The organism is Sphingobacteriaceae bacterium (assembly GCA_002319075.1).
Lineage (GTDB): Bacteria > Bacteroidota > Bacteroidia > B-17B0 > Aurantibacillaceae > Aurantibacillus.
Map to the genome: position 1 here is coordinate 1,091,990 of NVQB01000001.1, position 57,671 is coordinate 1,149,660.

47 protein-coding genes and 1 riboswitch (2 of these 48 running past the window's edge) are annotated in these 57,671 nt (G+C 37.4%); of the genes, 21 read left to right on the forward strand and 26 right to left on the reverse strand.

Annotated features, from left to right (window positions below; all coding sequences use genetic code 11):
* A protein-coding gene (locus tag CNR22_04920) for a hypothetical protein (GenBank protein ID PBQ31132.1) crosses the window boundary here: on the forward strand, positions 1-1,779 show its end. It extends 3,372 nt beyond the left edge of the window; only the last 1,779 of its 5,151 coding nucleotides appear in the window; its start codon lies off the left edge, out of view; the stop codon is at positions 1,777-1,779.
* Between the two features lie 168 nt (positions 1,780-1,947).
* Positions 1,948-3,063 (forward strand): acyl-CoA desaturase, encoded by a 1,116-nt coding sequence (locus tag CNR22_04925; protein ID PBQ31133.1) that lies wholly within the window; start codon positions 1,948-1,950, stop codon positions 3,061-3,063.
* 3 nt (positions 3,064-3,066) lie between these two features.
* Here the strand turns inward: CNR22_04925 and CNR22_04930 are convergent, their stop codons facing one another.
* The 3 genes from CNR22_04930 to CNR22_04940 form a co-directional block, all read right to left on the reverse strand.
* Positions 3,067-5,430 (reverse strand): hypothetical protein, encoded by a 2,364-nt coding sequence (locus CNR22_04930; GenBank protein PBQ31134.1) that lies wholly within the window; start codon positions 5,428-5,430, stop codon positions 3,067-3,069.
* Positions 5,431-5,761: 331 nt separating this feature from the next.
* Complete coding sequence (locus CNR22_04935; protein ID PBQ31135.1) at positions 5,762-6,754, reverse strand: hypothetical protein; 993 nt, start codon at positions 6,752-6,754, stop codon at positions 5,762-5,764.
* Positions 6,751-7,341: an RNA polymerase subunit sigma-24 gene (locus CNR22_04940; GenBank protein PBQ31136.1), complete on the reverse strand. Its 591-nt coding sequence runs from the start codon at positions 7,339-7,341 to the stop codon at positions 6,751-6,753. The genes CNR22_04935 and CNR22_04940 overlap by 4 nt, the downstream gene beginning before the upstream one ends.
* Before the next feature lie 127 nt (positions 7,342-7,468).
* Here CNR22_04940 and CNR22_04945 point away from each other — a divergent pair, with 127 nt between their 5' ends.
* The gene (locus tag CNR22_04945) at positions 7,469-8,329 is read left to right on the forward strand and encodes a hypothetical protein (protein ID PBQ31137.1); all 861 of its coding nucleotides are present in this window, start codon (positions 7,469-7,471) and stop codon (positions 8,327-8,329) included.
* Positions 8,330-8,401: 72 nt separating this feature from the next.
* Here CNR22_04945 and maf read toward each other — a convergent pair whose 3' ends face one another.
* The 10 genes from maf to CNR22_04995 all read right to left on the reverse strand — a co-directional run bounded on the left by maf (position 8,402) and on the right by CNR22_04995 (position 16,745).
* Positions 8,402-8,998, reverse strand: a complete 597-nt coding sequence (gene maf / locus CNR22_04950) for a septum formation protein Maf (GenBank protein PBQ31138.1) — start codon at positions 8,996-8,998, stop codon at positions 8,402-8,404.
* A 7-nt stretch (positions 8,999-9,005) separates the two neighbouring features.
* Positions 9,006-9,983, reverse strand: coding sequence for a ubiquinone biosynthesis protein UbiA (locus tag CNR22_04955; GenBank protein PBQ31139.1), 978 nt, complete (start codon positions 9,981-9,983; stop codon positions 9,006-9,008).
* 31 nt (positions 9,984-10,014) lie between these two features.
* Positions 10,015-10,635: a hypothetical protein gene (locus CNR22_04960; protein PBQ31140.1), complete on the reverse strand. Its 621-nt coding sequence runs from the start codon at positions 10,633-10,635 to the stop codon at positions 10,015-10,017.
* Positions 10,636-10,716: 81 nt separating this feature from the next.
* On the reverse strand, positions 10,717-11,229 hold the full coding sequence (locus CNR22_04965) for a 3-deoxy-D-manno-octulosonate 8-phosphate phosphatase (protein ID PBQ31141.1): 513 nt from the start codon (positions 11,227-11,229) through the stop codon (positions 10,717-10,719).
* 1 nt (position 11,230) lies between these two features.
* Positions 11,231-12,037, reverse strand: a complete 807-nt coding sequence (locus tag CNR22_04970) for a hypothetical protein (protein ID PBQ31142.1) — start codon at positions 12,035-12,037, stop codon at positions 11,231-11,233.
* Entirely contained in the window at positions 12,038-14,632 is a 2,595-nt protein-coding gene (locus CNR22_04975; protein PBQ31143.1) for a hypothetical protein, read from the reverse strand.
* A gap of 7 nt (positions 14,633-14,639) precedes the next feature.
* Complete coding sequence (locus CNR22_04980; GenBank protein ID PBQ31144.1) at positions 14,640-15,026, reverse strand: cytochrome C biogenesis protein; 387 nt, start codon at positions 15,024-15,026, stop codon at positions 14,640-14,642.
* Positions 15,027-15,058: 32 nt separating this feature from the next.
* Positions 15,059-15,298, reverse strand: a complete 240-nt coding sequence (locus CNR22_04985; GenBank protein PBQ34823.1) for a CcmD family protein — start codon at positions 15,296-15,298, stop codon at positions 15,059-15,061.
* Complete coding sequence (locus CNR22_04990; protein PBQ31145.1) at positions 15,294-15,953, reverse strand: ABC transporter permease; 660 nt, start codon at positions 15,951-15,953, stop codon at positions 15,294-15,296. The genes CNR22_04985 and CNR22_04990 overlap by 5 nt, the downstream gene beginning before the upstream one ends.
* A 141-nt stretch (positions 15,954-16,094) precedes the next feature.
* The gene (locus CNR22_04995) at positions 16,095-16,745 is read right to left on the reverse strand and encodes an ABC transporter permease (GenBank protein ID PBQ31146.1); all 651 of its coding nucleotides are present in this window, start codon (positions 16,743-16,745) and stop codon (positions 16,095-16,097) included.
* Positions 16,746-16,912: 167 nt separating this feature from the next.
* Between CNR22_04995 and CNR22_05000 the strand changes: the two genes are divergently transcribed.
* Positions 16,913-17,917: a hypothetical protein gene (locus CNR22_05000; GenBank protein PBQ31147.1), complete on the forward strand. Its 1,005-nt coding sequence runs from the start codon at positions 16,913-16,915 to the stop codon at positions 17,915-17,917.
* On the opposite strand, the gene CNR22_05005 is transcribed toward CNR22_05000, so the two are convergent.
* The 4 genes from CNR22_05005 to CNR22_05020 form a co-directional block, all read right to left on the reverse strand.
* Positions 17,918-18,907 carry a hypothetical protein gene (locus CNR22_05005; GenBank protein ID PBQ31148.1) on the reverse strand — a complete coding sequence of 330 codons (990 nt, stop codon included), beginning with the start codon at positions 18,905-18,907 and terminating at the stop codon, positions 17,918-17,920. It lies immediately after the preceding gene.
* Between the two features lie 450 nt (positions 18,908-19,357).
* Complete coding sequence (locus tag CNR22_05010; protein PBQ31149.1) at positions 19,358-20,251, reverse strand: hypothetical protein; 894 nt, start codon at positions 20,249-20,251, stop codon at positions 19,358-19,360.
* Positions 20,252-20,312: 61 nt separating this feature from the next.
* Positions 20,313-21,587 carry a phosphoribosylamine--glycine ligase gene (locus tag CNR22_05015; GenBank protein PBQ31150.1) on the reverse strand — a complete coding sequence of 425 codons (1,275 nt, stop codon included), beginning with the start codon at positions 21,585-21,587 and terminating at the stop codon, positions 20,313-20,315.
* A 37-nt stretch (positions 21,588-21,624) separates the two neighbouring features.
* Complete coding sequence (locus tag CNR22_05020; protein ID PBQ31151.1) at positions 21,625-22,035, reverse strand: hypothetical protein; 411 nt, start codon at positions 22,033-22,035, stop codon at positions 21,625-21,627.
* Positions 22,036-22,296: 261 nt separating this feature from the next.
* On the opposite strand from CNR22_05020, the gene CNR22_05025 reads away from it, so the two are divergent.
* The 4 genes from CNR22_05025 to CNR22_05040 all read left to right on the forward strand — a co-directional run bounded on the left by CNR22_05025 (position 22,297) and on the right by CNR22_05040 (position 28,412).
* Positions 22,297-24,345: a hypothetical protein gene (locus tag CNR22_05025; protein PBQ31152.1), complete on the forward strand. Its 2,049-nt coding sequence runs from the start codon at positions 22,297-22,299 to the stop codon at positions 24,343-24,345.
* 78 nt (positions 24,346-24,423) lie between these two features.
* Positions 24,424-25,791 (forward strand): von willebrand factor type a, encoded by a 1,368-nt coding sequence (locus CNR22_05030; protein ID PBQ31153.1) that lies wholly within the window; start codon positions 24,424-24,426, stop codon positions 25,789-25,791.
* 93 nt (positions 25,792-25,884) lie between these two features.
* Complete coding sequence (locus tag CNR22_05035; protein ID PBQ31154.1) at positions 25,885-26,553, forward strand: iron-dependent repressor; 669 nt, start codon at positions 25,885-25,887, stop codon at positions 26,551-26,553.
* On the forward strand, positions 26,550-28,412 hold the full coding sequence (locus CNR22_05040; protein PBQ31155.1) for an iron/manganese transporter: 1,863 nt from the start codon (positions 26,550-26,552) through the stop codon (positions 28,410-28,412). Before CNR22_05035 ends, CNR22_05040 begins: the two co-directional genes overlap by 4 nt.
* A 4-nt stretch (positions 28,413-28,416) precedes the next feature.
* On the opposite strand, the gene CNR22_05045 is transcribed toward CNR22_05040, so the two are convergent.
* From CNR22_05045 to CNR22_05060, 4 genes are all read right to left on the reverse strand, one after another.
* Positions 28,417-29,541 (reverse strand): mannosyltransferase, encoded by a 1,125-nt coding sequence (locus CNR22_05045; protein ID PBQ31156.1) that lies wholly within the window; start codon positions 29,539-29,541, stop codon positions 28,417-28,419.
* Positions 29,542-29,561: 20 nt separating this feature from the next.
* Positions 29,562-30,590: a hypothetical protein gene (locus CNR22_05050; protein PBQ31157.1), complete on the reverse strand. Its 1,029-nt coding sequence runs from the start codon at positions 30,588-30,590 to the stop codon at positions 29,562-29,564.
* A gap of 108 nt (positions 30,591-30,698) precedes the next feature.
* A complete protein-coding gene (locus tag CNR22_05055; protein ID PBQ31158.1) occupies positions 30,699-31,694 on the reverse strand; it encodes a hypothetical protein in 996 nt (331 codons plus the stop codon).
* Between the two features lie 55 nt (positions 31,695-31,749).
* Positions 31,750-33,732: a hypothetical protein gene (locus tag CNR22_05060; protein PBQ31159.1), complete on the reverse strand. Its 1,983-nt coding sequence runs from the start codon at positions 33,730-33,732 to the stop codon at positions 31,750-31,752.
* 46 nt (positions 33,733-33,778) lie between these two features.
* A riboswitch (cobalamin riboswitch) is annotated at positions 33,779-34,007 on the reverse strand.
* Between the two features lie 51 nt (positions 34,008-34,058).
* Here CNR22_05060 and CNR22_05065 point away from each other — a divergent pair.
* Entirely contained in the window at positions 34,059-34,736 is a 678-nt protein-coding gene (locus CNR22_05065; GenBank protein PBQ34824.1) for an rRNA methyltransferase, read from the forward strand.
* Here the strand turns inward: CNR22_05065 and CNR22_05070 are convergent.
* On the reverse strand, positions 34,729-35,847 hold the full coding sequence (locus CNR22_05070; GenBank protein PBQ31160.1) for a coproporphyrinogen III oxidase: 1,119 nt from the start codon (positions 35,845-35,847) through the stop codon (positions 34,729-34,731). The two genes, CNR22_05065 and CNR22_05070, sit on opposite strands and share 8 nt — an antisense overlap.
* Positions 35,848-36,023: 176 nt before the next feature.
* Between CNR22_05070 and CNR22_05075 the strand changes: the two genes are divergently transcribed.
* The 8 genes from CNR22_05075 to CNR22_05110 all read left to right on the forward strand — a co-directional run bounded on the left by CNR22_05075 (position 36,024) and on the right by CNR22_05110 (position 49,244).
* Positions 36,024-38,078, forward strand: a complete 2,055-nt coding sequence (locus CNR22_05075) for a hypothetical protein (protein ID PBQ31161.1) — start codon at positions 36,024-36,026, stop codon at positions 38,076-38,078.
* A gap of 68 nt (positions 38,079-38,146) precedes the next feature.
* Complete coding sequence (locus CNR22_05080) at positions 38,147-41,275, forward strand: hypothetical protein (GenBank protein ID PBQ31162.1); 3,129 nt, start codon at positions 38,147-38,149, stop codon at positions 41,273-41,275.
* A 41-nt stretch (positions 41,276-41,316) separates the two neighbouring features.
* The gene (gene dacB / locus CNR22_05085; protein ID PBQ31163.1) at positions 41,317-42,732 is read left to right on the forward strand and encodes a D-alanyl-D-alanine carboxypeptidase/D-alanyl-D-alanine-endopeptidase; all 1,416 of its coding nucleotides are present in this window, start codon (positions 41,317-41,319) and stop codon (positions 42,730-42,732) included.
* A gap of 63 nt (positions 42,733-42,795) precedes the next feature.
* Positions 42,796-44,136 (forward strand): dihydroorotase, encoded by a 1,341-nt coding sequence (locus CNR22_05090; protein ID PBQ31164.1) that lies wholly within the window; start codon positions 42,796-42,798, stop codon positions 44,134-44,136.
* A gap of 191 nt (positions 44,137-44,327) precedes the next feature.
* Entirely contained in the window at positions 44,328-46,031 is a 1,704-nt protein-coding gene (locus CNR22_05095) for a peptidase C45 (protein PBQ31165.1), read from the forward strand.
* Positions 46,031-47,305 (forward strand): phenylacetate--CoA ligase, encoded by a 1,275-nt coding sequence (locus CNR22_05100; GenBank protein ID PBQ31166.1) that lies wholly within the window; start codon positions 46,031-46,033, stop codon positions 47,303-47,305. Before CNR22_05095 ends, CNR22_05100 begins: the two co-directional genes overlap by 1 nt.
* Positions 47,302-48,477, forward strand: coding sequence for a glycerol acyltransferase (locus CNR22_05105; protein ID PBQ31167.1), 1,176 nt, complete (start codon positions 47,302-47,304; stop codon positions 48,475-48,477). The genes CNR22_05100 and CNR22_05105 overlap by 4 nt, the downstream gene beginning before the upstream one ends.
* 158 nt (positions 48,478-48,635) lie before the next feature.
* Positions 48,636-49,244, forward strand: a complete 609-nt coding sequence (locus CNR22_05110) for a hypothetical protein (GenBank protein ID PBQ31168.1) — start codon at positions 48,636-48,638, stop codon at positions 49,242-49,244.
* A gap of 61 nt (positions 49,245-49,305) precedes the next feature.
* Here the strand turns inward: CNR22_05110 and CNR22_05115 are convergent, their stop codons facing one another.
* Positions 49,306-50,988, reverse strand: a complete 1,683-nt coding sequence (locus CNR22_05115; protein PBQ31169.1) for a hypothetical protein — start codon at positions 50,986-50,988, stop codon at positions 49,306-49,308.
* A 126-nt stretch (positions 50,989-51,114) separates the two neighbouring features.
* On the opposite strand from CNR22_05115, the gene CNR22_05120 reads away from it, so the two are divergent.
* Complete coding sequence (locus CNR22_05120) at positions 51,115-52,053, forward strand: hypothetical protein (protein ID PBQ31170.1); 939 nt, start codon at positions 51,115-51,117, stop codon at positions 52,051-52,053.
* A 14-nt stretch (positions 52,054-52,067) separates the two neighbouring features.
* Here CNR22_05120 and CNR22_05125 read toward each other — a convergent pair whose 3' ends face one another.
* From CNR22_05125 to CNR22_05135, 3 genes are read right to left on the reverse strand one after another with little or no spacing between them, the layout of a single operon-like run.
* A complete protein-coding gene (locus CNR22_05125) occupies positions 52,068-52,727 on the reverse strand; it encodes a hypothetical protein (protein ID PBQ31171.1) in 660 nt (219 codons plus the stop codon).
* Between the two features lie 20 nt (positions 52,728-52,747).
* Positions 52,748-53,986, reverse strand: coding sequence for a pyridine nucleotide-disulfide oxidoreductase (locus tag CNR22_05130; GenBank protein PBQ31172.1), 1,239 nt, complete (start codon positions 53,984-53,986; stop codon positions 52,748-52,750).
* Positions 53,986-55,056, reverse strand: a complete 1,071-nt coding sequence (locus CNR22_05135; protein PBQ34825.1) for an SAM-dependent methyltransferase — start codon at positions 55,054-55,056, stop codon at positions 53,986-53,988. The genes CNR22_05130 and CNR22_05135 overlap by 1 nt, the downstream gene beginning before the upstream one ends.
* 170 nt (positions 55,057-55,226) lie before the next feature.
* Here CNR22_05135 and CNR22_05140 point away from each other — a divergent pair, with 170 nt between their 5' ends.
* The 3 genes in view from CNR22_05140 to CNR22_05150 are tightly spaced (at most 52 nt apart) and all read left to right on the forward strand, a layout consistent with a single transcriptional unit that may run on beyond the window.
* Complete coding sequence (locus CNR22_05140; GenBank protein ID PBQ31173.1) at positions 55,227-56,753, forward strand: histidine ammonia-lyase; 1,527 nt, start codon at positions 55,227-55,229, stop codon at positions 56,751-56,753.
* Between the two features lie 52 nt (positions 56,754-56,805).
* Positions 56,806-57,537 (forward strand): 3-oxoacyl-ACP reductase FabG, encoded by a 732-nt coding sequence (locus tag CNR22_05145; GenBank protein ID PBQ31174.1) that lies wholly within the window; start codon positions 56,806-56,808, stop codon positions 57,535-57,537.
* Positions 57,538-57,542: 5 nt separating this feature from the next.
* A protein-coding gene (locus CNR22_05150) for a beta-ketoacyl synthase (GenBank protein ID PBQ31175.1) crosses the window boundary here: on the forward strand, positions 57,543-57,671 show its 5' end (the start). The gene runs 1,089 nt beyond the window's last position; only the first 129 of its 1,218 coding nucleotides appear in the window; its start codon is at positions 57,543-57,545; its stop codon lies off the right edge, out of view.

Consider the following 57,671-nt stretch of genomic DNA (forward strand, 5'->3'; position numbering starts at 1 on the left):
GACCAAAGAACTATCACTGTTTCTGTTCTTAATCCTATTACACCAACCATTACCCAAGTTGGACCATTCTGTAATAATGCAGGAACTGTGCAATTAGTTGTTAATCCAGCCAATACCGGGCAGTGGACTTCCTCTCCGTATGTCTCTTCAAACGGAGTATTTACTCCTTCACTTAGTTCTGTAGGTAATAATGGAATACAATACGTTGTTGGAACCAGTACCTGTAATGTTGAAAATACAAAAGTTATCAGTATTGAGGCTTTTGTACCAGCTACTATCGTAAGTACTATTCCTGATTTATGTAATACAAGTCCTGTTTTAAACCTTACACCATTTACTTTAAGTAATCTTGGTAGCTGGAGCGGTGCTGGTATTTCAGGAACAAGCTTTAACCCTGGAATAGTGGGTGCAGGTCAGTTCGTCTTACAACACAATACTAATTCCTCGCCGTCCGGTATCTGTCCTGATGTGGCAAGTATTTCAGTGAATGTTTACTCTTTAGCAACTCCGGTGGTTAGCCAGGTTGGGCCTTTCTGTAACTCTAGCCTGCCTACGCAATTAGAAGTAACCCCAATAGGTGGATTGTTTGGAGGTCCTAATGTGGGTGTTGTATCTTTCGGCGGTAAATTTAATCCTGCTGCTGCTATTATTGGTAACAATATCATCAACTATAGCATTACCTCAGGGCCTTGCGTTGCTTATGCTCAAACGGTAATTAAAGTAGAGAAATTTGTATCAGCTGATCTTTCAAAACCTGCTGGTCCGTATTGTACTACTACAGATCCTATTAACCTGGATAATTTCGTACAAAATCCAGGTGGACAATGGGAAGCTTTTCAAAGCAGTCCTGGATTGTTAGGTAATATGTTCTATCCTAAGGTAGCAAACCCTAATAACAATAACAGGTATGTGTACGCTACTCACTCTATGCCAACTGCAACTCTTTGTCCGGATACGGCCATGATGAGAATTGAGGTAAGAGAGGCAAGAGAGCCAAAAATAACTGTTACCAAAAATGCAGAATGTGCACCTGTGGAAGTTGTATTTAATGATCCTGGTGTAAATGCAGGGGTAGGTATCTGGACTTTCGAAGATGGTTCTGAACCGGTGCAGGGCTATAATACCACACACGTCTTTACAGTTCCTGGTACTTATGAAGTTCATTATAACTATACAGATGAAATCGGTTGTGTTTCCACTCCTGTAAAAACTCAATCTGTTACCGTTAATGAGGTGCCTAAAGCAGACTTCTCTGTGCCTGAGGAAATTTACATTACCGATCCGCAAATTCAGCTCACCAACTTAACTTCTGTTTTAGGAAATAATACTTACCAATGGAAAATGACAGGGGCTTTAACCACTACAACGGAAGTAAATCCAGCCATCATTGTTCCTAAAATCGGTAAATACCAGATCACTTTAACAGCCACTTCAATTCACGGCTGTACCGATGAGATTACTAAAACAATTGAAGTGAAAAATGTATTCAATGTGTTTATTCCTAACTCGTTCTCTCCTAACTTTGATGGATTAAACGATTACTTCATCCCAGTTTTCTCGAAAGAAGGATTAGATATGAAATCTTTCGAAATGGAAATATTCGACCGTTGGGGACACTCTTTATACCATACCAAAGATGCTACAGCTAAAGGTTGGGATGGATCGGTACAAAACAAAGGAGAGCCTTTAAAAGAAGAAGTTTATATCTACAGAATTAAATACAAAGATTCTGATGGTAATGCTTATAACAAAATGGGACATCTCTCTTTAGTGAAATAATTTTTAAATACCCTCTTAAAAAAAGCTGCTCAAAGAGCAGCTTTTTTTTTGCCTTTTTTAGACGCTCTGCTACTATGAAAAGTGTGCTCAATCGTTTTTAACATTTGTGTATTTCTTTTACTTTTGCGATTTTTGTTTAGCTGAATTTATAAACTTAGACTGAGAGACATGATTTCTGCACCAATTCGTTTTATAGACAAAGACCGCGACAAAGCAAAGTTTTTTGCTACACTTCGTCAAAGAGTTGACGCTTATTTTAAAGAGAATAAAATTTCAAAACATGCAAATGGACAAATGGTTTTAAAAACCATCATCCTGTTATCAGGCTATATCTTACCGTTTATAGCTATTCTCGTTTTTCATCCTTCCTTTAATATTAGCCTGGTGCTGTGGATCCTCATGGGACTCTGTCTCGCCGGAATCGGCATGAGTGTAATGCATGACGCTAATCATGGAGCTTATTCTTCGAGTCATAAAACCAACCGTTGGCTTGGACACACTTTAAATTTACTGGGAGGTTCTGTCTTTAACTGGAAGATGCAACACAATTTACTTCACCATACTTATACTAATATTGTATCTCACGATCTGGATATTCAGGACAAGGCCATACTCCGATTCTCACCACATACAGAGGTAAAATGGTACCATAAACTACAAGCTCTTTATGCTGTAGTATTTTATGGGATTACTACTTTGTATTGGGCTTTATTAAAAGACTTTTTGCAATACGCAAAATATAAAAAAGAAGGTTTGAATAAGAATACGAAAAAACAAAACAGCATCCTGCTTTTTAAAATGATTTTTGATAAGGTTATCTATTTCATTATTTTTTTAGGCGTACCTATCTTTCTTTTTCATTTACCGGCGGGAGAAATTATTGGCGGATTCTTAGTGATGCATTTTATTGCAGGAGTGATTTTGACGGTTATTTTTCAATTGGCACATACGGTGGAAGGCACAACCCATCCTCTACCCGACGCTACCGGCACTATTGAAAATAACTGGGCAATTCACCAAATGAATACAACCGTTAACTTTTCGAGAAATCACAAATTTATTTCCTGGTATGTTGGCGGATTAAATTTTCAGGTAGAACATCATTTATTTCCAACAATTTGTCATGTGCATTATCCAAACATTACAGAAATTGTAAAGTCTACGGCCGAAGAATTTGGCGTTCCTTATCTTGAAAACCGGACTTTTGCCGATGCCTTAGCTTCGCATATGAATACACTGCGCCGTTTTGGAAAATTGCCAGACATTAACGAAGTAATAGCCTAAAAACTATTTCTTTTTACGTCGGTTATTTGCCCTGATTAAACTTCTTCGCGTATCTCTGTCTTTCTTAAACTTCTTGCGGGGATTTTGATTATTAAGATCGTTCATTTTATTCATTGCATGCTCTAATTCTTTAGGCAGCTCTCCCTTATAATCGATTCGGTAAGCAGAAAAGCCTGCGTATGGAATTTTATCTTCCATCGGATTTATCTTAATTCGTTTTGCTATATCTTTTTCTTTAAAGTAAGCGAGAAACGCCGACTCCCGTTCTTTAAGCAACTCATTAAATTTCGCGTCAACCTCTTTCTGTCCAATCAGGGCGAGGCACTTTGCCTGCACTGTAAATAGCATGGGATCTTTGGTTTTATGCTTTAAATATGCTACAAAAAGAGAATCTTTAATCGACATCTTTTCTATCTCTTCGTTCTCGTCTTCACTTAACTGATTTGCTTTGCGGTTATATTTATGAAGGTAATACCGTTTTTTCGCTTCAAATAAGAGAATATATTCTTTCTCTTTTTCTGCATAAACCAATTGTTTGATATGCAATACTACTTTTGGATCTTCTACTAAAAATTCAGACAGCTCTTCCAAAAAGTTTTCCTGGTCTGGTGATAGGGTATTTTGGCGCATTTCCCAACGCAATACACGTGACTTCTCAATTTCTTTTTCTACGCTCCGCACCTTAGTGATGTAGGCTGCGCTTACTGGTTTTACGAAGATGTTTGTTGCCACATCCAGTATCACGTCTTTAAATTTAAATTTCGGATCTTTCAAATTGCCTTTTATCGGCACTTCATAGTCAATGACATTTCCCCGTTCTCTAACGAAATACGTAATAAGGTGCATAGGCAACCATTTGTTATCTTCTCCGCGAATACGCCTATAAATTCTTGGATCAATAATGGTGAGTCGGTTTTGGGCGTTAATAATGCCATTACGTACACGCCAATCACCTTTTAATTCAAGAGTTCCCCTATCTAAAGGAAAAGAGGTATAACGAATAAGATAAGGATTAAAAAGTGTAATGGGGATCTGCTTAAAATCGTAGTGAACATCAAAATCAGAACTATCTTTAGGATTAATGCTAATCTTCACTGAGGCCTCTCCATAAGGTTTAATTCCGGTTCTTAAAGAAAATTCAACGGGCTTATTATCACGTTTAATAGAGTCAGCTAAAATATAAACAGGGTTGGCGCTCACTGAAAATTTTTCGCCCAGAGTAAAATCGTTGTATTTAAAATCGCCCTGATAAATAGCAAGTCTATTGATTTTATAATCACTCTTTAAAAAGTTTTTGGACAGTTGTTCAATGTATTTTCCGATTTCTACGATGATATTAAACTCTGAATGTTCAACTGCCTTATTACCTCCTTTACCAAACATCATTTCAATGTTGTTCAGGTAATCATACAATTCAAATTTTGCGTAAGGTTTAATGAGGGAAAGTGAATCGAAAAGATATTTTTTTGCCGAGGGATTTAACTGCTCGATCTGAATGGTAAATTTTTCGAATGCCACATAATCTTCTTCTCTCGACTTGCCAACATGTAAATCGTTTACAGCGAACAGGCCGCTGGTATTTATCTCATTTACTTTCTTAAAATTACCGGAGGCTTTAAAATCTGCATCTACATTTGCTCTGAATTTACCATAATTGGAAAGGTCTTTAAGGTATTGTTCAATAATTCCTATGTCATATTTATTTACTTTAGCTGCAATCGAATAATCTGCATTCTCTTTATTCACTACCAAATCGCCTTTCATATCTCCTTTATCATTGCCTGAGAAAAAATCGAATTTAACACTCATGGAATCGCTATCGTCGATGAGGCCAGGACTTCTGGCATTGAATTTTTTTATGGAATAATTTACCGGAATACTTTTTTCGAGGTATATAAACGTAGCGTTAACAATCTGCATATCCGGAAGATTAACGATCAGAGGCTTTTTTTTCTTTTTTGTTTTAGGATGTTTAGGCTTATAAAATTGGATAATGTCGTCAAAATTTAGAATCTTCTTATTTTGAATGACATGCGCTTTAGGATCTGTTAAGGTAAGATCACTTATTTCAAGTTCATGAAACAGTAATTTAATTAAAGAGAAATTTCCGCTTAAACTTTCGGCGCCTATAAAAACGCTATCGCTATTCGCTTCAAAAATTTTGAGTCCTCCAAACCGCACGTAACCGGTAAATGGATTCACATAGGCAGTCTCCACGGTAATTTCTCTGCCCATGATAAGACTAACATCGTACTTTTGAACGAAGTATTTTGCTATTGGTGAAAGACAAGCGATAACGATCAATACAAAGACCACAATCGAACCTAAAGCTATTAAACTTCTTTTTTTTAATTTTGAAATTGCCATATTTACCTACACGCCTCTCCCGTTTTTCGCGGAATAATTAAAGAAGTTCTAAGGACTTAGTCGAATAACTACAAATACTATACCCAGACAAGACGGAATTTGATCCCTAGAAGCAGCCTCCTCACTGTGATGGCTATTTGGACAGAAGACTTCATCAGACTTAACATTCTTTGGCACTATTGTTGTGAAGTTAAGATAGCACACGAAGAAAACGAAACTACTCAAAAACCCAAAACGAGAAATATTTTACCCAAATACCGCTCCCCAGGATACTCTGACCTGCATCGGGGACAGAAAAGCAGTTCGCCCAAGGACTGCTTTTTATTTTTCCTTAAAGACCACTCAAAGCGGCTTTTGCTTTTATGGCGTAAAACTCCCCTTCGTCCACTATTTTCTCAAATAATTTTTTCGCCTCTTCTTTATTACCGTTTTCGGAAAGAGATAAAGCTTTATAGTACATGGCTTCCTGGAGAAAGGTATTATTCGCATTAAAAATGCATTCATCGAATAGTGGAATTGCTTTAGTAAAATTCTTTTTATGATAATAACACATGGCTGTATAGAAATCACAATTTAGATCTTTCGCATTATAGGAAGCCACGTTTTTTAAAGTGTAAATTGCCTCATCATACTTACCTTTTTTAAACTTAAGCATCGCACTTGCAATTTCTTCATGCAAATAATAATCAGCACTTTCTTTTAAATTCGACTCTTTTGCATTGTCTTCATCAGATGCATAATACGCGGCAGACAAGCCTGAAAATCTGACAAACCGATTCTTTTCAAAATAAAGCGTGGTATAACTTGTGATTTTCATATCATGCAAATAAAAGACAGGAGCGTTAATGATGTATTTTAATTTCCCTTCTTTTAAGTGTCCTTTAGCAAGCTCAGAAAGATCAACTGGCTTCGAAATAATTTTATCAGCCGATTCGCTTTGCTCAGTACTTTCTTTTTCAGCATTCTCCAAACGTTTGTGAGCAGTGGGTTTTATAAAGTTTTCCTTAACGATGTTGATTGTATCTAAAGTAATCGTTTTTACAGGTTCTCCTTCATCAGGAGTTTGGGGGTTTTCCAGTGAAGAGGTATTAATTTTTTCTGACACATTTTTTTTATCTCCTGAGAACCCAAAAAACAAAGCAAAACCAATCACTACTCCAACTATTAAACTTCCCGACATCAAATAAAGATTACTGAAAGAAAAAGTTCTTCTATGAATTCTTTTTTTGAGATCATTTAAATCTGAAGCATCTGTAGCCACCTGCTCGAAACCAAGTTCTGCCAGGTAATCCAGATCATCTTTATAAACAGGTTCTCTTTTCATTTCCGTTTTACTTTAATTTTTTCTTCTATTAATAATTTTAAGTTGCGTTTACCATTCTGTATAAAACTTTTCACTTCATTTACAGTAAATGGAGTGCTATCAGAAATTTCCTGGTAAGACAATCCTTTTAAATAAAAAGCTTCCACGCATACTCTCTGATTTTCTTTCAATTCCGGCAGAGCATTATTCATGTGTTCAAGCAGGAGTTCTTCGTTCACCCGCTTTAACTTTTCTTCTTCATCGAAGCTGGGCTCACGCACCTCAAAATCGAGATACGTTTCAGGCACAAAATGTTTGCCCTGATTTTTACGAAGTTCACTTATACAAAAATTGCGTACAACAAAACTCAACCAACCTTTAAAATTCTTTACTTCTGTTTTGCGCAGATCGGTTATTAGCTTTTCAAAAATCTGCATCACTGCATCCTTAGCCTGATCTTTATCTCTGAAATAAAACAAACAAACACCAAAAACGGTTTTCACATGTCGTTCAAAAAGATCGCCCACTACTTTTTTATTTCCGGAATGAAAATAATCCAGAACTAATTCTTCATCACTTGCGCTATTTTTTCTTGTAAATAACCACATATATCTGTCTCTCTAAGATAAGACGTTTCTTTTTCAGATTTCCATAAAATTAATTTTTATGGAAAAAGAAACTGGCTACGCCTTTAAAGCAAGAACCGGTTCATTATAAATTTTAAACCAATATACTATGAAAACTAAAAATTATAAATCAGTGCTATGTGCACTTTTCGCAGGCATCTCGCTTGCAGCAAACTGCCAGTCTATAGGAGAAATACGCGGGGTTATTAAAGATAAGGACGATCTTCAACCTATCCCTTATGCCAACATAAAAATATTGCAGGATGGGCAGCTTATCGGTGGCGCACAGACGGATATAGACGGACGTTATAACTACAAACCCCTGGTTCCCGGAACCTACGAATTGATGGTAACTGAACCAGGTCATAAAACACAGCCCGTAAATAAAGTAAAAATAATTCCCAACGAAGCCACCTATGTAGATATAAAAATGTCGGCTAACGCTTTTGGGACTGTTATAGTAACTGCCGATCCTATAGACTATACTAAAACGGGAGTGGATAAAGTTATATTTAATGTTGTGAGCCTTGACGCGGAAGAATTAAACCGTAATGCAAGTTATACACGCGGAGACATAAAAGGTGCGCTTGAAGCTATGACCAGCGATGTAGTTTCTACCGGCGATGGAGAGGTGCATTTCAGAGGCTCCAGAGGTGATGCAAGCGGCTATTTCGTAGATGGTGTAAGAACTTTGAGAGCAGCTTCAGTACCCGGATTATCCATAGAGAATTTAAGTGTCTTTCCTGGCGGTGTTCCGGCGATGTATGGAGATCTGCAAAGCGGCGTTGTGATCATTACTACCATGGGCTACTTTAGCGGTATTCGCGAAAAAAATGTACGACTTGCATCCAGGAGAGAAGCGAAAGAAGAAGAATCTGCCAGCAAAAAAGCGAAGGAAGACGAAGAAAAAAGAGCGAAGGAGATTGAAGAGGAAAAGGCTAAGGAGAAGAAATCAAAAAGTAAGGGTTAATAGCAGACCAGGGGGAAAAAAAGGAGGACAACACCAGGTTGCCCTCCTTTTACATTTAGAACAGAGTTGGAACTAGAACTTAACCAACTCCTCATACAAATCCTTCACCGGCAAACCCATCACATTGTAAAAACTACCGTCGATGCGATCAATACCGATATAGCCTATCCAATCCTGAACGCCGTAACCGCCCGCTTTGTCATACGGACTGAAATTCGTCAAATAGTATTCTATCTCTGTGGCTTTTAATTTTTTGAAATACACTTTACTTACGTCAAAAAAAGTGGTTTGTTTATTTGCGCTTTTTAAGCAGACTGCCGTAAAAACTTCATGCATCTTTCCACTTAAAGTTTCCAGCATTTTTTTTCCTTCAGCAAAATTTGCGGGTTTATTAAATACTTTTCCTTCGCACCAAACAATGGTATCGGCTGTTATGAGAAGCTCATCGTCTTTCAAATCTTCTTCGTAAGCGTCTGCTTTTAATTCTGCGAGAAATAAAGGAATTTCCTGAGCTTCCAGATCTTTTGGCCAAATGGTTTCGTCAACCTTTACAGGGTTATTACGAAATTCAAACCCCAAACTCTTCAATAATTCCTGTCTGCGTGGGGATGCAGAACCAAGAATTAATTTATAAGGAAATTCATTTAAAATCGTTTCTACTTTTTCCATAGAGTGTTTAATTGTAATAAAAAATAAAGCTGTAGCAAAGTCCCGTTAACATAATAAATTTAAGCAATAAACTGGCTTTTTTAAACTGCTTACTTTCCTGGGCTTTGATCGTATAGAGAGCGAGAATAGAAAGAGGGATAACAAGCCCCATAAGAATATAAAAATTATTGAGCGTAAAAAGAACCCGCTCTGATCGGATAGTATTATAAAGTACAAATAAAAGCAAGAGGATGGTAATAATTAATAAGAAAAAGGCGTTTAACTTGCTCACCCGCATACCCCAAACAATAGGCATTGTGCGTCCCCCGGTTTCTTTATCGCCTTTATAATCTTCCATATCTTTAATTATTTCCCGTGCCATGCTTGTTATGAAAGCGAAAAGCGCATAAATAAAAGTAATTTTAAAAATAGAAAAATTAACGTACTTATAAGTCAATAGAAAAGTAGGATCATGCTTTTGCATTACACCTAATTCGTAAACAAGAGGCATAAATGTAACCGAGGCTGTCAGTAAAGAAACAACGACGTTTCCAATCAATAAGGTCTTTTTTAAATGTGTGCTATAAAACCACAGTAATATGGCTGCAGCAAAATGAAAAATAGCGAGCCGGAGATAGCCAGTTTTTAGTGCTGTATACATGCCAAGGGTGATGCCTACTAAAGTAAAGGTTATATGTAGGATGATAGCCCAACGCCTTTTGATCACACGGTCAACTACTACCGTGTCGGGATGATTGATCAAATCTGTTTTCACGTCGAAATAATCATTGATAATATAGCCAGCCGCTGCAATTAAAACGGTGCTAAGCACTAAGCAATAAAACAAACTATTTTCAAGCTCTGGCTGAATGTTATTGATAAGGAAAATCTTTTGTACAATAAGCGTACGCAAAACAATTTGCGTGAGGGCAATCATCACCAGGTTTTCGATGCGCACGAGCTTAAAAAAAGCCAGAAGTTTATTATGTCTGAGGAGATTGTTCAATTTTTATTATTTACTATCGCTATTTGTAAAACTAATCTAATTCTATAGTAATCGCATCTTTTGTTACCGACGTTTGATGGACTATTGAGAAATTAGTAGCATCTTCAAACCAACTAATTACTTCCTTTCTATTTAGGTCATTGTTGCTATCTAACAATATAGACTTGTAAGAGCTGTATTGCCACTCACTTATCCCTTTAGCAAGACCATGATTGACAGGATTTGAATGAATGTAAACCGTTACATTTCTTAAGTATTCCATTGAATCAATTTTCTTTCTCTTAAAAGGTCTTGTAAATAATGTGCCCCTTCTCATTTGTTGTTTATTTATCGCTTGAGAATAACCGTTAAAGAAATTCGAAAACTGTTTACTAATATACAAGTTTACAGTAATTTTAACTTCATCTGTCTCATATACTTTTCTCATAACCTTTTTAATCACCTCCTCATTCTTAATGCGAACTAAGAAATGGAAGTGATTTGGTATTAAACAATAACTAAATGTTTCTAGTATTGGTGAAAGATATTCCCTGTACTTTTTTAAGAAATAAAAGTAATTTTCCGGCGAATAAAACAAAGCTTCTTCTCCAACAGCGCGGTTGTAAATATGATAGTAACAGTCTGGTTCCAAATGTACTTCGTTCTTTTGCATATCTACTTTTACCTGTTTAGCTTGGTAATTGTCTTTAACCCTGTCAGGGTTTTAAACCCTGACAGGGTTAAAGACCAAGCTTTACCACTTAGCAATTTCCCACTTGCCCTGCACACGCATTACCTGTTCGATGATATCGCGCACACAGCCTTCTCCACCATTTTTTGGAGAAATGTACTGGCTAACCTGTTTAATCTCAGGCACAGCGTCGTTAGGACAAACCGCTAAGCCTACCCTACTCATTATTTCATGATCAGGAAGATCGTCACCCATAAACACAACTTCCTCGTCGGTTAATTTATGAAGAGACAAATACTCCTGGTAACAAGCAAGTTTATCGTGCTGTTTTATAAATACGTCGGTAACTCCATTTCTAGCCAGTGCATTCTTAATCGCCAGATTATTTCCTCCCGTGATTATAACTACCCTGTAGCCTTTTTTAACAGCAAGATTTAAGGCATAGCCATCTTTGGAATTCATATTCCTTACCATCTCTCCACTTTCCATTACCAGCACTTTTCCATCCGTCATCACTCCATCCACATCAAACATGATAGTGGTTATTTTTGTTAAGCGTTGTTTAAAATTCAGCATCTTATTTCTCTTGTTGTTTTGCTATCAGTTTACTGATTTGCTTGTATATTTTTTTGAGATCGTTTTGTTTTGAAATAAGATCCAGGTGTTTGTTCATCACACTTTCATCCTTGCGTTTTGCCGGGCCAGTTTGCGCTGCCCTGGGCTCTAGCGTGCGAATTTTCTGAGTGGTTTGTTCAATCAATGGAAGTAAAACTTCAAAGTTGAGATCTTTACTTGTTGAATCACGATTTATAAGATCAAATGCGCTTACGTATAAAGCATTGGTGAAATTATTCACTAAAACTGCTGCAAGGTGCAACTTCAATCTGTTTTTATAATCCAACGAAATTACGGTCTTACTAAAAAGATCAGCAAAATGTAAAAGTGTGTGTTCCGAATCACGATTTTCTGATTCTACTATGATAGGTACATTTTTCCAATCAATACGCGCATCCCTTGAAAAGGTTTGCAATGGATAAAAAACACCCGTACTGTGAATTCTACCCCCAAGCTCCTGTAATTTTGCGCTTCCGGAAGTATGAACCAAAACGGCATTCGGATTTTTCACCGTTAATTTTGAAGCTACTTTTGAAATGTATTTATCCGTAACACAGATAAAATACATAGAGGCATCCGAGTCAATATACTGTAAACTCTCGCCGATTTTGCATTTAAGTTTCGTTTTAAACTCTGTAAGAAGAGGATTTTCCTGATGATTGTAAACGGAAATACTAAATTTTTTAAGGGATTGAAGATGTTTTGCAATGTGCCAGGCCACGTTACCGCAACCAATTATTACGACCTTTTGCTTAGCTTCTTTTTCCATTTATTCCGTTTGTTGCTTTAATTTACGCATTCTCTCCAGCATGGCAATACCAGTACCTAAAGCCATTATTAAACAGCCAAGCCACAATACGTTGATGTATGGAAAGACATAAGCTTCCATTACAAAAAAATCGCGGTTATTTCCTACTTTCTCACTTAGTGTAATTTCAATTGTGCCATCTTCAGGATTTACTTTCCAGAATACCAGTTTTAATCCGAGCTCTTCTACAACGTCTTCCTGCGGTATAACCACATTACGTTTAATAATAAATTTAGGGTAAGCATAAAACGCTCTCGATTGCACGTCTACGCAGCGCAATACGGCAGTAACCTCCAACAGAGAATCGTTCTTTTCGTATTCACTCTGACTTAAATTACTTCTCAAAGAATCAATCACAATGATGGCATTACTTGAAAAAATAGTATCACCCACGTGCCCTATATAATTTTTAGCTTCCGTAAAAGAATTTTTCTTTGCTGAACTTGTGTCAAAATCCATGATCGCATAAGTCACGTGCGTGTATATATCGCGATCCAGATAATGTTTGGTATCCGGCTCAGGAGAATTTCCCATTCGGGGATTTTGCTGAACATGTGGTTCTAAAGAAAAATCGTAAACCGGTTTGTTGTCCTTATTTAACTTCAGATAATCCACTTTAAAATAAACGTCAATACCTTCGCGACGCTTGCCGGTAAAGGTAACCAGGTAAGGTCCCATTGGCAAAGTATCGCCCTGAGTTAACAGGATACTTTTCTTATCATCATATCCCTCGCCTAAGGCTGAAACTTTTCTCTCTGCCGTATTTTTCGAAAGCACAACTTTTTTAGATGTAGATATCAAAGCCCCTAACAAAACCATTGCAAAACCAATGTGCGCAATAGCGGCGCCACTTTTAGACACCTTGCCTTTTAAAACTGTTATAAAATAATCGCCATTGGCAATAGCGGCGAATAAACCAGCTATTAGCAACAGAGCGTAACTTACAAGGTTCCATTTTTCAGTACCGTTTGCTTCTGAGAAGTTATTTAAAAAGTAAAACGGAATAGCACAAACTGTCCCAAAAATCAAAGCCAAAAGAAAACTATAAGAAATACGTTTTAAAAATTTCTTTGAATCTGTCTTTTTGTATTTTAAAAATTGAGCTGCGGCAATAAGTACCATCAATATAATGGTAAAAGGCACCATCCAGATATTGTAAGTTGGAACTTTTGGTGGAGCAAACTGTGTATCAAAAAGTTTATTGATAACGGGAATGGAGGTAAAATAAGTGATGATCAAAGAGGAAAGGATTAATATCAATGACCCTAGAAACATCCAAAATTCACGGGAAAAAAGTTCTTCTTCGTCTTTCTCTTTTGGAAAGTAGAGATAATAGGAAATTGCTGTGATAATTCCTGAAGCAGAGATCCAGCATAAAAGCAGAATTTTTTTATAGCCATAAAGTGCGCCAAATACAAGTAGTAGCAACGAAATAACCATATACGAAACCCGGAATAGATTATCGCGGATTAATAAAGCAACGCTAATGAATATAAAAGTCAATACATATAGCACCAATTGTCCCGTCATACCAAGGTCTGTAAAGGCATGCACAGAAGCGTTTCCAAGCACACCACTTCTTGTTAGAAAGGTAGAATAAAGAACCAGTAAAAAACTTCCTATAGTTAAAAAATGTGTGGTAAATAATGAGCCACCTTTATTTTTATTAATGATCATAGTGTGGCCAGCGGCCACCAAAACAAGCCAGGGCACAAGTGAGGCATTCTCCACAGGATCCCAGGCCCAGAACCCGCCGAAGCTCAATGCTTCATAGGCCCATGCCCCACCCATTAAAATACCCACTCCCAAAACAAGAATTCCAAAATAAGTCCACGGCAAGGCAATAGTTTGCCACCTGGTGTATTGTTTATTCCACAAAGCTGCGATAGAAAATGCAAAAGGAACTAAGGTAGATGCAAAGCCCAAAAATAAAGTTGGTGGATGAATAGTCATCCAGTAATTCATAAGCAAAGGATTGAGACCTCTTGCAAACTTAACGGTATTGGCCATGAAATTAGCTCCGTTAAGCCAGGGCAAATTCATATAATCGGCATGTTCGCGTAACAACAAGAAAGGGTTGCTTCCGATTTTATAATCGAAAACATAAACGCCAAGAATCATACTTGCCAGAAAAACCTGTACCAGCGAGAAAATTGTCATAACAGGAACTTCCCATTCACCACCTTTTAACTGCTTTTTAAGTATAATGCCAAGAACAACATTCCAGAAAGTCCACAATAAAAAGCTACCCTCCTGACCTTCCCAGAAACAAGACAGAATATATTTCATATTCATATCCATATTACTATGCTGAAAAACATACTGGTATTCAAAAAAATGATTGAATAGCATGTAGAACAATGTGCCAATAATTCCTATCACCGCAAAACCATGAAGGTTAAAAGCAAAACGTGCGAGTTTTACAAATTCGTTGTTTTTATACGAAAGATAAAAGCTCAGAAAGGAAAGAAGAGCTGCAACAAAAGATAAGATTATGAAGGCGTTTCCCAGATTACCTGCCCACAAACGTTCACCAACAGTATTAATAAAAGTCATAAGGAAATTAATTTACCTGAGGTTTAGCGTCGTTGTATTTACTTGGGCATTTCATTAAAATGTCGTTAGCATGAAAATTATCCCCTTGCATTTTTCCTATCAAAACGATTTGTTCGCTTTTTTCAAAATCCTGAGGTTTACTTTTGTGCAACACAACCTGTTTAATTACACCTTTATTATCAATCATGCTAAAAAGAAACTGGTCGGGATTTTCTTTTGGATTGTAAACCTGCGGCTGGGCTTTATCCAGCTTTCCTACTACGTGAAACTCTCTATCAGGATTCGAAATCGCTTCAGTGAAATCAGCGTAGGTACTTGTGTTTTTTAAGGAAACAAAAATTACGCCGATAGCAACAGCAATAACGATGATTCCAAGTATGTGTAATTTTTTCATTTTCTGTTAGTCAATAGTTTATAGTTGAAAGCCTATAGTTTATCGTGTTTTACTTCGTTCACTTTCGCTTCAATTTTTTTCAGTTTGCGTTCAATATAAACTAAAAGGCAAACGAGAGATAAAAATATTATCCCAATTACCGCGATTACAATATAGATTTTTCCATCCAGCCTGAATGCATCTGCCATTTCAGGCGATTCAGAATCAACAGCTCCTTCGGCTTTTGAAAAAAAGCTCAGCAATACAAACACAAATCCTAAAATCTTCTTAATCATCCAGTTTACTTTTTATAAAACTAATTCTGTTTTTAATTTGAAAAATCCAATAACTAAAAAAAACCCAACCGATTACCGCCGGATAAAAAACCATTCGCATACTGTCGTTAAGGTCATATTTAGCAAAGGCAGGATTACCTCCATTGCCGGGATGCAAAGAATCTGTAAGTCTTGGAAGGACCATAATAAAAACATTCATCATCACATAAGCAAAAATATTGTAGACCGCTGAAATGCGAGCGCGTTTTAATTCGTCTTCGATAGAAAAGCGTAAAATAAAATAAGCGAGGTAAATCAAAATACTAATAGCAACGCCATTTAGTTTTGGATCCTGAAAAGTCCACCACGTACCCCAGGTAAATTTAGCCCATACACAACCTGTTAACAAACCCGGAATACTAAAGAAAAAACCAGTAAGAGCTGCATTGTATGCTTTGGTATCATTTACCAGATCAGTTTTTGACAAAGCCATAAGACTCTGAATAAGCGAAACCGTCATCATAAAAAGCATTGCAAACCAAATGGGAACATGATAATACACGTTGCGAATGGTTTCGTTTAAAATATCCAGACGCGGAACCGGATTCAGTAAACCCCAGATAAGGGTATAAAAAATAAGAATTACCGAAAGTATTTTGTACCAGTGCTTCATCGCGAAGTTTATAGTTGATAGTCGATAGTTTATAGTTTGTATCTGCTAATTTATGTATACAGTTAATTCCAAAAACGAAAACCAACTATTAAAATTAAGCTATTGACTATTGACTAAAAACTATTGACTAAAACCTGTTTTTTAATCCCGCCAAAGATAGGGAAATAATAGAAAAGAAAGGGCTATGGTTAAAACATTTAATGCAGCCAAAATCACAATAAAATCAAAACCTACCCCGGCCCATTCTATTCCGTCTACAGCTTGTTTGCTTACTCTGATAATTACCAGAATAAGCGGCATTATAACCGGGAAACTGAGAATGCTCATAATGGCAAAATTACCGCTGGCTTTGCTGGCAATTGCACTCATAAGGCTTAATACCCCTGCCAGACCTGTTGAGGCAAGAACCAACACTATAAAGAATAATCCTAAATTTTCAACTTCATTCCTGATAAAAAAGGCATAAAAGAAAAAAGTAATAAAACTCAGGCAAAGCATAAAAACCATATTATAAAGCACCTTAGAAACAATAAAATGCTGCGGACTGTAATGCAGGAAATTAAAAAGGGCTTGTCCCCCGGTTTCTTTTATAAAACTTTTGCCGCTAATTGTAACAGAGGTAAAAAGCGTAATGATCCAGAAAAGCGCGTTCCAGGTAGGCTTGTCGACTTTTCCCTTAAAACAAAGCGCGCTGACAAAAATGGTGCCGATTACGTAGACCAACACACCCCCCAAAGTCGACTTTTGGCGAAATTCAAGCAAAAATTCTTTTTTTATGAGTGAGGACAGCATTTATTTAGATGTTCACAATATTACGCAAAGAATGCCGAATTTTCATCTGATCAACAAGGCTTTTCCTTTATTGACTAAACGTCAAACTAAATCCGGGGCTGGATAATTCCTTTTACCATCCAAAAAGATTAATTATTTTCGTGAAACTGATCCGACAAAAAGTTTAAATGCGTCTTTCGAAAAAAATAGCCCGCAATTTTGTACTTCCTGCAGCACTTGCGTTTGGAATAGATAAATACTTTTTAGGTAAATCTAAAACATCGTGCTGTATTCTTAATTTTCATGGCGTAAGAAAAAACAATAATGCTGTTTTTAACAACAGACATATGCCGGTTTCTGAATTTGAAAAAGTAATTGTTTACATTAAAAAAAACTTTGACATCGTTCCCCTCAGCGAGATATTTGAAATTCATCGCGCCAAAAGAAAAGTTTCCAGGAAAACTCTTGCACTTACCTTTGATGATGGTTATGAGAACAATTTTAACATCGCACTTCCTGTTCTTAAAAAACATAACGTTCCTGCAACTTTCTATATCATTTCTAAGTCGCTTGTAGAGGATAACTATTTGGCATGGCCTGATATGATTGACATCATAAAAAAAAACCACAAAGAAGACATTGTAGTTAAAAATTACGTTTTTAAATTTCCGTCTTTTTATAATGAAGCACTGAAACTGGATTTGCCCGCGTATCTTAAAACACTAGGTGAACACACAGAAACGCTTGCCTCAGAACTTCTTGATCGCTTTGGTTACAAAACAAAAGAGTTAAACGCATCTCCCGAATTATTACGACTTATAAAAGGCAAAGAACTGGCCAACTATGCTAATGAATCTTTGATAGAATTTGGGGCACATTCACACTCACATTTTAACATGGAATTTTTAAACAAAGAGGCAGCCGTAGAAGAATTCAAGCTTTCCAAAGAACTCATCGAAGCAACAATCGGAAAAGATGTTATTACTTTTGCCTTTCCCGATGGAAGCTATTCGAAGGAAACTGTTGAACTAGCAAAAGATCAGGGCTACCTGAACATTGCTGCTGTGGGCTACCGACACAACGAAAACAACTCTGATCCAAATTTGCTGGCGAGATTTACGATTAGTAATTCTACTACTTACGAATCGAATGTGTTGAGACTTTCGAAACAATTCGATTTATACGGTTTTTGATTAATACGTATCAAAATCAATTGCATTATAAGCGAATTTTGAAGGATTTATGGAATCATCAAAATTTATGTAACCAATTGGATCTTTTCCCAAGAGAACATATTTTTCTTTCATGTAGTGATCATATAAAGTTTCGTTTGTTAAGGATAGATGCACAGATGAACAACCTATTGCTTTTGCCAAGGTAAATAAACCCTCAATAACCTTAAAAAATTGCGACTTTTCACAATGGTCAATATCTCCTACCCAAAGCCTGCCGTCAATTTTTAAAGAACACCAAACATTCTCAATTTTTACGGTGAAAGAATTGTAATAGCTTTTGTAGAGAAAAAAAACAGCATCGTGAATTATAAATCCGTGTGTATTCTGTTGTTTTTGAAGAGAGTTTGAAAATTCAGAATTCAGTGTGTATTTCTTTAATCTAATTTTTATGAAAATTTCATGTAGAGGTTTTAAAAAGGATATTTTTTTAGCGAGTTTATCAAAAGGTAATACCCCAGTTTTAATGGTGTAATTATTAATATCACTATAAAACTGCCAATTTAATTTCTTTTTAAATCCTGGAAAAGAATTTTTATTCGGAAAACCAAAAACAAATTTAATTCCTTGCTCCTGAGCCAAAATATATGTCTTTTTAGCTAACTCGGTAAAAAGACCTTTGCCCTGGTGTTTAGGATGAGTCATGGTATCACCAGATTGGGCAACCAGAATTTCCTTACCTTCAATTTGGGCCAATAATGGAAAAACGCCGTAATATCCGGCAGGTTCATCCGTTTTATTATCTAAAGCCAGAAACCCAATATATGCAGATCCAAAGGCAGCAGTATCAAATTTCTTTTTTAAAAAATCGACACTTACTTTAGAATTGAAACTTTCTCTATATAAAGAAACTAATTGAAAAAGGTTCTCTTCTGAAACTCTAACAAATTTGTAATTATCCATTTGGTTTTCTCTTCTATTTTTTTCCAAGTTTACACTTAATTCTAACACTAAAATTTATATGTTCAAAAATTTCAGTGATGTTTAAATAACCATAGCGTGTCCGCTACTTTAAAATCACTTTATATTCTACTTTTCAAAATTTGCAAGACTTCACTTTTTTTTCGTCTTGGTATTTCTACAAAAGTCTTATCCTCATGGTTAAAAAGCACGCATTACCCTTTGAATATGCTTCCACATAATTTAAGCTAATGTAGATACCTTTGCAAACTCTTATAAAAAACAGATCCGTTTATCAAACTTGCATTTTATCCGTTGAACGGTACTTTTTATTGTTGATTAAGAATTAATTTTGAAGTCAATTAGAACTTAACTATCAGAGATGCATGCAGAATAAGTGTTGCGATCTGGCAAAAAAAATTTTGCCCAAAAAACAAAAAAACCCTTCACGTTCTTATTGTGAGGGGTTTTACGTTTGTTATAGTTTTAAAAATTGTACAATCAGACTAACAATTCAGACACCATTGTTTCCTTCTCGGTTGGTACAAAAAAGAAATTTTGTTTGTCGGTCGAAATGAAAAGTGTATCGGTTTTTCTTAAACCTTTTGATTCTACTGCAAAAAATATGTATTTGTATTGAAGCATTATATCCTGAACTTCCTTTTCAATTCCACCGGTTATAATTTCGCACATAATAATAGGACGATGATTCTTCAACACATCAGCTGATCCTTCCAGCACCATATTCTCCGTACCCTCAGTATCCATCTTGATGAGATCAATCTTTTGTCCACTTTTTAAATGCTGTTTAAAAAAAGTATCGAGTCTTTCTGTTTTTACAGTTATCGACCTTAACTCCGAATCTAAAAGACGACCAGGGTATAAACTACTGTCTCCATTCAAATGAATATCGAGATCTTTAAACTTTGGATTGATACGGCTGTGAAAAACCGCTTCTCCGTCTGTATTACTAAGCGCGATGGAGTGTAATGTAATATCCTCAAAACCGTTCATCGCTGCATTTATTTCTGCAAATTTTTTAGTTCCCGGCAAAGGTTCAAAAGCATGCACAACTATCTTTTTATTGTAAAGCTTCGCTACAATTGAATAATATGCCAAATTAGCTCCAATATCAAAAAAACAGTCAGATTTTTTTGCCAGTGCTATGAAAATCGCAAGCTCGTCGTACTCAAATCCTTTTACTCCCCCCCAAAAAAGGACTCTCAACATAGGACTGGTAGGATTCGCATAACAAACCATTTTCTTCCCTTCAGGCATGTTCACCGTAATTTTGCCGTTAATGGCGAAATGAAACCTCGAAGGAATTATTTTTTTAAACGGTTTTAGTATGCTCCGTAAAATTAAATTTACAGAAGGATTGTGAATTATTGACATAAATTAAATTGAATAAGAAATTCTAAAATTAACGAATAGACATGGATTGTGTTTTTATCTTTCACATCAAATCCTTCCCTATATCCTTCCTGTAATATTTACCTTCGTATTTTATTTTTTCTGCAGTGATAAAGCTTTTTTTCACAGCGTCTTCAATACTTCTTCCAAAAGAAGTTATGGCAAACACCCGTCCACCATTGGTCAAAACGTCTTCGTTCGCCTGTTTTGTGCCGGAATGAAAAATCAAAGAGTCGCCTGCATCATTTAATCCTGTAACTGTTTTGCCTTTTTCAATATCCCCTGGATAACCGCCGCTAACCATGACTACGGTTGTAGCTATTTCTGAAAGCGTTTCGTATTCTTTTTCATGAAGGGTCTGAGTAGCCACTCCCTTCAACAGATCCAAAAGATCTGATTTAATTCTTGGAATTACGACCTCCGTCTCGGGATCTCCCATTCGGCAATTATATTCAATCACCGAAGGCTCTCCGTCACAGTTCATTAAACCAATAAAAATAAATCCTCTGTAATCAATATTCTCTTTGTTTAAACCTGCAATGGTTGGTTTCACCACTTTTTCTTCCACCTTTTTTATAAAAGCAGCATCTGCAAACGGCACCGGACTCACGGCCCCCATACCACCTGTATTTAAACCGGTATCGCCTTCCCCTATGCGTTTGTAATCTTTTGCCGCAGGTAAAATTTTGTAAGATTTACCATCGGTTAAAACAAAAACAGATAACTCAATGCCTTTCAAAAATTCTTCGATCACAACCTTATTGCTGGCCTCTCCGAATTTAGAATCCACTAACATGTTTTTTAATTCGCTTTTAGCTTCCTCTAAGGATTCTATGATCAATACACCCTTACCCGCCGCCAGCCCATCAGCTTTTAATACATAGGGCGATGGAAGTGTTTCAAGGAATGCGTAACCTTCTTCTACGTTGTTTTTTGTAAAAGTGGCGTAACGGGCAGTTGGAACACCATATTTAAACATGAATTGTTTACTGAAATCTTTACTTCCCTCTAATTGTGCCCCGTCTTTTTTCGGACCAATAACAGGAATATCTTTTAATACTTCGTCGTTTAAAAAGTAGTCGTGAATGCCTCTTACCAATGGATCTTCAGGACCAACCAGTACCAGGTCAATATCTTTTTCCCACACCAGGTTTTTTATAGCTTCAAAATCGTTTACACCAATAGCCACATTTGTACCACAATGCGCAGTACCTGCGTTACCCGGCGCTATATAAAGATTTTGTAGCTGCTTACTTTGAGCAATTTTCCATGCAAATGCATGTTCTCTGCCACCTGACCCTAAAATTAAAACGTTCATAGTATTAAAACTGCAAAAATAAAAAATCCCGAAGGATTTACCGGGATTTATATTTCTTAGACTTGAAAGTCTTATTTCCTTTTACCCGCGACTTGGCCCGGGAGGAATTCTGTCGGTCGAGTATACTGGCATTTTCATTTTTTCCTTTCGTGCGACTCCTTGTCAGCAAAAATTGGTTGGCCCTGTAAGCACTTTTTCGGGTTGAAGTTTTACTTTCCCAGGCAGGTTGTTTCTTTTTGAATAAACGTGCAAATCTGCTCCTTCTTCCATTGTTTCCGCGGGCAAAATCATCTGCATGGCCGTGACTTTTATACTGAGTCAGTATATGATTTCCTCTTTTTTTGGTTTTGACTTTTTTCTCGGTCTTTCTACCACCGGATTGGGCATAGTATTCGGTTCCAATAGCTGTTCCAGCTAAAATTAACAGTATGAAGACTAGTTTTTTCAAGGTGAATTATCAGTTATGGCAGAACTCCAGAATCTGTATAAGTTTTTGTGGGTTTAGGCTATCCTGCAAAGATACAAATAAAATAGCTCCGATATTGTTTTGCATGGTTAATAACATAGTTAGACTAAAAAATTAGCAAAGTTTAGTCTTTAGAGGTTAAAATAAAGTATACTTTTATTCGTTATATGACTTTGAAAGTGACTGTTTTACGAAGCAAATTTTTAGAACCGGCACATAATTTAAAGAATTCGGACCTGTTAATTGAAAAAAGTTCTATTCATATTTATCTTCCTTAGTTCCAGGTTAATTTCTCAGGTAAATGCCCCCAGTTTACGTTGTCTGGAGATTGTAGATTCCGGGAACGTTATCCTGACATGGATACCGGCGCAAGCTGACCCTTCAGGTTTTCACTCCTATGAAATTTACACGGCCCTTTCTAAAACGGGCCCCTTCAGCCTTGTACCTTCTACTCTCACCTCGATCAACACTAACACATTTTTACACGTACGGGCTGTAGCCTCAGCAACCATTCAGTTATGTTACTATTTCGTGGTCGCGAAATATGGAGCCAGTGGAACAACCAGTTCTCCAAATTCAGACACGTTAAATACAATTTTCTTAAATCCTATTGCTGCGATACCTGCTCTTAAATTAGATTTCGTGCACCTTCACTCGCCTAAATTACCCAGCAGTGCTGGTGGATATATCATAAATAAAGAATATCCATTGGGAACAACAAAAGTTTTAGCAGTTACTTCGGGTATAACTTATAGAGACACTATAGACGTATGCAGTGCGAAAATAAATTACCAGGTTATTTTACCTGACGCCAGTGGATGTCAGTCGAGATCGCAACTCATACGCGGGGAATACGAGGACACCAAAGACCCCGATGAGCCTTATATAGACTCAATAAGTGTTTTACCAAATGGCAATACAGTGCTCGCCTGGCAGGCCACCGTTGACAAAGATGTGGTGAAATATCCTATCCAATATGCCATACAAACTCAAACAGGTCCTAAAAACGTAAAGATAGATAGTACCATGGGAAGGAATAATACATTTTATGTATATACTACTACCACGGCAAATTTCGGGAGTGTGGGAATTTTTGCGCAGGCAAGAGACAGCTGCGATAAGGGAAGCACGGTTAATTACCAGGTGAGAACCATGTTTGTTGAGGCTAATTACAACCGTTGCGCTTATAAAACTTCTTTAAGATGGAACCGCTACATCTGGTCGGCAAAGGGTGGGGTTATTTTGGAGAGTCTCGGTAAATACAAAATTTATTATTCGGTTAATGGAAGTGACTTTACAGTTGTAGGTGAAACTACAGATACCAACTTTGTGCACTCGGATGTGGCGCCAGGTAAAAACATTTGTTATTTTATAAGAGTAGTTAATAAAAGTGCAACTGTAACATCAAGCTCTAACCGAACTTGTTTTTTCTCAGACCAGGTAAGCGCTCCAGCTTACATTTACCTTAAAACTGCAACGGTAGTAGACAAATCTTCTGTAGAGGTAAGAGTTTACCTGGATAATACTAAAAGCAGTCAGGGTATTACCATTCAGCGATCAGACGACGGACTTAATTATACCAATGTTGGGTATCTTCCGTTTACCGGACAAGCCCATTATTCATTTACTGATGCAAATGCTCAGCCATCTCAAAAAAGCTATTATTACAAATGTTGGGTAGTAGACAGCTGCGGAAACACAAGAAATCCCAGTAATACAGCCAAAACAATTTTATTGAAAGTTCACAGCGATGAAGATCAGATTTTCACGAAAAAACTCAGCTGGAGTGAATATGAAGGCTTTGGTGGTGCTGTAAGCGGCTACAATGTTTACAGAATTATAAATGATGATTTAAATGGCGCTCTGATTGGAAGCACTGACGCATTAACAACAACCTACACCGATGACATTGAAGCTGCTGCTTCCCAGGGAGCTAAAATTGAATACCAGGTTCAGGCAGTAGAAGGGATAGGAAATCCCTACGGGATCTTTGAAAATAGCAGTTCTAACGCTGTGCCTGTTTTTATGGAGGGAAATCTTTATGTTCCCAATGCCTTTGCCCCTTCAGGCGTAAACAAGATATGGTTACCCGTTGCCTACTTTATAGAAAAAACAGAGTACCATGTGAGTGTGTTTAACCGCTGGGGCAAAAAAGTTTTTGAAGCCAACGACAATTTAACGGGCTGGGATGGTTCTGATTGCATTTCTGATGTATATGTTTATCTCATAGATTATAAAAACGCCCGCGGAGAATATTTGCAGGTTAAAGGCACCGTTATGCTCCTTCGTTAATTAATAAAAAAGTAACGTTTAAAACTATTTCACGTTATTTAAAAGGGATTAAATTTCTACCCGTACATTTAAAAGATCATGCGTCTTCTGTATTCAACCTTTTTTGTTTTCACACTTCTTCTTGCAAGCGCTCAAAAAAAAGCTGCGCCCAAACCTGTACGCATACTATTTGTATTTGATGCAAGTAAAAGTATGATTGCCAAATACGAAAACATGACCCGCATGGATGGGGCAAAAAATCTTTTTTACAAGTTCGTAGATAGTTTGGGTAAGGATAAAACAATGCAGTTCGCTTTGAGAATGTATGGTCATACTGTGAAATATCCTCCAGGAGATTGTAAGGATAGTAAACTTATCGTGCCATTCGGACCAAACAATCTCGCCTTAATAAAACAAAAGGTAAGTGAAGCCAAACCAACAGGAATAACACCTATAGAACATTCGTTGACCGAAGCAGCCAACGATTTTAAGGATAATAAAACAACAAATATAGTTATCATCATTACCGATGGGATTGAAGAATGCGGCGGCGATCCCTGCAAGGCAAGACAAAAATTAATGGAGAAAGGAATTGTCTTTAAACCTTTCATTATTGGCATTGGCCTGAGTCCTGAACAGATAAAAACTTTTGAATGCGTTGGTACTTTTTACGATTATGCCGATGAATCCACTTTCTCAACAATCTCTACTATTATTCAGCAGCAGAAAATGAACAAGACCACTGTTCAGGTTAATTTATTGGATCTTACTTCCAAACCTAAAGAAACAGACGTGAATATGACCTTTTACGATGTAGATCGCAAAACGTATAAATACAATTATATTCATACTATAAACTACCAGGGCAATCCAGATACGTTATATGTTGATGATTTTCCGACTTATAAAGTTATTGCTCATACCATTCCACCAACCGAAAGCAAGGAGATGAAATTAACTCCGGGCAAACACACTATCATTCCCATAGACGCACCGCAAGGATACCTGAGCATCAAAAGAAACGCCGGTGTGTATAATTACAACGATAAAGTAAAATGTATTGTGCGGAAATCGAACGAGATGACTACCATTAATGTGCAGCCATTAAACACTAACGAAAAATACATCGTAGGAAATTATGATCTTGAGATTTTAACCTTACCGCGCATAAATATCAGCCAAACCGCTATAGAACAATCTAAATCTAAAACAATCGATATACCCAATGCAGGCGTGTTACAGGTTAAATGCCTGGAGGCAGGAGACGGCAGCATTCTTATTAAAAGAAATGGTAAACTCGATTGGGTTTGCAACTTAAGCACTCAAACACTGCAAACCTATTACCTTCAACCAGGAAACTATGTAGCAACCTGGCGCGCCAAAACCTTAAGGGGAAGTATTTATACCATAGAGAAAAAATTCACCATTACTTCCGATAATCAAACAGTTGTAGAGTTTTACAAATAAAGCTTCTGATCTTTCTATCTCTCAACTATTCTTAATTTTTAGGCTAACCTAAATTATTATTTAGAGTTATAAAAATTATAGTACCTTTGGCGTATGGAAATTTCACTCACCGAGGAAAATTACATCAAAGCAATTTTTTCTTTGAACCAGTCAAATGAAGGTTCAGGGGTAACTACGAATGCTCTTTCTGCTCATTTAAATAATAAAGCAGGTTCGGTAACGGATATGCTGAAACGTCTTGCTGAAAAAAAATTAATCAATTATGAAAAATACCAGGGTGTATTTTTAACCACAAAGGGCGAAAAAACTGCTTTGGATATTGTTCGTAAACACCGTCTTTGGGAAGTGTTTCTCATGGAAAAACTAAAATTCAAATGGGACGAGGTGCACGATATAGCGGAACAACTTGAACATATTAAAAGCGACGATTTGATTGATCGCCTCGATGTTTTTCTTGGCAAACCTAAATTTGATCCCCATGGTGATCCAATACCAGACGCGAAAGGCCATCTCAACAATATCAGAGCAAAACCACTAAGCACTTTCAACAGTAAAGGAATTTTTATTTTTATGGGGGTCTCCGAACATTCTAAATCTTTTCTGCAACACCTCACCTCTATTGGTCTTAAAATTGGAGACATGATAAAAGTAGAAGAGATCAATGAATTTGACAATTCTCTTAAGGTAAAAATTAATAAAAGCAGCAGCCAATTTTTTAGTAATAAGGTGAGCTCAAATATTTTAGTGGAAGTAAAAAAATGAGTAAGTCGCTGGAAGAAGTAAATTCGAGTGTTAACACACAAAACATAAGTCCATTCCGAAGACTCCTGGCTTTCTTTGGTCCTGCTTACATGATTAGCGTAGGCTATATGGATCCCGGCAACTGGGCCACAGACATTGCAGGTGGAAGTAAATTTGGTTACAGCTTATTATGGGTTTTGGTAATGAGTAACATCATTGCACTTTTACTTCAGAGTCATTGCGTAAGATTAGGAGTGGTTACAGGTAAAGACCTCGCGCAAACTTCCCGTGAAAACTATCCGCGTTTCGTAAATCTCTTTCTTTATGGCTTGGCCGAAGTTGCAATTGCTGCCTGCGACCTGGCGGAAGTAATTGGAATGGCTATTGGATTACATTTATTATTTCCAGGCATCTCCATTTTAATGGGCGTTTGCATTACGGTTTTCGATAGTTTTATTCTTCTTTTTTTATTGAACAAAGGCATTCGTAAACTTGAAGCTTTTATTATAAGTCTTGTCGCACTTATTGGTGTGTCATTTTTTATACAATTAGTAATTGCCAAGCCCGACATTGCAGAGATTGCTTCCGGGTTAAAACCTTTTATCGCTAACCAGGAGGCTTTGTACATTGCTATTGGAATTATTGGCGCCACTGTTATGCCTCATAACTTATACCTGCACAGTTCGCTTGTGCAAACCCGCGCGTTTAAACGAACACCCGTAGAAATTAAAAAGGCCATTCGTTTTAATACTATTGATAGTACTATTGCATTAAACCTTGCGCTTTTTGTGAACGCGGCCATACTAATTCTTGCTGCCACCACCTTCCATAAAAATGGAAAACAGGATGTAATGGAAATACAAGATGCCCATCAACTTTTAGCTCCGATGTTGGGAAGTGCTCTTGCCCCTATTTTATTTGCAGTGGCGTTAATTGCTGCAGGACAAAGTTCTACTATTACCGGAACTCTGGCGGGACAGGTGGTGATGGAGGGTTATTTGAATTTACGTTTGCAACCCTGGATCAGAAGATTATTAACGCGTTTAATTGCAATCGTCCCTGCATTTCTAACCATCTGGCTTTTAGGCGATGATGCTACAGGAAAACTTTTAATCTTCAGCCAGGTGATTTTGAGTCTGCAACTGGGCTTTGCCATTATTCCTCTCATTCATTTCGTGAGCGACAAAAGTAAAATGGGAGAATTTGTTATTCCAAACTGGCAGAAAGTTGCTTCGTGGATAGCAGCTCTTACCATTATTGTACTCAACATTAATTTAGTTTATAATGAAATTGCTGATTTGATTACAACAAGCTCCAATTCAATCCTGGTGAGTTTTACTATAGTTCCGTTCTGCGTATTTTGTTTTATCATGCTTCTTTACATTTTGATAATTCCTTTTATTACAAAAAACAGGCACAATGTCGACAAGGGATTTCATGAAGACTTTAAACCTCTTGTTATTGACTCAGTTACCGGATTTAACCGCATAGCTGTGACGGTAGATTTTGGAAGCAGTGACAATAAAGCCATTAACAAAGCACTTCAACTTGGAAATGACAGTTCGACATTAATTTTAATCCACGTATTGGAAAGCGCGAACGCTATGGTTTATGGAGAAGATGCTTTTGATCACGAACGCGAAGAAGATTATCAAAAACTTTTAATGTATCAGCAACAGTTGAACTCACAAGGCATAAACACCGAAATTCATTTAGGCTTCGGTAATCCAAAAACAGCTATTCCCGAGATGATTATAAAGAATCATTGTGGCAGCGTTGTGATGGGTACGCATGGACATAAAACCATTAAAGACATTTTACTGGGAACCACAATTGAAGGAGTGCGACACGCCATCAAAGTTCCTTTGGTACTGGTTTAGATTTCTAAAAAATTTCCTGTAACAATTTTTCGACATTGCCCCTATTATCAAAACCAGAAACCGCATCTGACCTTTCCTTTATCAGGTTTTCCGAAAAGTTTATGGTAAAAGAAGCTTGAATCGCCTGGATAAATTCTTTCGGAGAATTTGCTATCTGAAGTCCCTGGTTTGCTACTAATCCTGTTCCAGAAAGCATATGGTTGTTGCAGACAACAAAACGTCCCTTGAAAAGAACATTTAATAATTTAAGTTTGAGTCCGGTTGGCTGAGCTGTATAGAGTACATGAACCTGCGCATTCTGCAGAAGCTGTGTCATTTCTTCTTCAGGCGGACTTACAACCAACTTAATAAATGCGTATTTTCTTATCTCCGAAATTAAAAATTCAGGCGGATCGAGACCTGCAACTACAACAGGAACTTCCAGCTTTGAAAACACATTTTTAATTAACCAAAGAAGTGCTTCGTAGTTTTCTGAAATGCCCAGGTTTCCGTGAAAAAGAAGATAATCCCCTCTTCCCGCCTTTACCGTGAGTTCTGAATTTGGATGAAAGCTCGGCAAATAAACGGACTTCACTTTTGGATAGTTGATTTTGAAATAGTCGGTGTCTTTTTGATTAACGGCGAGAATTAAGTCCGCATACTTCAAAACGGCTTCAAATTTTTCAAGTTTCCAGGCTTCAATTTGCAGATAGATCTTTTTTACGAAACCTTTTTCGGTCTTTGAAAGCTCCCTGTAATAATCGTGTTCTATATTACTATGCCTGTATATTTTTTTTCGCTGCTTGAATCTCTCATCATTTAAAAGATAACAGGTGTGAAGCACTTCAAATAAAATCGGGTAATCATTCGAAAGCAAATTCCTCTCTAAATCGGCCGATTGACGGGATTTTACCGTGTAGGGAACCAAAGAAAAATTAGCGAAAATCCCTGTTTTACGTTCATAGTAATAAACTTTTTCGCAAAGACTTTTTAACTCTTGAGAAGGTTTTCTTCCATAAGCAAAACAATGAAGGTAAATTTTTACGCCTTGTTTTTTTAGCCAGAAAAGTTTGTAATAAACATCGATAACTCCGCCGTAATTAGCAGGAAAAGGAACATCGAAAGAAACAATATTTAAGGAGTAACTCAAGCACCCAAAGATGCCTATTTTTATTCGAAATAAAAACCGTTAGCAATAACTCCTGCTTTAAAATCGGTTTTTACACTTCCATCAGGATTGTAAACGTAAATTTGAGAACGCTGCGAATAATCAAGTGCATCGGCAGCGTAAATACTACCATCATTAGGGTTCACGCCCAATCCATAAAAATTTTTAGTTTCTTTCGGAATAAAAACCTGAGAAGGCAAAGAGGCATCTGTAATAGACATTTTATGAATTCCCTCCTCAAGGTAAAACAGAAGATCCTTTGATTTATTTAAACAAAGACTTCCCGGCAAAGTTCCCGGAGCAAAAATAAAATTTGCTTCTATGCTATTTGTGGCCGGATTAAAGCGCGTTAAACGCCCTGGGCTCACGGAAGTTTTCCCTGATCCCACTACCCAAATCTTATCATTTTTATCCATCACAACACTTGCAGCATTCCACCCTACATATACACTATCGGTAATTGCGTCCTGCAAAGCATCAATAACATAAACATATTCGCGGTCAGTATTAGTAACGAAAACTTTATTGTAATAAGACACCATCTTTTCTGTTTTTCCGTAGCAAGCGATACTGCCCGTTTTTGCATTTGTTGCGAGGTCTACAATACTTATGGCATTTGCATAAAGATCACTCACGTAAGCCTTTTTATTTGTTAAGGCTAATATATAACGGGGCGATGTTAGGCCCTTAATTTCAGCTGTTTTCTTCAGCTGATCATTACACACTATAATTTTATTGGCGTTATTCACTACAATGTAATAACTGCCGCTAATGTAGTTCATGCTCTGAGCAATATTTCCAATCTCTGCTTTATTCTGCACCTGGTAATAATTTTCCACTACCTCATTTGTTTGGGGATCATATAAAGAAATAGATCCGTTTCCGTTTCCGCCAAAAGGCCCTTCATTAATCACAAAAACTTTTTTACCACTGCTAAATTCAACAGCTGCAGCTTCTGCGGGAACAGGTTTATCTTTCACACAAGATGAGAGAATAAACACAAAGAAAAATAGGGCTGCTAATTTTTGCATGATCTGTTTATAGAAGAGGTTGTTTCAAAAAATTTCCCTCGTATCGGCTCTAACCTGCCTGAAAGAATAATGGAGAAAATCTTTTAAAACAACCTCTGTGTTTTTATTTTAGTTCTTAATTAATTTCTTAATTGTTTTTTGATTACCCGAAGTTAATTCTAAAAAATAAATTCCAGATGGCAATGCCTCAAAATTAAGCGTTGTGCTTTCTTGTTTAAGTGCTTCGCTATAAATAACTTTTCCGGTAAGATCTTTTAAGCTTACTGAAGCATTACTTTCTTTTGTATTGATTGTAATGGATGATTGAAAAGGATTTGGGTAAACTTCCAGTTTTAAATCTGCATTGTTCTTCGCAATACCAACAAGGTTAGGAGCTGTAGTTTCAAAGTTATCAATTGCAAAATATCCCGGTGTGTTCATTCCATACGTTGGATCATTATCACTCGAGCGTAAGAAAAACTGCAAACTGTCTACTTCTCCTATAGAAGTTGTGTTTACGAATTTCCAGCTATTCAAAATAAAATCCTGAGCATTATTGGTAAAGGTAAAATCAGCAAGCATGTAAGTGACACTGTCATTTTTTATGACACCGTTTTTATATCCTTTAATAACCACTTTAAAGAAGTCGGGATAAGAACCTTGCGGAATTGTAGTTCCAGATCCAGTACCTGTTGTATCTCCGAATTTTTTCGCAAACATATCGCCGCTAGCCATCGATTTGTAAGCGTAAGTGGTATTAGTTATATAAAATCCTGTTACGATGTTAAAAGGCGCTTTCAATTTTACAATTGCTTCATTATGTCCTACAACGTAAGTGGCAGAGTTTGAATATCCTTTATAAGCTCTTACTCCGTGATCATTCGTGTATCCTGCAGTGGATGAGTCATACTTGTTAGTATAAGAAAATCCGCCTGTCCATAACGAGAAAGCACTGTAATATTCGTAGTTGAAAATAGCATTACTTGTTTGAAAAGGGGTACTTGTAGTAGGGCTGTAAGCCGAATTTGGCGACAATGAAAATGTTTCAAAGTCTGCAACAGTTTGTGCATTTGTCTGAAAAATGCTAAAGGCAAGTGCTAATAGTGTAATTGTTTTTTTGCTCATGGTTTTATTTTTAATTGTTAAGTATTCGTGAATCTTCGATTTCCTGTTTTTTTAGTTATTGATTTTTATTATTTTCTAAATCCTTAAGGGGGGCGTTCTTCATGATTGGTTTAGTTTTAAGACTGATTCCGATCTCGTAATTGCGCAATGGCGTGGACCTGCCTGCCATTACCTGGTAGTTTTTATTAAAAATATTATTGCAGGCTATAAACAGATTTGCGCTGATATCTTTAAAGTTTAATTTATAATTCGCTCGCAGGGAAGAAATAGTGTAGGGTTGCAACCAATTTAAATTATCACTTGAAGTAAAGCGGTATCCTGCATACTGATTGTAAAAGGAAAGATCGAAATTTTCGTAACCCGCAAAGAGACTTCCATTCAACGTATACCTTGGTGTATAGATCAACTGTTTACCCCTGGTATTATCGTTTAACTGAGCGTTCAATTCAACGGTTGATAAAACATAAGCTGTAATTACAGCTACCCCGGTTCTGAATTTATTTTTATGGTAACTCAATTTCCAGCTGGTTTCTGTACCGCGGCTCCAGACTTTTTGAATATTAACCGGCGAAGGATTTCCATTCGCACCGGGAACCCATAAAATCCAATTATCAATCATTCTGCTATAGGCAGAGCCTGATACAAAAACATAAAACGCTTTTAGTTGTTTAGAATAGCTTAATGCTCCTTCGTAAGTAAAACCCTGTTCAGGGTTCAGATTTATATTCCCTCCCGGAAGCCAGTATAACTCATTTAATGTTGGCTGCCGGTAAACTTTCGCCGCATTTAGTTTAACAGTGATTGATTTTGTTAGCTTGTAATCCAGTGCCATATTTCCTGTTACGGGCAAGGTACCTACACTAAAATATTCAGCCCTTGCAGAAATATAGGTTAGCAGTTTGTCTTTAAAAAAAGTAGTTTTATTTCCAATTACGAGAGAAACGCGACTCAAACTTTTTTCATCACTATAGTTATCGGCATTTGCAGAACTCGACAAAACTGTAGCTGCAAGGCTTAGCAAAGATTTTTCTCCAAGATTAAAATAATTTTCATTTTCGAGCATCAAAGTTCTGGCTTTACTTTTTGAGAATATCTGGCTGATACTATCGTCATAATTAATCTTATCTATAAAATACGCCCCCCTGATTATGCTCTTGAATTTCTGGTCTGCATAAGTCCAGTTACCTGTTAACCGCATAGCATCATCGCGCTGGTAAGTTTTGCTTCGGTAAAGTGAAGTGTAATTTGGCAAATGTCTCTGATTGGTATTTACCCAGGCGTTAACGGTGATGAGTTGTTTTGAGTTGACAAGAAACTTAAATTCCTGCATCAATCCTTTAAAGTTGTATTCAGCATCCTTCTGACGTTTATCGGGATTTTCTTTATCCAGCGTATCTCTATATTTAAAATCGTTGCGTGAGTTATTCATGTACACTTTGGTGGAAGAAACAAATCGCTTTTTACTTACTAAAAAACCTGCCGCAATGTTTGCAGCACCAAAACTTGCAGCTCCGAGACTGATGAGAGAGCTTACACCCTCACCAAATACTGAATTTGTTTTTAAATGAATGCTGCCGCCAATAGCACCACTTCCCCACAAAGAAGAAGAACCGCCATATTCGATAGTTATATTTTCAAATAGAAAAGAAGGTATTAAGGCAAGATCAGATTGGCCCAACATGGCATTTTGCAAATTAAATCCATTCCATAAAATGGCAGTCTGAGAAGCGTTGCCCCCCCTAAAGGCGGTGGTAGCTAATTGACCCGGACCATAACTCTTGATGAAAACAGAAGAATTATAAGAAAGTAGATCTGCCAGGGAAGTATATTTAAATTGCTCTTTTGCAAGCGAATCAATAGTCTCTGTCTTTTTTCCAACCTGCGATAATTCTATTTTGCGTGCACTGATCTCAATACTTTCAAAGCTTATAGTATCTTGCGCATAACAAGCATTGCAGGCAAAAAAACATGCGAGCAAACACAGATTAACGGCATGCGTTAAGCTGTAAGCAAAAAGCCTATTTAAATTTAAAATCACTTTACTGAATAAATTTTACACGTCTTAAGTCTCTTCTCCCGAAGACTTTTAACATTGTGCAGCAGGCAGGTCTTCTGACTTATCCTTGACTTAAACGCCTTCCCGGCTCTATAGAGACAGTGGCTAAGATTGTTTAAGTCCCGAAAAAAAATTCGGGGTCTAAAGGACTCACAGCAGCGGGTACTATTAGCGAATTTCACGCTATTCCCTTTTAATCTTTATAACTCCAGAAATACTCTGGGCGATTTTAAAGAACCTAATGCGGGGCAAATATAAAAAATACCTGTTATTTAAAAGAATTTATTTTTCTTTGCAGCCTTATTGCTATGGACAACTCGCAGAAAACAGAATTAATAAATTACCTCACCACTTTTATTTCAGATAAACGTAAAGCACGTTTTGATGAAGTTATTTCGCAACGCACGAATCATTTAAGAATAGTGCTCGAAAATGTTTATCAGGGACATAATGCCAGCGCTGTCTTAAGAAGCTGTGAAAGTTTCGGCCTACAGGATGTTCATTTTATAGAGAACAGAAATCATTTAAAGATCAGTGATGATGTGGCTATGGGAAGTAGTAATTGGATTAACATTCACCGTCACAGAAATTCAGAGAATAATACTGTAGAAGCCCTGCTACATTTAAAAAGCCTTGGCTACCGCATTGTTGCTACCACCCCGCATAAAAACGACTGCACAATTGACCAACTTCCCGTGGATAAAAAATTAGCGCTTGTGTTCGGAACCGAAATTGATGGCATTTCGCAAGACGTTTTTGAACACGCAGATGAATTTGTAAAAATACCGATGTTTGGTTTTACAGAGAGTTTTAATGTGAGTGTTTGCGCTGCGTTATGTATGTATGAATTAACAACCCGCATAAGACGAGATGTAAGAGATTACTTACTGTCTGATCAGGAAAAATTAGATGTTTATTTTGAATGGGTAAAACACAGCGTTGATCACAGTGAAGCTTTGATAAAGAACTACCTTAACGCTAAATAAAAAGATCGGAAGCCAGGCCGTCAGCCAGAAAACGGGCCGATTCTTTCAAAGTATAAACGTTTGCCTCTTGATCTAAAAACGCCATTTTTGACTGAACAATTTTCATAAAATGCCGAAGAATTTCATCGCCGAATTGTTCTTTAATTTCATCCAGGTCGCAGCCCCAAATTGTACGAAGTCGCGTTAATACGTATTCATTATAACGGTCATGCAGACTCAATTCTTCTTTCTCAAAAAAATCGCTGCCGTTTTTTATTGCATTTATATAGTGATTATTATTCTTCACGTTCCACTGGCGGGAAGTTCCATTAAAGGAATGCGCTGAAGGGCCTATACCCAGGTAATGCTCTTGCAACCAATAATTGCTGTTGTGTTTTGCGAAAAACTCCGGCTTTCCAAAATTAGAAATCTCGTAGTGCAGGAAACCGGCCTCTTTTAGCTTTTTAACCATTAATAAAAATTGCGCTTCACTCAATTCATCACTAATTGCAGGCTCTGTACCTTTATTATGTTTAAGTCCTAACACTGTTTTCTGCTCTATGGTGAGGTTGTACGAAGAAATGTGTTGTGTATTTAAAGCGATGGCGGTATCAAGTGTCTGTGCCCACGAGTCAAGCGTTTGAAACTTACTTCCATAAATAAGATCGATACTGATATTGTTAAACCCCTCTGCTTGGGCTAGTTTTACAGAAGCAAGCGATTCTTCGGCTGTATGGGCGCGGTTCATCCACTTTAACTCTTCGTTATTAAAACTTTGCAAACCAATACTCAAACGGTTAATTCCAACTTCTTTCCAGTCTTGCAAACTCTGCATAGTTATATCATCCGGGTTAGCTTCGAGTGTTATTTCTGCAGAATTAGTGTAGGAAAAATATTTTTTTAAGGCGTTGAAAATCCTCTGCAACTCTGATTTAGAAAGCAAACTGGGTGTACCTCCACCGAAATAAATACTTTCCAGGTTTTTTTTTGAAAGATAACTGTATCGTTTTGAAATTTCTTCAGTTATCGAAGTAACAAGCACATCCTTAGCTTGCAAATTTGTACTAAAGTGGAAGTCACAATAAGTGCAGGCTTGTTTGCAAAAAGGTATGTGTAAGTAAATGCCAGGCAAGATTATAAAATTACTAATTTACTAACAACAAGGCTCAACTAAGATAGTGGGGAATTATTTACCATAAATCAATAATTTTGAATTAGGTTTCGAAAAAAGTACCAAAATCTATATTTTTTTTAAACAATTTAAAAATTATCGTTATTTTAGCAGCCGACTAAACTTTATTTAGAAGTATGAAAAACATTACCAAGCTTACTTTAGCAGCTGTAGCTGTTTTAACTTTCTGTGTATCAGGCTTTTCACAAAAAGTGTTAACAAAAGCAAATGAGGCTTTTGAAGCAAAACAGTACTATCAGGCTGCACAGCTTTACAAAGATGCTTACGCTACTGCCGACAAGGCCAAAAAAGGAATTATTCTATATAGAGCTGGTATTTCAAGCCAGCGTATTAACGATTACAGAGGTGCTGAGGCTTATTACAATAAAGCAATCGCTGCAGGATTTGACGATCCTGAAGTTTATTTACACTTAGCACAGGTGTTAAAAAACCTGATGAAATATCCTGAAGCTATCGTAGAATTTAACAACTACAAGTCTAAGGGTGGCGATGCAAAACAAGCTGACCTGGGAGTAAAATCATGTGAGCTGGCTCAAAAATGGATTGATAATCCAATGCGCTACAAAACTGAAAACATCTCTCTTATCAACTCTAAAGGAAGAGACTATGCGCCTTCTTTCAGTGATAAAAAATATCAAACTATTGTTATCTCTTCAAACAGAGATGGTGCTTTAGGAAGTTTAGATGCAAACACCGGTTTCAACAAAGCAGATCTTTGGGAAGCGAAACTTGATAAAAACGGTAAATGGTCGACACCTGTTTTATTACCTCCCTCTATTTCAACTGAAGTTAACGAAGGAAGAGGTTGGGTAAGTAAAAAAGGAGATATGATCTTCTTTACACGTTGCCCTGAAGATAAAGGAAAAGAAAATACTTGTGGTTTATATATGGCTAAGAAACAAGGTAGCACCTGGGGTGTTGCTGAGCGTCTTCCATTCAGTAACGATACTATTATTTTTGCTCACCCTAGCTTGGCTTCTGACGGAAAAACTTTATACTTTGCCTCTAATATGGCTGGCGGTTACGGTAAATTAGATATCTGGAGCTGTAGTTACGATCCTAAATCAAATTCATGGGGACAAGCTAAAAATGCTGGTCCTACTGTAAACACTGCGGGTATGGAAGTTTACCCGGCTTTAACCGACGATGGGAAAAAATTATATTTCTCTTCTGATTACCATCCGGGCTTAGGTGGCTTAGATATTTTCCTTGCTGAAATTGGCACTGATGGAAAAACTAATAAACCAGTAGAAAACTTAAAGTATCCATTAAACTCTTCTTACGATGATTTCGGTATCGTGTTTGAAGGAAGAAAAAATCGTGGATACTTCACTTCTAACCGTGAAGGTGGAAAAGGTGATGACGATATCTGGAGCTTTAGCTTACCTCCTTTGAACTTCACTACTAAAGGAAATGTATTTAGCGGTGGAGATCCTCAAACAGGAAAAGGTAAAGGTGAAACTGTTGAAATTGTTAAAGTAAAAGTTATTGGTAGCGATGGTTCTATTAATGAATCGACTACAGGTAAAGACGGTGCTTACAGTTTTAAATTAAAAGAAAGAACTACTTACAGTATTTCTACTGAAACTTCTAAAAACTCTAAATCTCCTTCACACCCTAAAGATGGTTTCTTAGCTAACAAAGATCTTCGTGTAATTACAACGGTTGGTCTTGATGCCTCTAAAGATTTCGTTGCTGATTTCTCTGTGAATCCAATTGTTTTAAATCCTCGTATGCCTGAAGTTCTATATGAAGTAGGTAGTGCTGCTCTTTTACCACAATCTAAAGATTCACTTAACTTCTTATATGATATCATGAAAGACAATCCTACCACTGTAGTTGAGTTAAACTCTCATACTGACAGCCGTGGTGATGCTGTGTCTAACATGACTCTTTCTACTGCGCGTGCTCAGTCATGTGTTGATTACTTAGTAAAAGAGAAAGGAATCAATAAAGACCGTTTGATCGCTAAAGGTTATGGCAAAACACAATTGTTGATTACGGATGATCAAATTAAGAAAGCTCCTTCACAACAAGAGAAAGAAGCTTTACACCAAAAAAACAGAAGAACTTCTTTCAAAATCTTAAGTTTTGATTTCGTAGATCCAAATGCACCTAAAACTCCGGTTAAGAAAAAACCTGCTGGTGGCGATGACGAAGAAGAAGAATAAATTCTTAATAATAATTCATAATAAAAGGCTGCAAAATCTGCAGCCTTTTTTATTTTTAGACTTTACTAGTGAGCAATTTTGTAGTCTATAAATCAAGTGCAGGGAGCGGTAAAACTTTTACGCTGGTGAAAGAGTATTTGCGCCTCTCGCTCTATGACCCAAAAAAATTAAGTTCTAATTACAAACGCATTCTTGCTGTAACCTTCACCAATAAGGCTGCCACTGAAATGAAGAACAGGGTTGTAGAAGCCCTCGATCAAATTGCCAATAAAGAGGGTTTTTCTTTTATTGGACAACTGCTAAGCGACGAACTGCAGATTAGTCTACCCGAATTAAAAACACGCGCAGCATTTGTACTTAGCCATATTTTACATCATTACTCTGACTTCTCTATAGGAACCATTGATAGTTTTACCCACAAGATCGTAAAGACTTTTGCGCATGATCTTAAGTTACCGGTGAACTTTAATATTGAAATGGATACGCAGGGCTTTTATGAGAAAGTAATTGCCAATCTTTTTAGCAAAATCGGTGAAGACGAATACATAGGTAAACTCTTAAAGGAATACGCGCTTACAAAAGCAGAAGATAATGCTTCCTGGGACCCTGAACTCCAGATACAGGAATTCTCGAAGCTTTTGCAAAAAGAAAATTCAGGAGAATACATCGATCAACTGAAACACTTTAGCGGAGATGAACTTGAATCTTTCAGACAGCAATTTTTAGATTTTACGAAACATTATAAGGCTACTTTAAAAAAGAATGCTCAAAAAGCAATAGATCTTATCAGTGAGCACAAATTAAGTGACTCTGATTTTTATTACAAGGCTGCTGGTCCACAAAATTTTTTTAAAAAGTGTTTAGATTATTCTGTTAATCTCGAATCTACAGAAAAAGGAAGAATAATAGACGCTGTAAAAACGGGCAAATGGGCTAATGAAACCGGCAATAAAACGGTTGTTGATGCCATCAGTCCACAACTCATTACCATTGCTCTTGAGCTTTTAAATTTTGTAAAAGAAAACTATAAGTATTTTTCTCTTTGCGAATTATTAAGCAAACAGATGTATCCTTTAATGTTGCTTAAAAAAATTGAAGAGATAAGCCTTGAACAAAAACAAGAAGAGCGGCTCGTATTTATCAGCGAATTCAATCACAAGATATTTGAAATCATTAATAACGAACCCACGCCATTTATTTATGAACGGCTCGGCGAACGTTACCAGCATTATCTGCTCGACGAATTCCAGGATACAAGCAGTTTGCAATGGCATAATATTCTACCTCTGCTCGACAATTCTCTTTCGAGCGGATGGTTTAACCTCATTGTGGGAGATGGTAAACAAAGCATCTACCGCTGGAGAAACGCCAATGTGAAGCAGTTTGCAACGCTACCCGAAATTGAAAATACTGAAGGCAATTTTATGATTGATGAAAGAGCTCAATCCTTAAAACGAAACTTTACGGGTAAGGTACTTAATACAAATTTCAGAAGCCTTAAAACTATAGTCGAGTTTAATAACAAGCTATTTGAATCATTGAGTTTCAAATTACTTTCAGAAGCTTCGCAAACGATTTATGCCGACCAGTCGCAGCTCGTGAAAAACGAAGCTACCGGCTACATTAGTATTCACCTTGGCAAGCAAGAGAAAGAAGAGCTGGATGATTTTACCTGCATAACCATTCGCGACCAGATCAGCAGCGCGATAAATTCAGGATTTAGCTACAAAGACATTTGTATCCTCGCCCGAAAAAATGATCATGGGAATATTATTGCAAACTACCTGGTTAAACAAAAAATTCCGGTTGTCTCATCCGATTCGCTTTTGCTAAAAAATAATTTCGAAATCAACACCATCGTCAGCTACCTCAATTATCTGGTAAATAGACAGGACATGATCAGTGCAGGTGCTGTAGTAAATTACCTTCTGCAATCACAACGTATTTCTGAAAGCGACTACCATTTTTGCCTGGTAGAACTTTCGAGACATAAATCGCTGTTTGATATTTTTAAATTTTGCGGCATTCAATTATCAGAAGGCGATCTCAGTTTAAATAATTTATTTGATAACTGCATTGAAATTATAAAAGCATTAGGATTAAACTCCAACGGTTATCACTACGTTCGTTTTTTTCTGGATGAAGTAAATGAATTTCTCGTGCTAAAAAATTCAAACATCTCTACTTTTTTTGAATGGTGGCAAAGAAGAAGCAGCCGGGCTTCCATGATTATTCCAGAAAACACAGACGCAGTAAAGATCATGACTATTCACGCCAGTAAAGGTTTAGAATTTCCTGTAGTAATAGTTCCTTACTGCAACTGGCCGGTTTATCGCCCGGGAGAAAGTTGGGTACAGGTTAACAACGAAAAAGTAGAGCTTCCTGTAAGTGTAATTAGTCTGTCTAAAAAAGTGAGCGATTCTGGTTTTGAAAAAGAGCTTGAAGCCGAACAACAAGACCAAATATTAGATAATTTAAATCTTTTGTATGTTGCATTTACACGAGCTGTTGAAAGACTTCATGTCATCAGTACGAGAAGTTTTACAAGTAAATCACCTAACGTTAGTGAATGGATTTCGGATTTCGTGAGCCTGCAGGAAGCGCCTTCAACCGAAAATATTTTTGAGTTGGGAATATTATCAAACAAACAATCTTCGCATTCTTCAACAAGTTTGCCTGATTTTGCGTTGGAACCGCTTGCTTTCACTACAAATAAAAACACAATTGAGATTAAAGCCTCTTACCTTAACAACAACGACCATGCGGAAGAGGCTAAACAGCAAGGAATTTTAGTGCACTGGCTTTTATCCAAAATAAAAATTGCATCCGATTTGCCGGCAGCGCTTGATGCTGCTTTAATGGAGGGCCTTATCGCCAAAGAAAATATTCCCGAACTTTCAAAAAAATTAAATGAAATTCTTTCACATCCTGAATTAGTAACATTTTTTGAATCGGGCATTTCAACAAAGCTTGAAGCTGAATTAATCACTCAAAATGGCGAATTGCTTCGTCCTGACCGTATTATTTTTAAACCTGACGAAACTATTTTAATGGATTACAAGACAGGAAAAGAGAATGATAAATCTTATTTCAAACAATTATACAAATACGAATCCGCGCTTTTGGCGATGGGCTACACAAATATTAAGAAACTACTCATTTATGTCGACGAGATGAAAATAGTTTCGTTAAATTAAATTTGAACCTAAAAGTGAAATCCATTTTAATACATATTTACATGACTTGCTTGTTTCTTTTAGTGTGCACTTCAGCGGGACTTGCACAGCTAAACCTTATAAGCGAAGAATGGAAAAAAGATCCTGATCTAAAAGGCGCTTCTATAGGTTTTTGCGTAATGAACGCGGCAACATCGGAAATACTGGCGGAATTTAACTCTACACAACTACTGACACCTGCAAGCACTTTAAAAATTGTTACTACAGCTGCGGCCCTCGATTTATTAGGTTCAAGCTACCATTACGACACCCAATTATATTACACGGGAGATTTTGACAAAACAACAGGCGTACTAAATGGCGATATCATTATTGCCGGTAGCGGCGATCCTACTTTACAATCAGATAATTTTACTAAGGATAATAGCCTGGTTACGGATAAGTGGGCAAAGATTCTGAAGTCGAAAGGATTAAAAGAAATAAAAGGAACTATTATTGGCGACGCTTCGTACTTCGAGAGAAAAATCCCTTCTAATTGGATCTGGGAAGACATCAGTAATTATTTTGGCGCTGTACCATGCGGACTCTCTTACAACGACAATAAATTTAAAGTCCTCTACAACACTAAAGAACCGGGAAGCTTAGTGTTAGTATCAGGTTACAATCCTACTTATTTAAGTAATACCATCACACTCAATTCAGATGTTATTGCGCGAGGCAGCGAAGACCAAGCATATGCTTACGGTGATCCATTCTCGTTTACAAAAGAAATTCATGGAACACTTCCTGCTTACAAAACAAATTATGAAATTGAATTAGCACTACCCGATCCGGCATTGTTATGCGCAGAAAATCTCTTTACATCCCTCACCCAGTCCGGCATAAAATGCCAAGCAGGTTCGGCACGCTCGAATTATAAAAAAATGGAAGTCCAAAATCCACGCAAACTTGTTTATACGCATAGCTCTCCAACACTTGACCGCATCGTTTATTTCACTAATATAACAAGTAACAATCTTTACTGTGAAACGCTTCTGAAAACACTTGGTAAGGGGCGATCGGATGCAGGATTAAAAGCCGTAAAAAAATATTGGTTACAACGCGGGCTCGATTCAAATGAAATCTATCTCGAGGATGCCAGCGGGCTTTCCCGAATAAATGCTATCACTCCGCATTATCAAGCAAGCCTTCTTTCAAAAGTTTATAAAGACAGTACACTTTACAAACACTTTAATGCGTCGTTGCCTGTAGCCGGCAAACAAGGCAGCATGAGTAGTCTGGGTAAGGGTAAATTTATCGAAGGGAATATGCGCGCGAAGACAGGTTATCTCACGCGCGCGCGCGCCTACTGCGGCTATGTAAAAACAAAATCCGGAAAAGAGCTGGCATTTTCAGTGATCTTCAATAATTATAATTGTTCGGCCCGTGAGGCAAAATTAAAAATGGAAAAATTTTTGGTAGCATTAGCTGAACTTTAGACGAGAAGAATGCGATTTCTCATCCACTTCAAAATATATTAACTTTACAAAAAAGTTTAAACCGTGAGTTACTTAATAAAAAAAGCCACCCTTGTAAACGAAGACGAAATAGGGGTTTACGATGTTTTAGTTGAAGGGCAAATCATTACCCGTATCGACAGAGAAATAGAAAACACCGGAAATTTTAAGGAAATAAATGCAGAAGGGTTGTTATTACTACCCGGTGCCATCGATGACCAGGTGCATTTTCGCGAACCCGGTTTAACGCATAAAGGCGAAATTTACACAGAAGCAAAAGCAGCTGTAGCTGGAGGTGTAACTTCGTATATGGAAATGCCTAATACCGTACCTCAGGCCACAACTATTGAAGAGTTGGAAAAAAAATACACACGCGCCGCTCAGTGTTCCCTTGCAAATTATTCTTTTTTCATGGGCGGTACCAATCATAATCTGGAGGAAGCGTTAAAAGTTGATTATTCTAAAGTATGTGGGTTAAAAATCTTTATGGGTTCTTCCACCGGCGATATGCTTGTGGATCATCAACCGGTACTCGAAGGATTTTTCTCAAAAATAAAAGCGCTTATAGCTACGCATTGTGAATTTGATCCGATGATCAAAGAAAACCAGGCACGCATCGTGGCAGAGTACGGAGAGGATATACCTGCGTATTTTCATCCGGTGATCCGCAATGATGAAGCTTGTTACAAATCTTCCTCCATGGCCGTTGAGCTTGCAAAAAAACATAACACACGTTTGCACATTCTTCATATCTCGTCTGCAAAAGAATTAAGTTTATTCACGAATAAAATTCCCCTGAAGGAAAAGCGTATTACTGCCGAAGCCTGCATTCATCATTTGTGGTTTAGTGATGACGATTACGCTGCTAAAGGAAATTTCATCAAATGGAATCCTTCCGTAAAAACGGCTTACGATCGTGCGAAAATTTTCGAAGCAGTACTTAACGATACTATCGATGTAATTGCTACAGATCACGCGCCTCACACTCTTGAAGAAAAAAATCAAACCTATTTAAAGGCTCCAAGTGGTGGCCCCCTTGTGCAACATAGTATTTTGGCTATGATGGACTTTTATCACGCTAAAAAAATCAGTCTTGAAAAAATAGTTCGTAAAATGAGTCACAATGTGGCGGATCTTTTCAGAATCGAAAATCGCGGATACATTCGTGAAGGCTATTTTGCGGATCTGGTATTGGTGAATCCTAAAAAAAAGACCACTGTAACAAAAGAAAATATTCTCTACAAATGTGGCTGGAGCCCATTTGAAGGCCATACTTTTAACAGTAGCATTGCCAAAACATTTGTTAACGGACATCTCGTTTACGACGAAGGTAAATTTGATGAATCGCAGTTTGGAAGCAGAATGAGCTTTAAATTGGATGTCTAAGTCCATTTTAACTCAAATTTCGCTGATTTAGTTGATTTTCTTCAATAATTCGGCTTATCCTCTCTCCTAAGATCTGTAGATCGGATAGCTGCTATCTGCGAAATCTGTGGCTGACATAAGGTCGGAAATGCCCATAGAATGCGTATATTTGCAGGCTAATTTATGAGCTGGAAACTGCTCTGCTATTAAACATGAACAAAACGCCGGGCAGGTTATTAAAGATCACTAAAAGGACATTTGGAATTCTTCTTGTACTCGTGTTTATTTTTGTGATCTATTTTATCAGCGCAATTTATCAACCCCTTCCTAAAATAGCAGAGACTTCTCTTCAAAACACAGAAGTAAAGGTTATCTCACCTGACTTTAGAACTCTTGGAAACAATTGGCTTCGCAAAAGCGAGTCTGGTTTGTACGAAATGTATCTTGAAGGGGATGGCTTTGAGCGCGGTGTTGTGAATGGTAAATTAACGAAAGATCTTGCTGAGTGGCAGGAAACAGTTTTTATTAAACAAATCAGGGAGCTGGTTCCATCTGAAAATTACCTCAACTTTTTAAAATATTTTGTTGCCTATTTTAACCGCAACATGCCAGATCATATTAGCAAAGAATATTTGGATGAAATTTACGGCGTGTCCTTAAGCGCGTCTGATAAATACGACCGCCTGGCTCCTAAATATTACAGAATCCTAAATTACCACAGTGCTCACGATATCGGTCATGCGCTGCAGGACAAAAACATGGCAGTGGGCTGCACCTCTTTTGGCGTTTGGAACAATAGAACCTCAGACGGAAAAATGCTCCTGGGGAGAAATTTCGATTTTTTTGCGGGAGATGATTTTGCGAAAAATAAAATTGTGTGTTTTACAAAACCTGCAAAAGGCTATAAATTTATGTATGTAACCTGGGCGGGTTTCACAGGAGTGGTATCCGGAATGAATGATAAAGGATTAACCGTAACTATTAACGCTTCTAAATCTGATATTCCGAATAGTGCCGCAACACCCATTTCTTTATTGGCAAAAGAAATTTTACAGTACGCCAAAACAATCGACGAAGCTTATAAAATTGCTCAGGAAAGAAAAACATTTGTATCGGAATCTATCCTGATTGGATCATCGCTTGATAAGAGCGCGGCACTTATTGAAAAAACACCTAGTAAGATCGATCTCTATACCGAAAATGGCGAAGAGCTTATTTGTTCGAATCATTATCGCGGAGGCTTGTTTGAGAAAGATGCTATTAATAACAAAAACAAAATAGAAAGCTCTTCGCTGTACAGAAATTTCCGAATGCAACAATTGTTGAGTAGAACAAAACGCTTTAACCCCGAAGAGGTTGCAAAGGTTTTGCGTGATCAAAATGGTTTGAATGATCGTGCTATAGGCTTAACAAATGAAAAAGGAATTAATCAACTTATAGCTCATCATTCCATTATTTTTAAACCGGAAGAAGGCCTTGTCTGGGTTTCTACAACTCCTTATCAGTTGGGAAAGTATATTTGTTACGATCTTACTAAAGTATTTAACGAAGCTCCAGGGATGTCTGTCAGTAAGGAAATACAAGACAGTTCTAAAGTCATTGCCGCCGATCCCTTCCTTAGTTCTAATGATTACCAGAAGTTTTTGCTTTTTAAGCGCTTAAAGTCTTACATCCAATATTGCACCAAAAGTGCTTACGATTTAAAAGTGGCAGACTCGTTTATTAACGCGTTTGTAAGTTCTAATCCAAACAGTTATTTCACTTACTGGATTATTGGAGATTATTATACGAAAGAAAAAAATTACGCAGAAGCAAATCGTTATTACCAGGAGGCTTTAACGAAAGAAGTAGCCACCCAGAAAGAAGCGGCTGCAATTAAAGACCGTCTTGTTTCACTTGAAAAGAAAAAATCGTAATGGCCGGAACAGAAACAACCCATACAGGTTTAAAAGATTTGTTACGTTATGTGGCCATGCGTTCACCTTTCTACCAAAAACTTTTCGAAAAAAATAAAATTCTTATTCAGGATATAAATACTCCCGAAGATCTGAAGAACATTCCCTTCACTGAAAAAGAAGATCTGCAGAACTTCACAAATGAATTTATTTGTGTTCCGAAACATAAGCTGATTGACTACGTTACAACCTCTGGAACCACCGGGAAGCCTGTTACATTAGCTCTTACAGATGCCGATCTGGAACGGCTCGCATTGAACGAATACAACTCTTTTAAGACGGCTGGTATTGGTGAAGAAGATATTATTCAACTAATGACCACCGTAGATCGTCGTTTTATGGCCGGCCTCGCCTATTTTTTGGGCGCCCGTAAATTGGGAGCGGGAATTGTGCGCGTGGGGAATGGTTTACCAGAGCTTCAATGGGACACTATCAGCAATATTGAACCAACAGTTATTATCTGTGTGCCTTCGTTTGTGCTGCATTTGATCGCTTATGCGGAAGCGAATAACATTGATTACAAAAAGTCTTCTATAAAAAAAATCATTTGCATAGGAGAAGCTATCCGTAATTCGGATTTTACACTGAATACTCTCGGAAAAAAAATTACGCAAAAATGGGATGTTTCACTTTACTCGACTTATGCTTCAAGCGAAATGGCAACAGCTTTTACAGAATGTGAAGCTTTTAGAGGCGGGCATTTGCAGAGTGATTTATTGATTTCAGAGATAATTGATGAAAACGGCAATCCTGCCAAAGCAGGTGAAGCTGGCGAGCTCGTAATTACTACATTAGGCGTGGAAGGAATGCCGCTGATCCGTTTTAAGACCGGAGACATGTGCATTGCTCATACTGAAATTTGCAGCTGTGGAAGAGAAAGCCTGAGATTGAGCCCGGTATTGGGACGAAAAAAGCAAATGATCAAATACAAGGGAACAAGTTTGTATCCCAATGCCATTTACGATATTTTAGAAACCATCGACCAGGTAAAAAATTACCAGGTTGAAGTGAGCACAAATAGCAATGGCACAGATGAGATACAAATTCACTTGGGCGTGAATGAAAAAACAAAAATTAAGGAAGAGGATATACTAAATACTTTTCGGGCCAAATTACGAGTAGCCCCCCGGTTGAATTTCTTAAGCCCAGAAGAAGTCAATCAACTACTTCAACCCAAGAACAGCAGAAAACCTATAAAATTTATTGACAGGAGAGAACACAACACATTACTATGATTGAACAAAAAAGGAGCGATTTTGCGCAGGAAATTGATTTCGAGGACATCCGGGTTTTTTATGACGAAGAGGTAAACGAGGTTACTAAAAAATTAATTCACGATCCGGTTTTTATGCCGATGATAAATTATCTGTGGCCGGATATGACTTTTGAAGAAGTTAAGGAGAAAGCAGAACGTGTGCAAAGTAACAGAGACTTTCAACTCGAATTTATGCACGGTGCTATTCGCCGGATAATCGAAATGAGCTCTACAGGCCTTACGAGCAGTGGTTTTGAACAGCTGGATCCAAACAAGGGCTATCTTTTTGTAGGAAATCATCGCGACATTTTATTAGACGCGGCCATCCTGCAGGTGCTTTTGGTAGAACATGGCATGCCCACTTCAGAAATTACCTTTGGAAGTAATTTAAAAGAAAAAGGCTTTGTAACTGACTTTGGCAAATTGAACCGTATGTTCACGGTTCAGCGCGAAGGAACCAGCAAAGAGCTTTACGAAATTTCAAAAAAATTATCGGCTTATATTCGTCACACCATCGTTGACAAAGTTGTTTCTGTTTGGATTGCTCAACGCAATGGCCGGACAAAAGATGGTCACGATACAACTCAGAGCGGGCTTTTAAAAATGCTGAACATCAGCGGCAAAAAAAGTTTTTCTGAAAATTTTGCCCAGCTGGCAATTGTTCCTATTACGATCTCTTATGAATACGAACCCTGCGATCATTTGAAAGTTCAGGAACTTTATTTATCCAGTCTGCATACCAAGTATACTAAAGCCCAGGGAGAAGACCTCAACAGTATTGTTACCGGCATTAAACAATTTAAGGGAAGAATTCATATGAGTGTGGGTACTCCTATTGAAGAAAAAGAATACCAGTACATTGATAAAATCATTAACGAGAATGATAAAATCAAAGCTTTAACAGCTATGATAGACAAGCGCATTCACCATGATTACAAGCTTTACCCCGTTAATCACATTGCATGCGACATACTTCACGAAACCAACTTATTTGAATCGTTTTACAGCGAAGAGGAAAAAAATAATTTCATTAAATACATGGAAGAAAAAATTTCGCTTATTGAAGGCGAGAAAGATGTTCTTCGAAACTTGTTTTTAAAGATGTATGCTCAGCCAACCATAAATAAAATTCATCTGAACGAGAATAATTAAAAAATAAAAGCCGTCTCAATAACCACCAGGACGGCTTTTTTTTTAAACCATGCTTTATATGCTGGTACTTTAAATTTAGATTATATATTCCAGTCACCTTTTGTGATTCAAAAAATAGAGTCTATATTTATCTCATATTTAATCTCAAACCATCAACTATGAAAAAATTAAAATTAGCTTTATCAGCGTTTATTTTGCTTGCATCATTTGTAACCAGCCAGGCTCAAGTTAGGCTTGAAAGTGGCGATTTAGCTCCGCTAAAAGGAGTTACAAAAGTAAATATTGTTTATGATTATTCTAAAATGGCAGTTGGCGGTTATGCTACTGAACAAGAATACATAAACAAAAAGATGGACGACTATAAAAAAGAGCCTGAAAAACAGACTAAATGGAAAGATGGTTGGTTTGGTGCCCGTAAAGCACGTTATGAGCCGAAGTTTGAAGAGTTGTTTAACTCTGTTGGTTCTAAAACAGGTATTATGGGAGTAAACAATGCAACAGACGGTCCGGTAACATTAAAAGTTGAAACAACATTTACTGAGCCAGGTTTTAACGCAGGAGTTGTTAGAAAATCTGCTTCATTAGACTTTAAATGTACTTTCTCTAAGGACGGAAAAGATTTTGCAACCTATACGATCAGGAATGTACCCGGCGGAACTGCTATGGGATATGATTTTGATGCGGGCTCCCGTATCGCAGAAAGCTATGCTAAAGCAGCAAAAATGTTAATGAAAGACGTAAACAAGCGTTTGAAAAAAATTAAATAAAATTCAGTTTGCATAAAAAAAGCCGGACAAGTTGCTCCGGCTTTTTTGTTTGCTATCAGTACTACTTAATCTCTATGGAATAAAGTACATTTTTCTTTTTTCTTCTTTCAGAACTAATAAGATTTGTATGACCTCCATTCACAAATTCGCGAACCGAAAATCTGGTTTTATAATCTTCAATTTCTCCAAGATTGTACTTTTTTACGTTACCGTTTGCACTCACCGTTACCCCATTTAAAAAACCTCCACGACCATCCTGGTGCCACTTCGGAGCCTCATCTACAGGCAGATTAAAGTTTTTCAAATTATCCACATAAAAAATATGAAGATCATTGTTTGATGTCATTAAAGTATTAATAGAAATCCCGGGACCATAAGCACCGGCGGAGTGCTGTGCTTTCGGAATTTTTTTAACCCAGTCTAATTTTCCGCCTGATCCGATGGCCAATATAAAAACGTCAAGCGCATAAGTATCATATTTTGTTCTCATACACTTACAACCTGCGTCATAATAAGTAGATACAACAGTGTAGTATTGTTCAGCCACTATACGAGTAGAGCCATCTGAATTCGTAAAGATAGAATTGATCTCAAGATTTGTAATCCCTAAATCAAAATCGTCATCCTTCCTCTCCTTCTTCTCAATTTTTCTTCTCTCTTTGTCAGATGTAAAGGCTTTAATCACCTCCGCTGGAATTTCGAAATATCCCCCATTTATTTTAGTAAAAGTTCCCTTTTCATTGTCCATCTTAACCATATAAGCGCCATCAACAGGCTTATTCAGACCTTTGGAATAAAAACCGGTTATAGCGATAGCATGTGTTGCATCTTCATATATCCACGCTTCGGTAGGAAAGCGATTATTATCCAACTGAATTTTATTCATTTTCGCCGCTTTTTTTCCTTTTTCGTAAATTAAGACTTCAAAATGGTAATTTGGTTTCTCTTTATCTTTTCTTCCCTCTTTTGCATTATCGCCTTCATAAACTTTGGCAAGAAGATAAACCGATCCATCATCTGCAAGAATAAACCCTAAATTATCCATCTTAGCTTCCACGTATGGCATTTCATATTCTCCGCCCCAAAGCTTGCTTAGGTTCTCATCATATACATGAATTCCTACAATTTCTTTGTTTATAGCATCTTTTCTCTCCTTAGGCTTTAACGAATAGGTATATAGAAATTTCGTTTTATCTTCCGATATTTTTAAATCATAACCACCCATACTGCCATTGTAACCATATGCCGGTATGCCGTATGCAAAGCTGTAGCCCATGCCCCATCCTCCATTAATAAGGACTTTATCCGACGATTTAAAAAGACTCTTTGCACTTCCTGTAAAACTTAAAGTTTTAGGATTAAATTCAAGAGCGGCAATACCTTCTTTATCTTCCTCTCTGAATACTTCGCGGGCAAATAAATAGGTTTTGTTTTTGAATTTTACGAAGCTGTTAAAATTTGAACGCTCACTGAATTTTCCTTCTATATCAACCGTGTTTTCAGTTTCATACTTTAAATCGTTCGAAAATTTTTGAAAATTGAAAGACCTCAGATCCCTCATGTTCACCTGGATAATTCCATAATCTCCGTATGGAATCGGATTAGCGACAAGATGTTTTTTCGGTGATTTAAATTCAATAGAATTTCTAACAGCATACGGACCTTCCATATGTTGCGGTTTTTGAGCTTGTACAGTTTTACATAATGCAAGCGAGAGGCACGTAGCCATCAGTGTTTTGTTCATTGGTTGTGTGAATTTTGAGTTGTGGCTAAAAGTAGTTAAAATTTTCCGAGACACACGAAAAATTCATCTCTCCATAAAACAAAAACAATCTTGCCGTCTTTAAAATTTAGAAGTTGTTGCGCGGGCTTGCATTTTGTTGGGTTATTTGGTGATGCCTTATTAAATTATTTGAAACACGAAACAATTTTTATATTTACGGGCAATAGTAATACCCATGCAAAATTGAAAACACGCGCTCTAATTCTGCTCATCACTTTTCTAGTCTGTCATAAGTTTGGCTCGGCACAAGAGCGCCTTAGTTTTTGCACTTATAAAGACGCTTTGATTGAAGTAAATGAGTGCGTTATACTTTTGAAAGATACCTATACACGAAAAAATTTATTTACGCGAACTACTGTTTACTTTACAAATCCAACCGATAACTTTGTAATTCTGGATACTAAAAATATTTTTTTGAGCTCGGACAAAAAAAGTAAATTATCTGGTAAATACGATCGGCTGATTATTATTGCTCCCCATTATACAAGAAAATTTTACCTCAAGTTTCCCGCGAAAACTTTTATGAACGACAGTATTTGTTTCGATTTTAGCAGAATGGATATTTCAAATGGCCCTGGCAAAGGATACGAAGCACAAGAAATACCTGCAAAGACAGATAATACAATGACGTGGGACAACCTAACGCTTCACATTCTTGAAAAAAAACGGGCGGACGAAAATTACATTCTCAAACTTCAAATAAATTATAAAGGGAGTGGCTTCTTAGCTGTGGATGAAAAAAAAGTTAGCATGAAATTTTCTCACCGCGAGCAACTTTGTATCAATAGCTCTATCTATCCTGCTCATTTCTATTTCAGTGCCGGACCTACAAATGAAATTCTTACTGTTGCCTTTCCGATAAACTGTTATGTAGCGGAAGATCGCGATAAAGTTCTTTTTTTGAAAGACGTATTTACTGAATATCCGGTGGCATTAAAACCCGGAGGTAGAATTATTTTGAAAATTTCGGAAGACAGTGCGCTGCATCTGGATGACAAAGAGGAAGAAAAAGGGGAGAAAAACTAAATGAAGTTGCTTTCTTAATCCTTCTTTTCGTAATCAATATTCCTTCCCATAGTGCCCCTGAAACGTTTCCATTTTCCTTCGCGTTGGGTGATGGGCACGAATTCTTTTACTTTAAAATCCTGGTACTTTACGGCGGGCGTATCGTGCGACAAAATTCGCACTGTGTCAAATATCGCGGGTAAAAAATAAACCTCTTTGTGTGTTTTTCTTTTCGCAAAACGGTAAAGCAATTTTGACTGAAACGGATCGCTGCAAACGGCTATAGATTTGAATCCATTACGTTTTGCCAGCTTATACCCGTACCATACATTTTCGGTGCTGTGTTCTGCTTTGTCTTCCACAATAATATGTTCGCGTGGAACGCCCATAGCGACGAGGTACTCAGCCATAATTACACCTTCCACATAGGGCGTGTAAACAGAACTTCCGCTGGTAATAATGTTTTTTGCTATGCCTTTATCATATAAGTGCTTTGCCCATATCAGGCGCAGCTGCAACACTTTATCCCAGGCTGGTTCTACAAACTGAATTCCAGGAACGATAATAGCATCATACTGTGCGTGGGCTCTGAGTGCCCTGCGCTCCATTCCCCTCGCCGAGGGTTTAAATAAGAGACAACTACTTAGAAAAATAAAAATTGCACCTAGAAGAAAAATGATCAGTAAACGGTTCATACCCAACCAAGGTACGAAATTTAATTTATTACTTTTCTGTGACGGATAATTTTCGCCAGGGAAGCAATGGCCTTGTCGTGTTTTTTCACGAATGGATTTTCAAGATCCCAAACATACCCTGCTAATACCGAACAAATTTGTTTTTTAAATTCGGGATCCGGATTTTCAGAAAAGAAAACATCGTGAAGATCACCTGTGTACCAGGCCGCCACGTAAGAACGGAAAGTGTTTATTCCTTGCATCATGTGATCGGTGTATTGCGTTTGCCAGTCGACAGATTTTCCATTTAAAAAATCGCAAACAAGTTTACCTGCTTTATTTCCTGATTCCATGGCGAAAGTAACACCTGAAGAAAAAATAGGATCTAAAAATTCTGTAGCATTTCCACAAAGCACAAAACCGTCTCCAAATAATTGTTTGGTGGAAATCGCATACCCTTCAATGCTGCGCGGTTCAAACATCATTTCTGCATCACTAAAACGCTCTCTTGTATTATCGTCCTTATGAATGATGGCTTTCATTCTTTCAGTAGGATCTTGTGGCAGATCCTTGTAAAATTCGGGATCAGCAACAAACCCAACGGATGTCACCCCATTTGAAAAAGGAATGATCCAGATCCAGGTACGGGGCTCATGCACCACAACCGTTATACGATTGCCATCCACACCCTCAGGACGTTTCAGATCTTTAAAGTGAGTGAAATGTGTTTTACGGGGCTCAAAATTTGAAGGTTTATCCAAATTAAACATACGGGGAATCACTCTTCCGTAGCCACTTGCATCAACAATATATTTTGCTTCTATGTGTTTTTCTTTGCCTTCTTTATCTACAACAGTTGTTACAGAATCCGTTCCGTGAAATTCAATTTTAGTAACTGCTGTTTCGTGTTCCACATCAACTCCCATTGAAGCAACGGTTTGCGAAAGAATCTGATCAAATTGACTGCGTGGCACTTGCCAGGTCCAGTTCCAGCCTTCGCTAAACTGATCTGTAAAATTAAAATCGCAAATTTCCTTACCGCGAACAAATTTGGCACCGAATTTTTCCTGGAACCCGGCTTTTTTTACCGCTTCCAGCAATCCTGCTTCATCCAGGTGATCCATCACACGTGGCAGTAAACTTTCGCCGATAACAAAGCGAGGAAATTTTTCTTTCTCCACAACCTTTACTTTAAATCCTTGTTTGTTTATCATAGAACTGGCTATGCAGCCCGCAGGGCCTGCACCAATTACTAACACATCCACCTTTTCTATTTGCATTATTTTATTTTTTTACACTTTAATAAAGAATGACTTACGCCAATATTATCGATCTGTTCAACAACTTCCAGCCCAGATTGTTTAATTAAATTTAAAAACACTTTGCTGTCGTACATTTGACTGTTACCGTTAGCCATGGCTGTAAAATATAACGAAGTCATCTGCAAACAAAATGCCGAGGCACTAAAACGCTGTTTGTCCCAAAATAGCTCGAGAATATAAACATAACCATCATCTGCCAGTGCAGCGGTGCAACGCGTTAAAATCGAAACAATTTCCGCATCCGAAAAACAATCCAGAAACTGGCTCATCCAAATACCGTCGCAATCTTTTGGAAACACGGTATCTTGTTTAAGAATATCAGCTTCGTGAAAATCTATACGGTGTGAAAGTCCTTTGCTGGCTATATTTTCGCGGGCCATCCTCGTCTGTCCGGGAAGATCCATGATGGTCATTTTAACATCGGGTGAATAGTTTGCACAGGCTATAGACCATTTTCCTGTATTGCCACCAATATCAAGAATACGTTTTGGTTTATGGTCGAGCACATGAGGTAAAACCTGTTCGAATGCATTATCAGAATAATAGTGATCAAATTTAAACCAGCTTTCTTTGGCAGGTTCCGGAAAAGTGGAAAGTCCTTCGTAAAGGGTTTTCCAGTCACCCAACTCCTTTAAACCTTCCGGCTTACCTTTTTCTAAACTTTTATCAAGATGTGCTAATCCTTTATAACACACATCGTTTGTAAAATCAAGATTCACACGGGTTAATTCGTCATTTAAAATAAAATAACCGGTTTTTGTCAGAAAATATTTGTTTTCGCTGATATACACCAAACCTATACCCAGGCCCGCTTCGAGCAATACTCTCACAGTGTAAGTTGGTAATTTAACTTTTTCAACTAAATCCTCCAGTGTAATGCCAATTCTCCTGGTTTTCTCGATTTGCTGAAGTATTCCGTTGTCGCGCATGATGCGGCTTGCCTGAAACACCATGGGCGCAAAGGCGATCCATTGCGCATATTCTTTGGCCTCCAAAGCGTTGCGGGTGTCTGCTGTAAAAAATTCCATAGTTTTCATTGTGTAAAGAGGGTAAATATAAGACAAAGAAAAGCACTAAATCCTGATAAATATCCGCTTTTTTCAAGACCACCGGCTTTGTTAATTTAGCCGCTTTTCAGCAAAAAGTTTTTGTATATTCGCGGTCCGATAATTAGCGGACTTTAGCGTAAAAAAGAAGTATGGTAAACCTGGGTGGCAGTAAATTAACTTTTAATGAATGTTATGATATTCTTGTACATAACAAATCCATTGAATTGAATGATAACGCCATGTCGCATGTGTATCAAAGCTATTTCTTTTTAAAGGAATTTATAAAAGATAAACTGATTTACGGAGTTAACACAGGTTTTGGCCCGATGGCGCAGTATAAGATAAGCGACAAAGATCAGGCACAATTACAATACAACCTCATTCGCAGTCACTGTTCGGGTAGTGGCAATCCCATTGAACCTATAAATGTGAAAGCCCTTATGCTTGCCCGTTTAAGTACTTTAATGCGTGGTTATTCGGGCATTCATCCAGATGCTGTGATCTTATTAAAGGAGCTCATCAACCGCAATATTTATCCTGTTATTTATGAGCACGGTGGCTTGGGCGCGAGTGGTGACCTGGTTCAGTTGGCACATTTAGCGCTTACTCTTATTGGAGAAGGTGAAGTGCATTACAAAGGAGAAATTGCAGATACAGCAGAAGTTTTTAAAAAAGAAGGAATTACTGCACTTACTGTTCATATTCGCGAGGGATTAGCCCTAATGAATGGAACTTCAGCCATGTGTGGCATTGGATTGATCAATCTTATTCACGCAAAAAACCTGGTTAAGCATTCGGTTGCCGCTACCAGTATGATAGTAGAAATGGTTCAGTCTTATGACGATCACTTTTCAAATGAATTAAACTCCGTAAAATATCACGCGGGACAAAATAAAATAGCTAAAGAAATGCAGGACTTTCTGCAGGACAGTAAGCTTATTAAAAAACGCGAAAAGCATTTATACCACGCTCCTATTAAAGAAAACATTCTTAAAGATAAAGTTCAGGAATATTACTCTATTCGTTGTGTGCCGCAAATCTTAGGGCCGGTGCACGACACCATAGCTTACGCGGAAGAAGTTATTATAAACGAGATTAACTCCGTTAACGATAATCCCATCATTGATTACGAAAACAAAAACGTTTTTCACGGTGGTAATTTTCATGGAGATTACGCCGCGCTTGAAATGGATAAGCTGAAGATTGTTATGACCAAGCTTTCTATGCTTTGCGAACGTCAACTGAATTTTTTACTGAACGACAAACTGAACGGCATTTTACCGCCTTTTATAAATCTTGGTACAATTGGTTTAAACCTTGGAATTCAGGGTGTACAATTTACCGCCACCTCCACAACGGCAGAAAATCAAACTTTGAGTTTTCCAATGTATGTGCACAGCATTCCCAGTAATAACGATAACCAGGATATTGTGAGTATGGGTGCAAATGCCGCTTTAATCACTCAAAAAGTCATTAACAATTCTTACGAAGTTATTGCGATAGAATTTCTTGCCTTGATACAAGCTTTGGATTACCTGGAATTTTTACCGAAAATTTCAAAAAAAGCGCGTAATTATTACGAAGAGTTGCGTGTTTTAGTGCCAACATTTAAAGACGACAGCATTCGTTATAAAGAACAAAAGAAGATCGTTACCTATTTAAAAAGCAAAATTTAATCCGTAAAATATAAATTCGTTAAATTTGTATTAAGTAAGCACTAAAAAAACTATGACAAAATTTGCTTTGGTTACTGGAGGCTCGAGAGGTATTGGCAGAGCTGTTTGCCTTACTTTGGCCGAAATGGGCTATAATATTCTGGTAAACTACCAATCTAACGAGGAAGAGGCCAATAAAACTCTAGCCCTTGTAAAAGAAAAAGGAGTGACCGGAGAAATTATGAAATTTGATGTTTCAAAATTAGATCAGGTTACTGCAGTTTTAGATACATGGATGCAAGCCAATAAAGACAAAGAAATTGAAGTACTCGTAAACAACGCCGGTATCCGTAAAGATAACCTGATGATGTGGATGAGTGATACCGAATGGCACTCCGTAATGGATATAGCCGTAGATGGGTTCTTCTATGTAACACGACTGGTAATTAAGAACATGCTCGTTAAAAAACACGGTCGTGTAATCAATATTGTTTCTCTTTCAGGATTAAAAGGGTTGCCCGGACAGACTAATTATTCAGCTTCTAAAGCAGCTGTAATAGGCGCTACCAAAGCCCTCTCGCAGGAAGTTGGCCGTCGTGGCATTACTGTAAATGCTGTGGCTCCCGGTTTTATTAAAACAGAAATGACACAGGACCTGAACGAAAAAGATTTTAAATCATTGATACCAATGAACCGTTTTGGAGAAGTACAGGAAGTAGCCGACGTTGTAGGCTGGCTGGCTTCCTCTAAAGCGACGTATGTTACAGGACAGGTTATTTCTGTAAACGGAGGATTATATTCTTAGACAAGATGAGAAGAGTTGTAATTACTGGAATGGGAATTTGGTCGTGCCTTGGCGATAACCTCGACGAAGTGAAAAAATCTTTGTACGAAGGTAAATCGGGCGTGGTTTACGACGCTGAAAGAGAGCAGTGGGGC

Coding starts and splice junctions, on each gene's coding strand:
- CNR22_05100 (PBQ31166.1), top strand. CDS start 46,031: ATGGCCGGAACAGAAACAACCCATACAGGTTTAAAAGATTTGTTACGT.
- CNR22_05115 (PBQ31169.1), bottom strand. CDS start 50,988: ATGAACAAAACACTGATGGCTACGTGCCTCTCGCTTGCATTATGTAAA.
- CNR22_04990 (PBQ31145.1), bottom strand. CDS start 15,953: ATGAAGCACTGGTACAAAATACTTTCGGTAATTCTTATTTTTTATACC.
- CNR22_05000 (PBQ31147.1), top strand. CDS start 16,913: ATGCGTCTTTCGAAAAAAATAGCCCGCAATTTTGTACTTCCTGCAGCA.
- CNR22_05055 (PBQ31158.1), bottom strand. CDS start 31,694: ATGAGCAAAAAAACAATTACACTATTAGCACTTGCCTTTAGCATTTTT.
- CNR22_05140 (PBQ31173.1), top strand. CDS start 55,227: ATGGTAAACCTGGGTGGCAGTAAATTAACTTTTAATGAATGTTATGAT.
- CNR22_05105 (PBQ31167.1), top strand. CDS start 47,302: ATGATTGAACAAAAAAGGAGCGATTTTGCGCAGGAAATTGATTTCGAG.
- CNR22_05110 (PBQ31168.1), top strand. CDS start 48,636: ATGAAAAAATTAAAATTAGCTTTATCAGCGTTTATTTTGCTTGCATCA.
- CNR22_05095 (PBQ31165.1), top strand. CDS start 44,328: ATGAACAAAACGCCGGGCAGGTTATTAAAGATCACTAAAAGGACATTT.
- CNR22_05130 (PBQ31172.1), bottom strand. CDS start 53,986: ATGCAAATAGAAAAGGTGGATGTGTTAGTAATTGGTGCAGGCCCTGCG.
- CNR22_04970 (PBQ31142.1), bottom strand. CDS start 12,037: ATGGAAAAAGAAGCTAAGCAAAAGGTCGTAATAATTGGTTGCGGTAAC.
- CNR22_05015 (PBQ31150.1), bottom strand. CDS start 21,587: ATGAACGTTTTAATTTTAGGGTCAGGTGGCAGAGAACATGCATTTGCA.
- CNR22_04960 (PBQ31140.1), bottom strand. CDS start 10,635: ATGCAAAAGAACGAAGTACATTTGGAACCAGACTGTTACTATCATATT.
- CNR22_05125 (PBQ31171.1), bottom strand. CDS start 52,727: ATGAACCGTTTACTGATCATTTTTCTTCTAGGTGCAATTTTTATTTTT.
- CNR22_04925 (PBQ31133.1), top strand. CDS start 1,948: ATGATTTCTGCACCAATTCGTTTTATAGACAAAGACCGCGACAAAGCA.
- CNR22_05145 (PBQ31174.1), top strand. CDS start 56,806: ATGACAAAATTTGCTTTGGTTACTGGAGGCTCGAGAGGTATTGGCAGA.
- CNR22_04940 (PBQ31136.1), bottom strand. CDS start 7,341: ATGTGGTTATTTACAAGAAAAAATAGCGCAAGTGATGAAGAATTAGTT.
- CNR22_05010 (PBQ31149.1), bottom strand. CDS start 20,251: ATGTCAATAATTCACAATCCTTCTGTAAATTTAATTTTACGGAGCATA.
- CNR22_05050 (PBQ31157.1), bottom strand. CDS start 30,590: ATGCAAAAATTAGCAGCCCTATTTTTCTTTGTGTTTATTCTCTCATCT.
- CNR22_04975 (PBQ31143.1), bottom strand. CDS start 14,632: ATGACTTTTATTAATACTGTTGGTGAACGTTTGTGGGCAGGTAATCTG.
- CNR22_04945 (PBQ31137.1), top strand. CDS start 7,469: ATGAAAACTAAAAATTATAAATCAGTGCTATGTGCACTTTTCGCAGGC.
- CNR22_05030 (PBQ31153.1), top strand. CDS start 24,424: ATGCGTCTTCTGTATTCAACCTTTTTTGTTTTCACACTTCTTCTTGCA.
- CNR22_05040 (PBQ31155.1), top strand. CDS start 26,550: ATGAGTAAGTCGCTGGAAGAAGTAAATTCGAGTGTTAACACACAAAAC.
- maf (PBQ31138.1), bottom strand. CDS start 8,998: ATGGAAAAAGTAGAAACGATTTTAAATGAATTTCCTTATAAATTAATT.
- CNR22_04980 (PBQ31144.1), bottom strand. CDS start 15,026: ATGAAAAAATTACACATACTTGGAATCATCGTTATTGCTGTTGCTATC.
- CNR22_04930 (PBQ31134.1), bottom strand. CDS start 5,430: ATGGCAATTTCAAAATTAAAAAAAAGAAGTTTAATAGCTTTAGGTTCG.
- dacB (PBQ31163.1), top strand. CDS start 41,317: ATGACTTGCTTGTTTCTTTTAGTGTGCACTTCAGCGGGACTTGCACAG.
- CNR22_05075 (PBQ31161.1), top strand. CDS start 36,024: ATGAAAAACATTACCAAGCTTACTTTAGCAGCTGTAGCTGTTTTAACT.
- CNR22_05065 (PBQ34824.1), top strand. CDS start 34,059: ATGGACAACTCGCAGAAAACAGAATTAATAAATTACCTCACCACTTTT.
- CNR22_05035 (PBQ31154.1), top strand. CDS start 25,885: ATGGAAATTTCACTCACCGAGGAAAATTACATCAAAGCAATTTTTTCT.
- CNR22_04965 (PBQ31141.1), bottom strand. CDS start 11,229: ATGCTGAATTTTAAACAACGCTTAACAAAAATAACCACTATCATGTTT.
- CNR22_04995 (PBQ31146.1), bottom strand. CDS start 16,745: ATGCTGTCCTCACTCATAAAAAAAGAATTTTTGCTTGAATTTCGCCAA.
- CNR22_04935 (PBQ31135.1), bottom strand. CDS start 6,754: ATGAAAAGAGAACCTGTTTATAAAGATGATCTGGATTACCTGGCAGAA.
- CNR22_05135 (PBQ34825.1), bottom strand. CDS start 55,056: ATGGAATTTTTTACAGCAGACACCCGCAACGCTTTGGAGGCCAAAGAA.